Here is a 57,671-nt window from a genome sequence, read left to right on the forward strand (position 1 = left end):
ACACGCCATGTATGGGAAGATAGTAAAGATAAAGTTCGAGAGAACCGTCTTTCGAATGAAGGTAAATGGATATATCGAATGCGAAAAGAGAAAGTCGAACGTAGCTTCGCAGATTCAAAAGAACTGCATGGGCTGCGCTATTGTCGTTTGCGTGGAAGGGATAATGTTCGAGAGCAAGCGCTTATGACAGCTGCTTGTCAGAACATGAAGAAGATTGCCCTCCACCTAGACCGTGTGGTCTAGGTAGAGGAGAGTCTTTTTCTTATTATTAAGGTTGTGATAGACATAAATTATTGAGATATCTATTTATTAACCTAAAAAAGCTTGTAGAAAAACACGGGGTTTCTCTACAAGCTGAAGACCTTGGATTTCCAAGGTCTTTTTTAATCATTATTATACGCAACCTGAACAATTTGTTTTTCACCATTCTTCTCAAACATTTTATACGTTTGCATGTCTATGTTCCTCGCTACTCTTTGCGATGGAATATTGTCTAGTGTTGTATACGAGAAAATTTTTGAGTATCCTAACACATCAAACGCATACTGTTTACAACCGAGTGCAGCTTCAGTGGCATAACCGTTATTCCAATAGTCTTTTATAATATGAAAACCGATTTCTGGTAAAAGCTCATTATCAATGTTTTGCATCGTAATCCCACAGTCTCCAATAAATTGATCACCATCTTTTAAAATAACGGCCCATAAGCCATGATGGTATTTTTGATAAGAATCAATATTCCAAAGAATCCAGTTTTCAACTTTTTCTTCGCTAAAGGGTTCGGGGTAGTGCCTCATAGATTCAGAGTCAGAAAGAACTTTCGATAATTCTTCTTTGTCATCTAAAACTAATTCTCTTAAATAAAGTCTTTCAGTTTCAATAATTTTCATAGAATCACCAACTTTAAACTAATATTAACATAATATTGCATGAAAATTATTTTGATGTATTCAATCTTCTTTTCCTTTTGGATTAGCCTCATTTAGGTTAAAATGTTGATGTTAGGGAAAAAATGGATGATAGCGGTTTGTACGCTATAAGCGAGTGATCGAATGAAGAATTTATATGAACAAGATATTTTAAAACGAATTCCAGAACACGAACGAAAAATTTATCGTACTATGACAAAATTGAGCCGGGTAAACAAACATTTGCTTTGGCAACTGATTAAAGAATCTAATAAAGAAAATGTCGCTATATACACAGGGGATTTAGAAAAACTTCGCGAATTACTTAATAAACAATTAGTGCATATAAATACGGCATATCAAACAAATAGTCAAAAAGTAAGCCTCTTTGTTCTAAATCGCGCCCCTTACTTAATACGATTACTAAAAAGAGAGTATTTGGACTAGTCAGGAGGATATAAATTATGGAAAGCATCATCCCACTCGCATTAGGCTTTATCCTGAACCTCATCATCTACAAGATGGCAACCATCCTTAATGAGAACCAAAAGCGCTCTGTGATCATAAGTTTAATTTTTGGGACAAGCACAGTCCTTCTAGGGCTGTTAACAAGACTTGTCACTTTATCTGATATTGGAATCGGTATGTTAATAGCAACAGTGTTTCTATTCGCTTTTTTATTAGGAAAGAAAAAGATGGAACAGGCAAGGAGTTAATAGAAATTAGGGGAGAGTAGTATGAGGACTATTTTAGAAGTGATACGTATCGCTTTGATTTTCTTAATCTTAGGTATGTTAGGATCTAGTTTAGTGGTGTGGATTTATTCATATAGTGAAGCAAAACCATATACTTGGATAAGCAGCCTGGCGATTTTGCTATTGTTATTTGTATTGTATCGAAATAAACTACAGTTTACCGGGTGGTATAAAGGAAAAGCGGGGAAAAAACTCTCTAAATTTACTACATTTACAATCATTTTAACTTCAGTCATTTTGCTAATCGCTCCCATGATGTTAGCAGTTATAACGAATTAAGATTAAAGATCGACGTTGAGTCGGTCTTTTTTTATAAATGTCGGCTTAATTTATGGAATATTATGTTAAAATAAGTGAAAGACTTATAGAATTATTAATTACAGTCGTTAAATCATATGGTGCCAAAAAGAAACGTGCCTATAAAATCTATAAACATGCCCATAGAATTAAGAAACACGCCTATAGAAATGAAAAACATGCCCATAGATTTAAGAAATACACCCATAGAATTCAAAAACATGTCTATAGCACCTGTAAACAAGTGATTTTAGACTTATTCAGTTGGCAAAGGTGGTGGATTAATGGATAATGTTTCATTTAAAAAAGTGGAATTATAGGGTCAACATTAATATTACTAGTCGTGGGATTTGCCGCGAGCATGATGCCGACTGAAAGCATTCCTATACTGATCATCAATTTGTCGATGTTGATCATTGTCACTGTGACATTAGTCATAGCTTGGCAAAAATATCGGGAAAATAAGAGAAGGCACATGATGATACATGGCTACATATGGTTAACAACTTTAGCAATTTATTTCTCACTGCCTTTATTACGAGTGTTATATGGTCATTATACATTTTGGATATGCTTAAGCATTCTGATGATTATGATCGTTTTACCGTATTTATACGCAAAAAGAATTGTGTTTGGTCTTCGTAATCCTCATAAATCCAAGTTTGGCAGAATCTCATTTACGTTTATCATCTTGTTAATTTTTTTTGGATTAATCCTTTATAGGAGCTCATTTAATGAATCGACCATAGAATTGTATCCCATTGCCATTTATTTATATTTAGCAGCCAATCTTTTATTTATATTAGCACCTGGGCTTTTATTAAAACCGGGTGTGATTGACAAAATGGATGAATAGGAATCTTGTGTATATATAATTTAAAAACTACTAAATAAATATTTTAAGGGGGCATTATTTTGGACACTCTACAAATCCAAGGCATTAAATTCACTTCATACATTAAACTTCTATTAATCATATCTATCTCAACGGGTACCTTATTAGGTTTGGTCATGTTTATCATGAGTTTATTTGGAGGGCCGGTAACGGCTGAACTTGGAACGAAGGTATTTTCGGGTGTAACGGCTGGAATTTTAGGTATATTTATGATGCCAATAATGTTTCTGTTTTTCGGTATTGTTATTGGTCTGGTTTCTTACATACCGTTTAAAGTAGCTCTAAAGTTAATGAATGGTTTGACCATTAATTTGAAATAAAGTAAAAGCATTTCGGACTTCATAAATTAAAAATTCCCTCCTGTTTAAATATATAATATTCTACTAGTTAACTTTAAGACTCCAATATAGTATCCCAACATTTTTATAAATGTTGGGAATTTTATGATAATATGGTGGGTATTAAGGATGAAAGTAAATTGAGATTACTAGGAGCTTAAAATAGGAGTGATTTGTTGAAAGCATTGAGACTTTTAATTTTAGGATTTGTTATTGGAATTTTAGTTTCCATTGTAGGGAAGGTTTTTAGTGATTTGTCCTTCTTTCAGCATATTTTAATATCAGTATTAATCGGACTAGTGGTTGGTACAATTTATATATTGATTGAGTTGAGAGTTAGTAAGTCCTCCTCGTGAATAGTTTGGCAAAAGAAATGAGATTATGATGAAAACCATAGGAGGCAAACACATGGAATTATTCGGTATGCTTATTTTTTATGGAATTGGATTATTGTTTCTCTATTTAGTTATAGAAGCTGCGATTCGTAATGGGATTAATAATTCATTGATCGGAAAATACCTAGAAAAAAAGCATGGACTTAAAAAAGATGAATACCATTCACCTCTTGATTCACCACCAAATCAAGAAGTAAAAAGTTGATAAACAGGAGTGATGATCGTGAAAGTAAGAAAAGCAGTGGTTGAAGATGCGAAAGGGATGGCTAAAGTTCATGTTGATAGTTGGCGAACGACTTACGCTGGGGTAGTGCCAGATGAATATTTAAACAATTTATCTTATGATGAGCGGGAAAATATGTGGAAGCAGGCGACCCCACGAGGTGGAGTTTATGTCGCGGAGAATAATGAAGGGGAAATTGTTGGTTTTGCTACAGGTGGCCCGGAGAGAAGTGGAAAGTATCCTGACTATAAAGGAGAACTTTATGCTATATATATTTTAAAAGATTATCAAAGACAAGGGATTGGTAAGGCATTAATGAAGCCAATTGTAGAGGGTTTAATTAGAGACAATCTAACCAATATGGTGGTGTTAGTTCTTGAAGACAATCCATCCAAACACTTTTATGAAGCTACAGGCGCAAAATTGTTGGATACTGAAGATATTGAAATAGGTGGAAAGAAATTGATAGAACTCGTATATGGATGGGACGATATAAGAAGTATTAACTTGTAACCTATCGAACCTTAAAAGGAGCTTTTTTAAATGAAAAAAATGGGAGACTATTAGCGAATATATTTATAAAACCCCTTTTGGAAATTTAAGAAAAGATCGATGCGAAATGCCAGATGGTAAGGTTATTGACTCTTATTATGTCCATGAATATTCTGATTGGGTCAATGCCGTTGTATTAACGAAGAATAACCAAATCATTCTAGTGAATCAGTATCGACATGCTGGTGGAGATAGCTTTCTAGAAATTCCAGCTGGTAAAATAGAAGTTGGAGAAACCTATTCAGAGGGAATTCTTCGCGAAGTGAGGGAAGAAACGGGTTATACTTCTAAAGCCAATCCTATTAAAATAGGAGAGTTCATGGTCAACCCAGCTATTCAAAATAATAAAGTGGTGACATTTTTAATTTTAGAAGCTTACAAGGCTGGTGAACAGTGCTTGGATGAATTTGAAGACCTATCTATCCATACATATGACTTTGATGAACTAGACGAATTAATCAAAATGAACAAGATTAAGACTCAATTATTTACAGTCCATGCTTATTATACGGTAAAGGATTATTTAAAGCATGAATGATTTTATGATGTCTAATAACCATAAAATAATCCAATGACCATAATATTTAGACCGATATCCAAAAAAATTGTGCATCTTCCTATTCTTGCCCAACCAAAAAATTATTTTAGACATAACATGAACTAGAAAATCACTTAGGGAGGTGCCTTGTTATGCACAAAGGTGGTTATGGTTACAACGATAGCTTCATTTTAATTGTTGTATTGTTTATCCTTCTAATTATTGTGGGTGCATCTTTTTATTACTAAGTTTTAAATTGACAATCATCCCCATCTGAAGGGCTCTATAAGAGCTCTTCGTTTTTGTGAACAACTTGGACAGGTGTCCCTCTTTAACATACACTCATCCCAATATATGCTAAAATAGATACAAAATTTAATGGAATATAAGAGGTGTTCTTGTGAGAGTCGTTACTGTAGATTTCGATGGGACGTTGTATCAGGGAAACTCGTTTAAAGTTATGTTTGATGTAGCTAAGAAACAGTACAAAGCTAAGCAATGGATAGTGGTTGGATTTGGGACTGCTAAAGCAATCGGGAAGCTAATCACAAGTGGAAAAGAATCGGCTAAACATATGTTTTTCCGTTCATTTGTTAAATCGTTTAAAGGAAAATCCAAAGCTGAACTTGAGGAGTTCTTTAATGATTTAGCTTATGGTGATTTAGAGCGTGTGAATCGTCCATTGGTGGACAAGGTGAAAAAGCATATCGAAAATGGGGACAAAGTTGTCATATTATCAGGTGCATTAAACCCGTTTTTAACAGCTTTTAGAGAAGCGGTAGGTTTAGAAGAAGCTGATATTATCGGTTCTGAATTGTTTTACGATGGAAACAAAATTTCTAATGGGAAAATGGGTGATATCGTAAACGGGGAAAAGAAAGCCGAAAAAGTTCAAGAATGGCTGAAAAATCGCGGACTTACGGTTGAGGATGTAACACTTTGGGCATATGCTGATAGTGAGAGTGACGGACCATTGTTGGATATGGTTGATCATCCAGTTGTCGTGAATCCAGATGAAGATATGGAAAAACTCGCCGAACAAAAAGGTTGGCCAGTCTTTGGGAATTAACTATGTAAGCATCTGTTAAATGGCAGATGCTTAATTTATTATGAGCCTGTTAAGAGGTTTTCTTTATTTAATTTATAATCAAGCACGCGAATTTGACTTAACTCTTCTTTTTTATTTAAATGACGATAATGATGGGCATCATTAGGTTGCTTATCGTTTTCATCAGCAAGATGGACGACTTGTTGAAGCGGGGTTCTTTTAAAACCATCAGCAGGTAAAGCCGATTCTGTATGAAATAAAATCGCGTGTGCTATTTCTTTTGCTGCATTTTGATCTTCACCTAAACGTACGAGAAGCTTATGAGCCCGTTCTGCTCCTTTAATCGGATGAATATCAAACCTTTGATATTGTTCATAATCCCATTCACCATCTCTGTACCACGTATAATGACCAATATCATGCAAAAATCCAGCTTTTACCGCCCAGTCAGGATTAACGTTGTATTGTTTGGCTAGTTCGTAAGCGTTGTGCGCCACAGAAATTGCGTGAGCCATCCCTGAACGGCGGACATATTTTTGTGTAATCGGATGAACATAAATATCTTCAAGTGTTACGCGTCTCATAGCATGTCCTCCTTTTTAGGTTAAATTATCGATATATTAACACTACTGTTAATCAAAATCAAGCTGTAGCTAAGGAGGATTATATAGATTATTAGACTGTAACTTTGTACTATATTCTTTTAGATTTCCCTATAATACCTAATGGATGCTAGCTGTTCGCCAGTGCTTGTCTCACTGACCTTTTCAGCTATTGGTCGGAACCCTCGGGCCTCATAAAAAGGAATTCCATATTGGTTATCTTTTTGAACAGAGACCACTTGTTCAGTAGCACCTTGTTGTTTTTGATCTTCGGTAAATATATTGAGTAGCTTTTTACCAATTCCTTTATAACGATAAGTCGGGTCCATATAAAAAACAAAAATTTGACCAGTTTCGGGTCCGGTCATGGCACCGCCAATTGTACCAACGACTTTCGAATCGATTATGGCCACATGTGTATACGTACCGTTTTCAATATCGTCTTGAATTTTTTCGATGTTATACCAGTACTCAATATTCTGTTCTTGATACTCTTCACTACATAGCCCTTCAACGGTCTGCCGCCAACCTGTGGAGCAAATTCGCCTAATAGCTTCAGCGTGTTCAATCTTTGGTTTGGTGATGTTAACTTGCATAATAACCCTCCTATATAGATGAATTAATAATTTCAGTCGTAGGTGTCACTTTTGCAAACCAACGTAAAGTCTGATTATGATGATCAATGATTTGTTGAGCCGTAAGGTTATTCGTGTCAAAAGTACTATGAGCATCTAAAACAAGAGTCATCTTGTAACCTAAGCTAAAAGCTCTTCTGCAAGTGGTATCCACACATACTTCAGTCTGTATGCCAGCTATCATTAGTTCATCGATCTTTTCTTGTTGTAAGTGATCATGTAAGTTGGTTTGGTGAAAAGAGTCTGGTGTATGTTTTTGAATAATCATGTCAGAGTCTAAAGGGGCTATATCTGAATGGATTTGCCAGTCTATTGATCCTGTTTCTAATGAAGATCCTGTAGGCTCGTTATGTTGAACGTATATCACTGGTATGTGATGATGGCGGGCTTCTTTTAAAAGTGAATTTAATCTATGAAGTAAATCCTTTCCGTTATGAACAGGTGGTTGTTCATTAAACATTCCGTTTTGGACGTCTATGATGATTAGGGCTTTATTCGACATATGATAACACTCCTAATCTATTAATTTATTATATAATAACATAAATTGGTATTTTATATATAAAAGGTAATGAAAATACACGTGGATAAATAAAACGCTTTTTCAACTAATCCAGCTGAAAAAGCGTTTTATTATTTTATATTTAATACATAAGCTTTAACGATAATACCATCATTTGCAGGCTCAAAATCATGTTCAGGAATGCGTTCGAACCCCAATCTTTCGTAAAGCTTGATTGCACCTTTCATAAATGATCCTGTATGAAGTCCTAATTGGCCAAAACCTCTTTCCTTTGTACGTTTAATGCATTCATTCACAAGTTTATAAGCAATTCCTTGTCCTCGTGCCTCAGGACTAACGGCCAACATGCGTAATTCCGGGTAATCAAGTGCATCTGTCCATTCCCCGTAAGCCATTGATTTAGCCGGGAACAGTACAACACTTCCAAGTACCTCACCGTCTTTTGACTCAGCAACCATGATGTCTACACCAGGTTCGAGGTCAGCTTCAGATGATAGCGTTCCGCTTAAAACTTCCCAGTGAGAGTCGTTGAGTACTTTTGAGTATTCTTGATATGCTTTTAATCTATGTTTGCGAATAATAGGAATTTCACTAGGATTAGCATCTCTTAAATTTATGTCTACCATTACACTCACTCCTTAGCTATGCAAAATCATTTATAAAACAGGTGGTTTTAATTATATCTTATGAGTATTTTGTATCAAAAATTTTATTGAAATCTGTTAATGATTGAAACTATATCTATCATTTTCCCGTCTATATAAATAGTAATATTTGTCGAAGAATGGTCTTTCTTTACTAGGGACCTTAGTTGGTTTTTGGGTTTAATTGTCAAAAAATGTAGACTTGTACAAAAACTTTCAATTAAAATAGGGGTTAGTAACAACACGAGTTTGGAGGTGGTTCAGTGAGATATATTTGGGTGCTGTTAGTAGCGTTGTTGATTGTTGGATGTCAAGATAATGCTGAAGTAGATGATCCTCAAGTAGAGGAGCCTACTACATCGGTTGATGAAGACAAAGAAGAGGAAGAAGCTGAACCTGCCCCAGTAGAAGAGCAGCAAGAAACTGAACCTGAACAAGTTAATGAAGAAGTAAAGACGGCTACTGAATTTGAAAGTGAACCAGTTAATAATCAAGTCATTAACGTGACAGAAGCACGAGTAATAGCTGAAGAGAATTTGGCAAAATCTATAGAACTCATGCAAGATATACAGATTGAACACAGCGATTGGTTTGGAGTTGAGGAAGAATCTGATGCTTATGTAGAGGGTGTCAAAGAAACTAAATCAGCTTTAAGTAATACGATTTCAGAAGCAGCAGTTGATGAATGGGCGGCCACTTATTTTGAAGAATTTTTTATGTACAATCATTTATATAAAGTTCTTCACCCTAGTCAATTAAATACTCACTTTGAACTAAAAGAATTTACAGAAGATAAATTTACATTAAGTTTTATCCAGTTAGGTGATGAAGCTTTTATGGGAACTCAACACTATGATTTAACCTATGTTAAAGAGGGAGATCAATGGAAGTTTAATGGATATGATTCAGGACAGGTGAATCGAGATTTGAACTTATCCGAGGAAGATTTAATGCATGCTTTCTTAAATTATGAAACACTCGAGCGCTTAAAGGGAGAGCTAGTAGACGAGCAGCAACATGATGGTGACAAGTATTTAATCATGGAGTATGGTGACATGTTAAAAGCGATTAACTCTCGTACTGGTGTCATAGATCCATTTTTTCTAGATGATACAGAGTCTTAAAACGTCCTTTTAAGGGCGTTTTTTATTTTATTAATCCGTTTGGAGGGGTAATGTGTCAAAGGAGAAGACGATTGATGACAAACAAAAATTTCAAGAAATCATTTCATTCATATTAGTCGGTATTGGGGTGCTCGGACTCTCCTATATGTTTGTGTTTAGAATGTCTTTTATGCCGTATGGGTATGAATTAGTTTCAGCTGAAGAATCTCAAGCAACGGTAGTGTCATACGATTATCTAGCACGGGAACAAGACAGGATGACGAAAGAAGAGGATCATGTAGATTTCGGGGAGTTCGTTACAAATGCAATCGAACGTTTAAAAGTTTCTTACTTAATATTATATACAGGAGTCCTTATGTCGACGATTATCTTCGTCTATGAATTTAAACGAAAGGAAAAAGCTTTCTTGAAGTCGATTTTAAATAGTGGTATTTTAGTGAGCTTTTTACCATTGCTTTCGATTTATAATTCTATTGATAGAATCGAATGGTTAATGTCTTAAGAACGATGTTGGTATCATAAAAATCAATCACACACCTAACCGATTTGGCATGAAATAGTATGAAGAGTTTTTCATGAAAGGTGGTTAGGTGGTTTAAGTCATCCACCGAAATAATATGACAGAAATTGAACGACATGATGAACGCGTTATGACTGTTTTTGGTGAAGGCATTGTGACAACTGAGCCTAATGAGGCAGTAGTGGCCCTGGGTGTGATCACACAAGACCCGGATTTATCAATGGCCCAGGGTCAAAACGCCGAATTGGTGAATAATGTGATTCAGGTTTTAATGAGTGAAGGTATACCACGTGAAGAGATACAAACCATCGATTATTCTATTCAACCGCAGTATGTTAATGTAGATGGCGTTCAACAATTTCGCGGTTATCAAGTCACCCACATTTTACGTGTGACAGTTGCAGAAATAGCTAGAGTGGGTCAGGTAATTGATGGAGCCGTTGATGCAGGCGCCAACCGAGTGTTGGATATCCAATTTTCAGTAAGTCATCCAGAAGTTTTTTACCAAATAGCTTTAACACGGGCCTTAGAAGATGCCGTCGCAAAAGCTGAAACATTAGCTGATTCAATGAATACAGAGCTTGACCCTATCCCAATTAAAGTGACCGAGTTATCTGTGGATCGGCCAGGTATTTATCAGACTTTTGCACTAACTCAATCGGCAGGAGAAACCCCGATTGAACCCGGGCAAATGGATATAAAGGTTAGAGTTGAAGCAAAATTTCATTACTTAGAATAGACTCATCAACTCTGTTGGTGAGTTTTTTCTTAAACGTTACGATGCGCGATTATTAAGCTAATTCTTCATTTGGTTTATATACTTTTTCTTCCATGGTTTCAAGCCAATAGTTGACAAGAGTTAATCCATCTATGAGTTCAATATCAAGCTCCCTAGCGTAATCCCGAGCAGTATCGGTAAAGTTGCTGGTCGTAATAACATAACCACCTTTTGCACCGTTTTTAATCATATTGGAGTGTAAAACTGCGACAGGCCCTGCTCCAACGTTTTCTTTATGGACATTTACTTGTCCTAAGTAAAGCTCTCCTTCTAGATAATGTTCAAAATCGATGCCGAAATCATCACTTTCGATTGTAGTATAAATGTTTCCGCCGAGTTGTTTTTTAATAATCCGAGCGACAAAATCTTCAAATTCAAGTGGTGTTTGTTTTAAGAAAATGTCAGATCCACCTTCAAATTCGATTTCATCGACTTCATTACGCTTCCTCGGATAATTAAAACGATAAGCCAGGCCCATGACAAGGGTTTTTTTTAATTCATCGCTTTGTTCAATTTTCCTTGCTGTTATAGATTCCTTTTCTCGCTGTTCTTTACGTAAAAACCACATCAGTACTCCGATTAATACTAGTTGTAATAAGATTAATGTAACCATTTCATCACCTCAGTAACAATCTTGTCAGAAAGATATAAGAATATACTTTTAAAATATGTGACATACTGTAAAATAAGGGTATATATTGATTGTTAGAAAATTCAATCTATCAGGTGCTATATTGGTTAACTAAAGGGTGTGCTTAAATGAAGCAGGCTAAATGGCTTGTGATACCGGCAATTATGTTGTTGTTTGGTTGGTTTTGGTCTGTCGTGAGTGAAGAAGAGGACCATGGATATGGAGGACAATTCAATCTAGTTAACGCCTCATTGTCTAGTGAAGTGATTCCTTTAAACGGTCAGTGGTTATTTTATCCTAATCAGTTGATTGAACCACAAGAAACAGTTTTCGGTGGCTATGATGTGCGTTTAGTGGATGTGCCACATTCATTTACAGAGAGTGAATTTGGGACTTATCAAACAGATATTAATTTAGCTCCAGAAGCTGTTGGCGAGCTGTTATCTTTATACATACCGAATTTAGGATCCGCTTATAAAGTTTGGGTGAACGATGACTTATTAATTGAAGAGAGGCAAGTGGGAGCAAGTCGTGAAACAACTGTCCCGGCTAAAAAAGCACAAGTTTTGGATTTTAGATCAGATGAGCGTATGGTAACGATCACGATTCAGGTTGCAAATCATTACTTGAGAAAAGGTGGTTTATGGACTGACGTTTTAATCGCGGATAACGATACGATGGCAAGATCTTATAATATGGATCGGGTCTTAACGTCAATTATTTGTGGAAGTTTAATGGTTCTATTTTTATACTACCTGTTTTCCTTCCTAGTACAGGGCCGCGACCGTTATCATTTATATTTTTCAGGACTAGTGTTTTTGGTGATATTACGGCTTATTCTTGAAGGTGACAAATTATTATTTACATTTATCCCTAATTTCTCATGGGAATGGTCGATGAAGTTAGAATATCTTACGTTTATATGGCTGTTACCTCTCTTTGCGTATGTCATTTCGTTAAAGTACAACCAACAAGCGAACTTAAAGTTTACAAAACTATATTCCATAACGGTACTTTTAGGATCTGCTGTGATTTTATTAACTCCTAGTTACGTGTATACCCAGTATTTAGTATTGTTTCAAGCAACACTTGTTCTAGGTTTTGCATACGTTTTGAGGGTGATTTTAAAGGCTCGTAAGGAAGATGAACCATATTCATTTATTAATTTGGTTGGACTACTAGTGTTACTCATGGCTGGACTTAATGATGTCCTTTACTATAACGATTGGATAAGAACTGAGTCGATTTTATCTATAGGGTTTCTGGTGTTCTTGTTGATTCAAATAGTCATTTTAGTCATTCAACATGCGAATACCATTGAGCAGTATCGCACTTCATCTACTGAGCTCAAAGCCTTAAATGCTGAACTAGAAGAGAAGGTGAACGCACGAACTCAAGAATTAGAAAAATCGCAACAAGATTTACTTGAGAAAAATCGTTTCTTGCATAAAATATCTTATTTAGATGAGTTAACGCATATCCCGAATAGACGGTCATTTGCTAATGTATTAAAAAGTGATTTATCAGAAGCCCAAGAAAAAGGTGAATCCATAGCGTTACTGCTAATTGACCTTGATCTATTTAAAAAGATTAACGACCAATACGGCCATCAAATGGGGGATGCTTGTTTAAAAATCTTTGCTGAGTTATTAAACCAACATTTTTCAAAATTAGAAGGGTTTGTGGCTCGCTATGGTGGAGAAGAGTTTGTTGTTATTTGTCGAGGGCAACGATTAGAGAGGTTAGTGGAATCGTCTAATGAGTTGAGGGAAAAGGTACTTAAACTTAAAGTTCCTGGAGTTTCTCAAGGAGAGCTAACCGTGAGTGTTGGGATCAGCTATGCGGAGAAAGCGGACATCACGAGTGATGTGCTATTTGAACAGGCAGATGCGGCACTGTATAAGGCAAAAGATCAAGGTCGTAATCAGGTTATTGTATTTGATAAATAAAGCTCGGTCGCTAACCGAGCTTATTTTATGTCTAAGACGTCGCGATGTCGACTGAATGTTCATCTTCTAGTGCATCAGGAATTTCTTGGTTCATGTTGCGAACACGTGGGTGGAAGTATATTTAAAAATTTGCTAGATAACCATGCAGCGGCTGAATGAAAGGTTGATTTCTCATAAAAAAGCCTCGCACCAATGGTGGTGGAGGCTAGTGCCTATTTCGTGGCGTTTTTTATATTTCTAAAAGCATTCCAAATTAGAATGGCTCCAAAAACAACTGAAGCGACAAGTCCAACAACGTAAAGCAAGGTGTCCAGAAAGTTAGCCAGTCCTTCTAATAAATCTGTACGAACGGGAATAAACATAAATCCAAACGCAGCAACAAACCCATAAATTAATCGCTGATTCATATTCATAAGATGTCTTGTCTCCTTTCATAAGTTGTCCTATTACCAAACTATTCGGCGGGCAGACAAAGTATGACAGGTACAACGTTGTGGCATTGTTTTGAACCTTACAAATAAAGATTATTAACTATCCAACTCCTTTTTCTTTTGTAAAAGTCGTTCGAATTCTGCTTCCAATTCCTCATTAGGGTCTAGGCTCATACGGCTCAAAATTTCTGTAATTTGAGTTTCGACTAATAAAAGCTCCTCATCAGAATTTGCTTGTTCCTGTGATTCCCAGAACTCTATTTCGGGTCCATCATGGATATACAGTTTTCGGTCGTGGATGATGATGAGCTTTTCTGCGACATGTTCGACAAAACGGCGGTCGTGCGAGACGAAAAGCAAAGTTCCAGGGTATTCTTGAAGCAATTTTTCTAATGCTTCTAAGGCTTCAATGTCTAGAAAGTTAGTTGGTTCATCAAGGATGAGAGTGTTGACATCACTGACAAAGATTTTGGCTAATGCGACTTTGACACGCTCCCCGCCACTTAAGACATTCACTTCTTTGTAGACGGAATCTCCTCTAAAACCTAATCTTGCTAAGACCGTACGGATCAGGGTTTCATCTTGGGAAGATGTTGCCTGAACGTTTTCTAAGATGGTCTTTTTAACATTTAATTGCTCAAGTTGTTGGCTAAAATAACCTACCTTAAGTTGAGGTGACCTCTGAACTTTTTCATCGTTCAATAATTTATGAATAAGTGTCGTTTTACCGCTTCCGTTGGGGCCAATTATCCCAATCTTTTCGCCATTTTCTATGGTAAAACTAGCTGGAGAACTCCATAACGTTTTATCCCCTATCTGTCCATCAAGTTCATGACAACGAATTAAGGGTTTATTAGCCGCTGGAATAGCCGCAGCTAGCTTCATTTGAATAGGAGGTAATTCCTTAATTTTTTCTACTTTTTCAAGTTGGTCAATCCTTGTTTGAATGGCTTTTGCGCCTTGATTAAGCTTTTTTTGTTTTTTAGCAAAATAAGGCTTTGCACCAGTAATTTTAGCTTCAGATTTCGAAACATTCTTCGGTTTTTTGGTTGCTCGTTTTGCTTTTTGTTCTTTCATTCGTAAAGCGTCTTCGAGTTGTTTTTTCTTTTCCACGTACTTCTCATACTCTTTTTCATGATGTTGGATTCTTTGATGCTTTTGATGCTCATACTCTGAGTAATTACCCTTGTATTCTATAATTTTTTCCTCATCCATTTCCCAAATGGTGGTACAAAGTTGATCGAGAAATTCACGGTCATGCGAGACAATCACAAAGGTATGATGAGCTTTCTTTAGTTCTTCTTCTAGCTTTTCGATATTTGGTTGATCGAGATGAGTGGTTGGCTCATCAAGTAATAGTAAATCTTTGTCTTCTGAAAAAATTCGGCGAATCCATTCCTGGGTAATCTCACCTCCACTTAAGTAACCTTTCTTCGGTTTGAGTTGTGGTAGGTAAGCTGTTGTTCCATATTTTGTAATCTTGCCTTCGGTTGGCTCAAGTTCATCGGCAATGATTTTAAGCAAAGTGGATTTACCAGATCCATTTCTTCCAATCAACCCGATCCGATCGCCTGCGTGAATGGAAAGATCTTTTATGCGAAACAATGTTTTATTCGCAAGCTCATATGTTAAGTCATTGATTTGGCAAAGCATGTAATCACTCCTATCAGGTTGGATAGGAATAAAAAACTCCTATCCCTTTTTTTGGATAAAGGATAGGAGGGCAGAAAATAACACTCCTATCCTACACGAAGATGAAAACATAACAAAATGGCCCTTCGAACAAGGGACGTCATCATTGTTTTCATCTGACGAATAGAATAAGAGTTTACTTCATTGGCCTACAGTTCACTTCTTTCGTTTTAATTTACTTTATTATAAAAAAATTGATCGACTGTTACAACCTTAACGTGCAATTTCCAACTTAAGATGGAAGGGAAATCGGAAGAAAGACCGAATAGGTTAAATGATGAATGTTTTAGCGAGGAAGAAGGGATAACTTATGATAACTCAATTTCAGGGTCTGACGGTTCGGGAATTAGAAGAAAAGGATCAGCCTTTTCTAGTTAAATGGTTATCGGATCCAGAAGTTCTTCAATTCTATGAAGGACGTGACCAACCTTTTGACTTAGAAAAAGTGAAGCAAGAATTCTATGAAATCGATGATGGAGTTACAAAATGTATAGTGGAGTACAAGGGAGAACGTATTGGTTACATCCAGTTTTATAAAGTTGAGGCCTATTATAGGGAGAAGTTTGGTTATAAAAGTGAACGAACATTTGGGCTAGATCAATTTATTGGAGAAGTTGATTATTGGAATAAGGGAATTGGTACAACTCTAGTCAAAAACATGGCGAGGTATTTATTGAATAGAGAAAATGCAGACCACGTTGTGATGGACCCCCAAACACAGAATCATCGTGCATTAAGATGCTATGAAAAAAGTGGGTTTAAAATAGTAAAGTTACTCCCTAAACATGAGTGGCATGAGGGTGCTTATCGAGATTGTTGGTTGATGGAGTATCAACAAAATATTGAATAAAAGGTGATCATGATGATTGATCCAACAAAGTGGGAAATCGAAACAGATCGTTTGATTCTTCGTCCTTTCCGAAAAGGTGACTATGAACGTTGGTGGGAAGGTTTTAATGGGAGAAAACCTCCTCAATATCTGTTTGATGAAGGTAGATTGAAAGATATGTCTAGATTTACGAAAAAATGGTTCATAAAATGGATTTCCGGTTTTGAAGAAAAAGCGAAGCAAGATGAAATGTATATATTAGGTGTCTTTCGCAAATTAGATGGTGCAGCTGTGGGTAAAGTAGAACTCGTGACGATTCTAAGACATGACTATCAGTGGGGGATGATGGGATATTCAATCCACAATCAGTACTGGGATCGCGGCTATGGAACAGAAAGTGTTAAGGCATTTACCAAGGCAACCTTTGATGACCTAGAATTTCACCGAATAGAATTACATATTAATCCTGAGAATAGGCGGTCAGTGAGACTGGCGCACCGAGCTGGTTATATTTTAGAGTGTAAACGAAAAGCATTTTCTAAAGAAAATGGTAGATGGGAAGATATGCTTATTTTCTATCAAAACAGTGAATGACTTATTACTCAAGGTTAGGTCATTAAATGACGAAAAAAGTCTAATGAATTTTTTACATAATTTAGAAGATTACTAGACTTTTTAATATATTTTAGATTACAATTATGTTATGATGGATTATCCAAGGAAAAAATATAAGGGGGTAATGTAAGTGAAGAAATTTAGTTTAACTCTAGTAATCTTCTTATCGCTTGGTTTGTTCTTAGCTGCTTGTGGTGGCGATAGCGATGAAGAAGGTAACGGTGGAGACGAATGGGTAAAAGATGTGACCCTATTAACAGGTGGTGAAGCTGGTACATACTTCCCGCTAGGTGTTGCGATGGCTGATGTAATTACGGCTAATGTTGATGATGTAACCGTAAACGGCTTAAGTAGTGGTGCTTCTGTCGTTAATATTAACGAAGTATCATCTGGTGAAGCGGAAATGGCTTTAGTTCAGAATGATACCGCTTTCTATGCTCTTGAAGGCTCAAAAATGTTTGAAGAGGTTGTTGATGGATACAGTGGAGTGTTCACAATCTATCCAGAGACAATCCAAATCGTTACAACTGCTGATAGCGGTATTGAAACCGTTGAAGATCTAGAAGGCAAACGTGTTGCAGTAGGTGACGTCGGTTCAGGTACCGAGGCAAACGCTGAGCAAATTCTAGGTGTTCATGATATTACATTTGATGATATTAGTGCTGAACACATGGGATTCGGTGATGCCTCTACAAACTTACAAGATGGCAACATTGATGCTGCCTTTGTAACGTCTGGTACTCCAACTGCAAGCATTCAGGAGTTAAGTGCTTCAACGGATATCCGTTTAGTAAACATCAATGATGATAAGATTGATGCTTTAATGGATGAATATCCATACTATTCTAAGGTTGAGTTAGGTTCAGACGAGTATGAAAACTTTGATAGCACCGCTACAACTGTAGCTGTTCAAGCAATGTTAATCGCTAGAGATGATTTACCTGAAGATCAGGTTTATGAAATGGTTAAAGCGATTTTCGAAAATAAAGGTGATATCGAAGAAGCTCACGAACGTGGTAAAGAGCTAACAGTTGATACAGCACAAGATGGTATGTCCATCGATCTTCATCCAGGAGCAGAGAAATACCTGAATGAGCAGTAATCGTTCAACTGAACAAGACAACCAAAAGGCATTGCTTAGCAGCAATGCCTTTTTTAAGAAAAAATATTGGTTTCTAATCATCGCTGTAGCAACTGTTATTTTATTACTGTTTACCATTAACGTTGGAAAGAAAATAGTAATCGAGGATTTACAAACGGGTAACATTCTATGGCAAGAAGAGGTGGAACGCGGAGATTGGTTTTCGCATCGCTATATTCACTCAGTAGAAAAATCTCCTGTCATTGAAAAGTTTAAAGTTAATCATGATTGGGAGATTTTAACAATGGAAAGCTGGACGAAATCATTTGGAGCTGGCTTGCCATATGAAGATAAAGGTGATGTCGAAATGAAGGATGGCTACTTTGTCATTCAAGATCTAAATAAACCTGTTTTTGGTGGAGAATTGAAGTTCCAACCTTCCGAATTATATCCTCACACATTCCGTTTTAAAGACAAAGAAGTCACATTCTCAGAACCTCCTTATTCTGAAACAAAAATATTAGTAGATATACAAAATGCGACGATCTGGGATTGTATAAAAGGTTTATTCTAGTAATGTGTTATCTATTTTTATAATAAAATATTAAAATAAATTATTTATGGACGAGAGGGGTTTGACATGGATGACAAACAACAACAGATGATTAACGAACTAGAGGGAAGTGACCGTGTATTAAGTGGTTATTGGGCGATTGCGGTCATTGTTGTCGCTGTATTTATGTCTGGTTTCCATTTATATGTTGCTGGATTTGGATTACCAGGCATTGGTTCCAAGACATTCTTAATTTTTCACTTAACTCTAGCGTTAGTGTTAATCTTTATGATTTTTCCAATTAAAAGTAGGTTAGGACAAACTAAAATACCTATTTATGATATTGTTTTATCGGCTTTTTCTTTATATGTTGGGATGTTCATCATCCAACATCAAAGTGCATCTTCGATTATGTCAGGGAATCCAACAGGATATGAAATATTCATTGGATTATCTTTAATCATACTCGTACTTGAAGCTACTCGACGCGTGGTTGGTTATCCACTCGTTATTATTGCTTTAGTCTTTATTGCATATTTCTTCTTAGGAGAATTTATGCCAGGACAATTCTATCATTCTCGTGGTGATTTCGAACGATTTATTTACGAGGTAACATATCGTAATAACGGTATATTTGGAACACCAATTTATGCTTCGGCACAATTTGTGTTTATCTTTATTTTGTTTGGTGCATTATTAGAATCTACAGGTGCGGGGAAAATGTTTATTGACCTTGCGTTACGTGCATTCGGACGATTTAAAGGTGGACCCGCAAAAGCAAGTGTTGTCGCAAGTGGAATGATGGGAAGTATTTCTGGTAGTTCAACTGCCAATGCGGTAACAACTGGTACATTTACTATTCCGTTAATGAAAAAAGTTGGATTTAAACCTCATGTCGCTGGTGGTGTTGAGGTTGCGGCATCATCGAGTGGTCAGTTCTTACCACCTATAATGGGTGCAGCTGCCTTTATTATGGTTGAGTTAACGAGTATTCCATACTACGAAATTATTCAAAGCGCCATTATCCCAGCCATTTTATGTTATATCGGGATTCTATTTATGGTTCATTTTGAAGCATCAAAAAACGGAATTAAAGGCATAGATAAAAGTGAGTTGGTTAAAGGACGCCGTTTACTAATGCAGCAAGGTTACTTATTGATTCCGATTTTTATTTTACTTTACTTTTTAGTCATCGAGAGGGTGTCGGTTAATAATTCAGCGTTCTTCTCGATAACGATCTTACTTGTTATTGCTTTATTTGCGCACCGTTTTAAAGAAAGTATGGGCCGTTCGCTTGTTTTTGCAGCGATTTTATTAGGGATTGCTTATACATTTCAATACGTTGTTCAATTACTTAACATTGGTCTTTACAATTTAAATGATGTCTTTAATACAAGCTTCTTCAGTACAGAAACTATTCGTTGGAAAGATCAAATTGCAACGATGGTGTTAGTCGGTATTATCGTCGCATTAATATTCGCAATTGGTCAGAAGAAGTTCAAGGTTGATTCAGCACCTGTTCGTTACGGTATGCGTGAGATTTTATCGGGCTTTGAACTGGCTGCACGTAACTCATTATCAATCGTGGTAGCCTGTGCGACAGCAGGGATCCTTATTGGTGTAATTACAACGTCTGGATTATCAACGAAGTTTACTCGTATTGTCGTTGGCTTTTCATCAGATTTAGCTTCTCTGGTGCCAGCATTTATGTCGACTGATAATACTGAGCTTTATTTTGCGTTGGTCTTAACAGTATTTGCGTGTTTATTATTAGGTTTAGGTCTACCAACAACGGCAACTTATGTTGTGTTAGCAGCGATCGTTGCACCTGTCTTAACGGATATGGGAGTTCCAGTCCTAGTCGCTCACTTATTTATCCTTTATTACGGGGTGTTGGCAGATGATACTCCACCAATAAACTTGCCGGCTTATGCAACTGCGGGTATTGCGAAGGCAGGACCGGTGCGTACAGGGGTTCAAGGCTTTAAATACGACTCGGCTGCTTTGTTATTACCATTCGTCTTTACGATGAATCCGACAATTTTATTAATCACAGATGCCAGCTGGCTTGAAGTAGTTTGGGCTATTATTACGGCTATGATTGGAATGGTTGCATTCGCTTCATTTATCCAAAATTGGTTATTAACCAAATATCACTGGATTGAGCGAATAATCGCAGTAGCCGTTGCGATTATGTTCATTCAACATAACATATATACGGATATTGCAGCGATTATATTGATTTTTGGACTATTCGTTTTCCAATATTATAAGTCAAAAAGAAATCCACAATCTGAAATAGCTAATGCTAGCTAATCTAAAGCCTCGAGTTCAACTCGAGGCTTTTTTGATGTTAGAAAGTCGATTGTTTGACTTTTGAAAAGAAAGATTTTACACATATGGAAGTTAGGGACACATGTTAAAATAGATATAAGATTAATAGAAAGGAATGAAGGTCGTGAAAATATTCCACACTGCTGATTGGCATTTAGGTAAACTCGTTCAAGGAGTCTATATGACAGAAGATCAGGAGCATGTCTTAAGGCAGTTCATTGAGGCAGTCCGTGAAGAAAAGCCTGATGTAGTAATCATTGCAGGTGACTTATATGATCGGGCCGTGCCACCGACTGATGCAGTTAATCTATTAGATGATCTGCTAAAGGAACTAGTTATGGATATTGGTGTTCCAGTGCTTTCTATTGCAGGGAACCATGACAGCCCTGGAAGACTGAACTTTGGGTCTAATATCATGCGAGAAAATGGGTTACATATCGTAGGGCAGTTAAAACGTGAGCCTGAGCCAGTAGTCTTAACGGACCAATATGGTGAGGTTCATTTTCATCTTATTCCTTATGTCGATCCGAGTGTAGTGCGTCATCTTTTTGAAGACGATGATGTACGCAGTCATGATGATGCCACCAGACGTATTGTTGAAGAAATTGAAGCGAATATGGATATAAATGCTAGGCATGTGTTTGTTGGCCATCAGTTTGTCACTCCGTTAGGTAAGCCTGAAGATAACACAAGTGATTCAGAGCGTCCGTTGTCCATAGGTGGAGCAGAACATGTAAATGCTATACATTTTAACAAATTTCATTATACGGCATTAGGTCATTTACATCAGGCTCATCATGTAGGGGATGAGAAAATTCGCTACGCCGGATCACCACTAAAGTATTCCATTTCAGAGGAAAATCATCGGAAAGGCTACCTTGTCGTGGATATAGAATCAGATGGCTCTATAGCCGTAGAAAAACGTGAGCTCATTCCTCGTCGTGATATGAGAACGGTCGAAACCACTATGGAGGAGTTGTTAACACATCCGATCAGTGAGGATTACGTGTTTGTACGTTTATTAGATGAGACACCTGTCCTTTACCCAATGGAAAAAATTCGCTCGGTTTACCCTAATGCGATGCATGTTGAAAGAAAGCTTCTTATAGGACCGAATGATCAAACGGATTCATCAGAAAAAGTTGAACGCCATAAGATGAGTGACCTTGACCTATTTCGTGCATTTTATGAGGAAGTAAAAGGAGAAGCAGCATCAGATGAAACGGAAGCAGTATTTAAAGAGGTATTGGATGATGTATTAAAACAAAAACGTGAGACGGTGACGAAATAAGGAAGAGAGGGTGATGAGATGAGACCGATTAAATTGACAATGACGGCTTTTGGACCGTATAAAGATCGTGAAATTGTGGATTTTACCAAACTAGATGAAAATCGTTTATTCGTTATTTCAGGTAAAACAGGTGCTGGCAAAACAACCATTTTTGATGGTATTTGTTTTGCCTTATATGGTTCAGCGAGTGGGGAAGATCGTCAAGATTATAAAATATTAAGAAGTGATTTTGCTGATGACGAGCTACATACGAGTGTTGAACTAGTCTTTGAACTTAACCATCAGAAGTATCGTATTTTGCGCCAACTCGGGCATGTAAAAAAGGGAAACAAGACAGCAACGGGAGAAAAATATGAGTTTTATCGAGTAGATGAAACTGGAGAAGTCCCGTGTGTCGATCGTCAAATGAAATCTGAAATCGATCAGTGTGTTGAAGAGATTGTGGGCCTGACGAAGGATCAATTCTCACAGATTGTCATGCTCCCACAAGGCGAGTTCCGCAAGCTATTAACATCCAAAACGGAGAATAAAGAAGAAATTTTACGACGTATTTTTCAAACATATCCTTATCAAGAAATCACTGAACAGTTAAACGCAAAACGTAAAGAAGCAGAAGAAGCGTTTTCGCAGATTGAACAATTGCGTAATCAATATGTTGCTGAAATCAAATCAAAACTCCCTGAGCGTGAAGACTCTAAATTGACAAACGTACTAAGCCAAGAACATTTCAACATGAATCAATTAGTTGACGCATTGGAAACAGAAGCAGAGTATTACCGAGAATATGTTGAACTAATGCAAAAACAAAAAGGCCTGGCACAAGAACGTGTCAAAAAAATGCAGGAACATTTTCAAAAAGCGAAAACACTTAACGAGAAGTTTGATGAATTATCGCATTTCGAACAAAAACAAACGGAACTTAAAACACGAGAAGACCATATTCAGAACCAACAAATTTTATTAGAAAAAAGTGTACGTGCCAGCCAAATTGAAGTGCATGAATCCCATGTGAAGGATATTCGCCAAGATGTGGAAAATCAAAGACGAGCGAAGACAGATGCAGATCATGCCTTAGTAACTGCAAACGAGGCACTTAAGAAGGCTGAGGGTCAATATCAAACCGAGGAAGGACGAAAGGACGAGCGTGAACAAGCTGGTCAATTAGTTGAGAAATTAAAAGAGTTACGTCCAAAGGTAGAGGAATTGAACGCAAAGAAGAAAGTAGTGGATGAACATGAATCCGCTATGAAGGAGCTTGACGCACGTTACAATTCGATTGAAAGCTACTTACAGCAACAACAGCAAGAAAAAGAAAAGCTAAACACATACGTTAGAGAGGTAACTGAAGCAGTCGATCAATTACCTCAGAAGCAACAAGCATTAAATTTATTACATGAAAAATGGCGTGAGGCTAATCGCTATATTCAAATGATAGGTGAAAGGGATATTCTTAAAAAGAAACTGACAGTTGAAGAACGCACCTATAAACAAGCGAAAGATGACTTTGAGAAAATGGAACAAGCGTGGATTCACGGTCAAGCAGGAATCTTAGCCGAGCACTTACATGATGGTGAACCGTGCCCTGTCTGTGGAAGTATGGATCATCCAAAAAAAGCCGAGCTTGCAGTGGAGACACCATCCAAGGCTGAGCTTGATGAGGCAAAAGCTCGCTACGATGAAATGTATCAGTCTTATACAGGCATTGTCGCACGGTACAAAGCTAAACAAGATCAAATGCAGGAGAAAGAGGATGTTTTAAAAAGTTATGATCTTGACCCTGAAACTATTAATCAAACGTTTGATTGGTTAGTGGAACAAGGGCAGAACTTAAAACATGAAGTTGACCACTTAAATCGTATTTCAAAAGAACTAAAGTCTAAACGAGAAGAGTTAGATAAGCTTACAGAACAGATTAAGCAAGTTGAAAAGGATAAAGACAATCTACGTAAACAATTTGATGAGAAAAAACTGGAATATGAACGAGCAAAAGTTACCTATGAAGGCTTATTGGATTCGGTACCAGAACAAGTGAGAGAACCTGGTGCTTTAGATCGAAAACTAAAAGATGCTGAAGCAACTAAAACAAATCTAGATGAAGCATGGGAAAAAGCCCAAAAACAATTAAACACAGCACGTGAAGAGTACGGAAAAGCTACTACACATGTTCGGAATGCTAGTCATTATTTACAAGAAGCAAAGGCTAAACTGGAAAAAGCGGAACAAACCTTTATTCAAGCCTTAGCTGATGGCGGGTTTTCAAATGAAAATGACTATCGAAATGCCAAGCGAACTGAAGAGGAACGCCAGGCGATGAAAGACACAATCGAAACGTTCAAACAACAGCTAGCAAACGTTCAATCACGAATTAGTGAACTTCGTGAACAGTTATTAGAGCAAGAACGTGTTGATCTTACGGCATATGAAACGAAGGTGAATGAAGCCCAAGCTCAATACGAAACAGCGTTGCAACAATACAATACAGCCGTACAAAATCAAACAGATGTCGCGGACTTGAAGAGGAGAATCATCGAGACAAGCGCACGAGTAGATGAACAGGAAAATGTACTGAACCGTATTCAAGATTTATACGATGTCATTCGTGGCCAGAACAGTCAAAAGATTTCTTTTGAACGTTATTTACAAATTGAATACTTGGAACAAATCGTAGATGCAGCAAATGTGAGATTGAAGAGGTTATCGAATGGTCAGTTCTACTTAAAACGCAGCGACCGTCAAGAAGCTCGAGGTCGTCAAAGTGGCTTAGGGCTTGATGTATACGACGTTTATACGGGGCAAGATCGAGATGTTAAAACATTATCTGGTGGTGAGAAATTTAACGCATCATTATGTCTAGCGCTTGGTATGTCTGATGTTATTCAAAGTTTCCAAGGTGGTGTGTCCATTGAGACGATGTTCATTGACGAAGGATTCGGCTCACTTGATGACGAATCGTTAAATAAGGCGATCGACACACTCATTGACCTTCAAAAATCAGGTCGAATGATCGGGGTAATCTCACATGTTCAAGAACTTAAAACAGCCATTCCAGCAGTACTAGAAGTGAATAAGTCACGTGATGGATATAGTGAGACGCAGTTTGTATTGAAATAGGGCCATGTTGCGAACGCCTGATTAAATAGTTGGAGGTTACGAAATGAAGAGTGATCATATTCAATCATTAACAGAATCGTACAATCAAAAAGCAGCTGAAAGAGATTCTAATCATGTAGCAGACTGGAAGCTTGAAGAACGAGATAAGTTTTTAAGTTATTTACAAAAAGAGAACGTAAAAAGTTTACTCGAAATTGGATCTGGTCCGGGGAAAGATAGTTTGTTTTTTAAAGAACAAGGATTGGATCCAGTTTGTATAGATTTATCGCCAGAAATGGTTAACTTGTGCCGGGAAAAAGGGTTAAAAGCTGACATAATGAATTTTGCAAAACTTGAATTCCCTCACCATCATTTTGATTCAGTTTGGGCCTTAAACTGTCTACTTCATGTTCCAAAACAAGATTTGAGAAGTGTTTTAACAGAAATTAAAAGAGTTCTTAAACCATCCGGCTTATTTTTCATGGGAGTTTATGGTGGGAAAAATCATGAAGGGGTTTGGGAAGATGATTTCTATACTCCAAAACGATTTTTCTCGTTTTTTGAAGCAGAAGATCTAAAAGAACTTTTATCTGAAATATTCACGATTGAGTATTTTAAAATAATTCCTCAAGAGGTAATTGGTGGGGAATTGGAGTTTCAATCGATTATTTTAAGAGCATAAACAATGAAGCTGAATGAACTTTTCATTTAAGAATATGGTGAGATTAATGAAATAATTATTTTACTTTCGTAGATTAAGAAAAGCTATGTGAATGAGCACATAGCTTTTTTAATATTGATATAACTCTTTTTAAAATTAGTCATCGTACAAAGAAACAAGGTAATCAAAAACTTCATTTTGGTCATCTAAGACCTTATAATCGGTTTTATCTTGGTCGGTAGAAGTAGCGGAAATATATCCTTCGGCGATCCTATAATGATGTTCACTTCCATCCTCAAAGTGTATATAAAAGTTGAAAACTTTATCTGTTTGTTCAATTCTCCCACCATTGTAAACACGCATGTCACTGTTCAAGAGGGAATAAATGTCGCTTTCATTCTCTATCGTAAACCTTCTATCATCATCAGGACGAATAACCTTTAAATCATCATCTACTGTTGATCCTTGACTTACTACTATATGTTCAACTTGTTGAAAAGCTTCTTCACTCTCTAAATTATCTTTAATCATATTTGAAAATGTAGTAGGCAAGGAAGTTAGCGATATATTAAAGTAGATTAGAGCAACTAAAATTAAAAATAAAACTAAAGTTCCAAGCCATATTATATTCGACCTAGACATAAATCAACCACCTTAATTGGCTTCGGTTATGCTATCATGTACGCTCCTCCATATAAAATATCCTCGGGCTAACGATGTTAGTGAGTATTTATATGGACTTCTTTGATGGTATGTCTTTATGACACTGGGACAACCCTATTAATACTTATACAGATATTTTGGGTTGACTGTTGAAGGAGCTAATTATATATCCAATTAGTCCTCCAATAATGGCTGGCACGATCCATCCTAGTCCAACACCATACCAAGGTAAAACAGCTGTAAAGAACTCGTGTAGACCATCAACTGGAACACCTAATTCATATAAGCGTTCAATTAGGCTTACGATAAATGTGAATAGAATACTAAATTGATAAACCGCTGTTCGTCCTTTAAATAATGGATGTAAGAAGGTTAATACTAATAAACAAATAGCTAAGGGATATAACAATGATAGTACCGGGATCGAGAATTCGATAATTTTATTTAAACCAAAGTTAGCTAGTACAGCACTCACAACCGTAAATAAGACTGCCCATTGTTTATAAGATACACTTGGAACAATTTCTTTGAAATAAGATGCACAAGCCGTGATTAAACCGATACTTGTAGTTAGACATGCCGCTATGACAATAAATGCGAGTAGAATTGATCCCACTGTTCCAAAGTAATAATCAAATGAGTTAGCCAACACAGCGCCACCGTTATCTAAATGGCCAATGCCCTCAACGCTCGTTGCTCCTAAATAGGCTAACGATGAATAAATAATGGCTAGCAAAATTCCTGCAATCAACGCAACTTTAAGTCCATTGACGATTAAGTCTCTCTTACTTGTAGATCCTCGTTCTTTAAGAATGTTAATCACAATAATTCCAAAAACGAACGCTGCAAGCATATCCATTGTTAAATAGCCTTCTTGAAACCCTTTGAAAAAGCTACCTGATAAGAAGTCTTCAGTTGGCGGCTGTATGGTACCAATTGGATTCACAATAGCAGTTACAACTAACACAGATATCAGCACTAATAATAGTGGTGACAACATTTTCCCGACAACATCTACAAGTTTTTGTGATTGTAAAGAAAAGTATAGAGTAATGCCAAAGAAAATAATTGAGAAAATTAAAAGTGGGATTGTATCTACATTATTATTTATAAATGGATTAATACCAATTTCATACGCAACCGTATTTGTCCTCGGGATAGCAAATAATGGTCCGATTGTTAAATATAGTACACTTGCAAAGGTAATACCGTATAAAGGGTGAACCCTGCTTGCTAAAGACTGCAAATTGTCTTTACCTGAGTAAGCCAAAGCGATAATCCCTAATACAGGTAGTCCAACTCCTGTGATAATAAATCCGATATTTGCAGGAACAAGGTTGTCCCCCGCCATTTGACCAAGCATGGCAGGAAAGATTAAATTTCCTGCTCCAAAGAATAGTGCAAATAACATAAACCCAACAGCTAAAATAGATGTTGTTCGTGTTGCCATATAAAAAACCTCCGAAGTATTAGAAATATCTGATTTTTTTGAATATAAAGTTTTATAAAAAAGTTCCTAAATGAATTTAACACAGCTAATTCATAATTGCAAAAAAATTTATTAATAACCTGTTATATAATTTCTTCCATTATTGTGATGATCTCAGTAAATAACCTTATTTCTATGTCATAACATCCCCAATTTACTTAAAATCATAAAATAGCTGTCCGCATATTCATGAGGACAGCTAATTGTATAATTTTATTATAATATTATGAAAATTTATATTAAACGAAAGGGAAGGAATTCCTTCACCTTTCGTGATTGATGTCAATTAAGTAAATAACGTGATAGTTTATTTTTGTTTCTTGTTGAATTTTTGTTCACGGATGTATTGATCACGCAAGTCTTTAATACGTGTTGTTGTTGAGTAGATATCAAACATATAAATCCCTCCTATGGCTAAATATTTCCTTAAAGTCAAAAGCCATTATAATACTGTCTTTGTTTCCTTACCTCAGACTTAGGTCCGATTTTGCGATTTTAAATTATATTGTTCACAATTTGTTCAGAAAGAGTATCGGGGGAGGCCAATACCCTTCCTTAAGCAATTTTTCTCTGTTGTTTTCTATGCCAAAAATAACGGAATTTGTTAGGTTTAGATCTTGAAATGGGTCCATATACTTTTTGTTGTTTTAAACATTCATTTCTTATATCTTTAACTCTTGGCATATGAGCGTTATATACATCATACATTTGAAATCCCTCCATCTGTTTTTCCTAACTTTAGTTTACGTGGTTTCGAATTTTTTCTTAACAGTATGCGGATTGATTTACGCTCATACTCGAGGCTGATTTTTATTTCAGACTGGTGTTTAGTGAAGGAGGCAGAATGACATTCATAAGGAAATATATTACAATACAAGGTGATAAATAGGATCACTCTCGTGTCTGACGAAAATCAGGGAGGAATATTGTTGAAAAAGTTTTTATCACTCATTCCGATTCTAATTGTTATAGCTTACCTATCTGCTAACTTTGCCCGTATTGAAACGGAGGTGTCCTTAACTGACATGAGTATCAATTGGGCACCAGAAGAGGTCAAATCGTTTGTGAATAATCATAGGGATGAAAATGGGGTTCATCTAATGAATAGAGATCAAGAGAAAAATCTTATGTATGTATATTTGAATGCTTCCTACCGTGGAGAAGATGCTGTTTATTATAAGGATTTCGATGTGAAAGTGGAAGATGAAGCTCTCGAAATTTACCATACATACGAAGGAATTGAACAGTACAATCAAGATCAAGACGATCAAAAATTGTATAAAATAATCGTTGTAGATGATTTTGAGTTTAGTCATTTTAAAAGTATAACGGAATCTTAAGCAGGGAAGTCATTCCCTGCTAATTAATTTCCTAATTCATTCCGCATCTTGGATTTATAAACAGTTTATGCACATCATCCACAGAATCAAGGTATTAATTACTTAGTTATCCACAAAATTAAAGAACGTCTGTTTGTGAATAATGGATTTATCCTCAACTTATGGACAACCATCCCCAAATAATGTGGACTTGTCCCCAACTATACACAGGTTTATTAACAGGTTGTGTGTATGTCGGATGTTTTCAACATTTTTGTACAAAATTATACGTAAACGGCTGTGAATAAGTGCAAAAATTGATAAAAAGGTGTGGATAATATTATTTGACAGTGATCAGTAGTTGGTCATCTTGCCATATTTATCTCTATATTCCTCAAAATCTAATACTTCAATAGTATTTGACCAATGTAGAGCTGTACCAACGAAGTCTCGGATATCTAATCCTGGCATTTCATAAGTGTTTGCATCATTGACCGTCCCTGTAGCGTCTTCAATTAAAGAGACCTTGTAACCACGGTCAAAAGCTGAAATGGCTGTAAACATACAACAAAACTCTGTATTAAATCCTGTAATGAATAATTGATTGACATTCAGATTTCTTAACATGTTCTCCAGTTTTGTTTGAAAAAATGAGCTTGGAGTCTTTTTTTCAATGGTGTAGTCTGCATACTCTAAAAGTGGTTCGTAAATCTTAGAGTCTTTAGATTTATAGTAGAAAGGATTGTTTTCATCCCCAGAAATATTTCTGACGAAGATAACGGGAAGTTGTTGGGATTTAAAATCATTGATGATTTTTTCGATATTAATTAATTCATTACGAAAATCTTTAAAATTAACGATGACGTTTTGAACATCAATAACAAGAAGGGCTTTCATAGTTACGCTCCTTAACATAAAAATTGTTGTTAACACTTATTTCCATACTGGATGTAGGATTCCTGCAAGAATTGTTGAAAAAAGTGTGGTTCGACAAGGATTTTATAAGGTTCATCATGAAATGTATTGATTAGTGAAATATAAAGGGAGGGCCATGATGTATTATGATCGTGAACGTATAGAGGAACTAAGAAAACAGGGCGAGGAATATGTTAAAAAGGTTGAAAAGCGGGAGAAAGGTTACCGATATCAAGTGAACGACACGGAAATAAAGTGTATTCACTGTGGTCACGACCGTTTTCAAGAAGATAAGGCGTTATTAAATTCCAGGGGATTATCATTTTTTGACTTAGATTGGCTAAATGATTCAGCCAATATTGCGGTTTGTAAGAAATGTAGTTTTATGCACTGGTTTGCAGACCCCATAATTAAAATTGACAATTAGGAGAGACATCGAAGTGAAGAATTCAGAACGATATTTAATCGCCTTTAATCAAATTGATAAGTATTTAAACAATGAGTTAAGTCGTAATGGGAGCTATGTAGGTTTTTCTCAGGCTGTAAATAAGGTTGCGCAACATAATCATATTGTAAAACGTTTTAAAGATGATTTACTCGAGTTTGCAGTACTTCGGAACGCGATTGTTCACGAGCGAACAGATCCTGAATATGTCATAGCAGAACCACATGATTCGACCGTTGAAAAAATCGAGAAGGTCCTGAGTGAATTAACAGAGCCCAAAAAAGTGATTCCGACTTTTTCTCAAGAAGTGAAGTCTTTTAAAATATCGGATTCGTTAGCTGATGTGTTGAACATGATTAAATACACCCATTATTCTCAGTTCCCTGTTTATGAAGAGGATGAATTTAAAGGCTTGTTAACCGCTAATGGCATTACTAATTGGCTAGCAGAAACAGTAGATGAAGACTTATTATCACGAGAAGAAACGACATTAGATCAATTGATCGACTATGAAGAGGGTACTGAGAATTATAAGTTTGTTTCGCGTGATTTGACAATTTATGAAGCGGAGGATATTTTTAAAGATCAAGTTAATAAAGAAGATCGAATAGATGCCGTTTTAATCACACATAACGGAAAATCGGACGAGTCATTGTTAGGTATTATCTCAGCATGGGATATAATCGATATACCATAAAAAAGAAAGGGGAAATAAGATGAAGTATTTTGCTTGCTTTTTATCGATGAAAGATGAGGAGAAGAGTCAAAAGTATCGACCACAGCATTTAGATTTTTTAAAGAAAATGCGTCATGAGAAAAAAGTTCTGATGAATGGCCGTTTTACGGATGGTGCAGGCGGTTTAATTATTTATCGAGCAAATCATTTAGATGAAGCTATTCAATATGCAAAAGAAGACCCTTATATTCAAGTTGGAGCACGTGAATTTGAAATTCATGAATGGGAGTTAGTATCAGAATACAACTTTGATTAAAGGAGAGGTATTTATGAGAATCGGATTTATAGGTCTTGGAATTATGGGGAAACCAATGTGTAAAAACCTTATTAAGGCTGGATACGATGTGATTGTGTCGAGTTCTAAACCAAAAACGAATGATGAAATGCGTGAGGCAGGCGCTTGTGTAGCGAATTCGTATAAAGATTTGGCATCCCAAGTGGATGTGGTCATTACTATGGTTCCGAATTCACCAGAAGTGAAAGCGGTGATTCAAGAGATTGCGGATGACCTTTCTGAAGGGGCGACCGTTATTGATATGAGTTCGATTGCTCCGTTAGCAAGCCAAGAAATAGCTAACATGTTACGTAAACGTGGAATCGGATTTTTAGATGCTCCTGTCAGTGGTGGTGAACCGAAAGCCATTGAAGGGACTGTTTCTGTCATGGTAGGTGGGGATTCGAATACGTTTGAAAAGTGTAAGCCCATTTTAGATACGATGGCTGGATCTGTCGTTCGAGTTGGAGATGTGGGGGCAGGGAATTCGACTAAGCTCGCAAATCAAATTATTGTTGCCCTTAATATCGCAGCCGTGTCAGAAGCATTCGTATTAGCTAAGAAAATGGGAGTCGATCTTGAGCTTGTTCATGAAGCGATTCGGGGCGGACTGGCTGGAAGTACGGTGCTAGATGCTAAAGGTCCAATGATGATTGAAAGAGACTTTAAACCAGGTTTTAAAATTGACCTTCACTTAAAAGACGTAAACAATGTCGTTGAGACCGCAAATGAGCTCGATGTGCCATTACCATTAACCCATTCAATGCAAGAAGCTTTAAAGACGTTGTCGGAAGAAGGATTTGGACAAGAAGATCATTCAGCTATTTTGCGTTACTTTGAAAATCAAAATTAATAAAAAAGACCCTTCAACACTTATTTGATGGTTGAAGGGTCTTACTACGTTATGCTATCGACAATTGAAATCACGTTTTAACTCCTCTCTTATAAAATTCTTGTAATAGAGTTAGCGTTTATTTCTTGCTTTACGAACTTGCTCTTGTTGCTTTTCATATCGTCGATAACGCTCTTTGTACATCACACTGTGCAATTGGGTATCAAATAAATACATCTCATTCGCCTCCTTTTCTTTGTTCACTTATAGTTTACCCTGTCCACCACCCCCTCAAAACGTGTTTTAGGTTGATTTCAATTCCTACTCTGGACCGATTTTGTTCTCAGCCCTATTAAGAAGCTATTTTAATGAAGAATGGGTGATGTAGTAATGTGGAGAATTGATAATAAATCCCTACTTTCATGAATATATTTACAAAGATGACTATTTCAGGGGTGGGTGACTTTTGGCAGATTTATTAGAAAGTGCATCGTTTGAGCACCAATTTTGGTTGCAAGTCCTAGGTGACCATTCACGATTTATACGTGACTCACTTTATCCATCAGAAGAGAAAGACGTCAGAATCGCAAGCCAGTTCGTTGAACATTTTGATCATCTATTATAACAGTCAAGAAATTTATACAGCAATAATGTTATAGCCTTTACAAAACAAGCGGAAGAAGCAGCTGAACAGATGAGGGAATTTAAGTTTTCTATCATTAGGCGCCAATTAAACGGTGAGATTGGCATTCATTTATCTCCGACTTTTATTAATCATATGGTTAATGAATTAGAGGAGTACTTGCTTGTGATTAGTTACCTAAAAGAAGGAGAAGCACCACCAATTTTCCACGAATTACATCACCACTTAGTTTGGCTGGCAGACGCTGCAGGTCACGCAGGAGCGATTAATGATGAATTAGATAAAGTCGAACAACGTTTAAAGGAAAAAAGTGAAAAGTTCGCTAAACACTTTGATGATTTTTATATTAAGGCGGTGGAACTCACAGGTTACCTACGCGCCAATATTTCATCATTTCCAGCATTAAATCGATTTAATGATGATGTCGAGGTCGAGATTAAGCTGTTTCAAACGTTTCTACATGAAGTCGAAGAAATGGAATTGTCCGATACAGTATTAAGCACGTTTTCCGCACTGATGGCAGACCATATGTACCGTGAAGAATGTTATTACTTAATGAAGCTTGCAGAGTCCTCCAACACAACTGTTCCTGATTGCGATCCTACGAAACCTAGAACAGAAGAATAATGGTGATGAAGAGAGGACGATTTACTAAGTTCTCTCTTTGTTATTAACAAATAAAAACGACCGATCAAAATCGGTCGTAATCTATGTCAAATACGGTTTGAGGACCGGGCGTAGTTTGCGCTTTACCTCTTTCCCCCAGCCTTTCACCGCATCGATTGTTACATGCTCCTCAGTAGCTATTTCTTTTATCCCCTTTCCTTCTACAATTCGCTTCTGAACATATATCCATTGTTTTTCGGTTAAAGCTCCACGTACTAATTCCCAAAACATCGGGTCAAAATTTTCGATACTCGCATCATGTTCAGCTTCTTCTTGAAAAAATTCACTAACGGTTTCTCGCTCAATTAATCGACTCTTTTTGCGAATTAAATCAATGAGTCGACTTCGGATCGTGATGTATGTAATCTTCGAGAATGAGTCACGATCATAATATTTTTGATAAGATTCCCATAAAGCAATTAACCCCTGTTGATAAAACTCCCCTTCCCGGTCTTGGATGTTTAGTTTGTGAATGAGGTGGTAAATCATGCTTTCATATTGCTTCAACACCTCGCTAAAATGACACGTTTGGTCTTGTAACATATTTGGCATGGTATCTACGCCCTCCTTTTTCTTAATCATAAAATAGAGCGAATCTAGAAAAATGTCATCTTACTTTTTAATAGAAAAAGTTCATCATTAGGTTAGAAAAATTAATTTTCTTATATAAAATACATATTTTTTGTCAGAAAACTACTTAAAAAGTAAAAAAATTGAAAGATAGATTTCTATATATAGTATCGTCACTCAAATAGGAATGGTGTGGGGGAATGTGTGACTTTCTGGAAAGAAAATGGATTCTTTTTGACCGATTCAGGCAAATAACTTGATTTTTGATGATTGCTTTAAGTACTATGAAAACTAGCATTTTACAACAGGAGTGAATTGAGATGGGTATCAAAGTTGTCGGAATTAGTGGTAGTCATAGAAAAGATTCGTTGAATAAAAAATTACTAGACTTCGTGGCTGAGCAGTTGCCACAGGAAGTAGAATATGAATATGCGGATTTCTCAAATGTTCCGTTATTTAATCAAGATCAAGAGGAGCCAATTCCTGAGAGTGTAAAAGTTTTTAAGGGAAAAGTTGAATCGGCAGACATTGTGTTGTTCGCAACACCAGAATATAATGGTTCGATTTCAGGTGTGTTGAAAAATGGAATCGATTGGTTATCTCGTCCTGCCGGTCAAAACTCTTTAACTGGAAAAGTAGCTGGAGTAATGGGTGCGGCTCCTGGACAAGGTGGTACACTTAAGGCACAGCTACACTTACGTGAGATTTTAAGTCACATGAATGTGGATGTTCCTGGACAACCGCGTGTTATGTGTAATTTTGCTGGTGAGAAAATGAAAGAGGCTCGTCTTGTGCTAGAAGGTAAAGAGTTAGAGTCGGTTGAGAATTTAATCAAACGTTTGATTAAAATGGCTAATGCTTATAAACAAGAACCTGTGACGGTTTAATTTATGATGAAGTCCTATCGTTAATTGATTACGATGGGGCTTTTTATTTTGTAAACCTTTAACAACCATTTTCTTATCTTCTAAAACATCTTCCTTTCAAAACTTAAGAAAAATCGACCCTTTTGAGCCAATAGTTCTTTTGTCTTATGTACTCGCACCACTATAGGCAGGTGTGCATATGATGTTCCAAAAGGGGGACATCATTATGGAATTAACAATTGCGCATTGGCTATATGCGCTCGTGACGCTCGTCGTAATTTTGACGATGGTGTTTCGAAAAGGCGTTGTGCTCCCGACGCTTCTAGGAACGTTCCTCGTCGCTTGGATTTACAAAGGGAGTTTAGTCACTGGCTTTACCGCCGTGTTTAATGCCAACTTAACCGCGGCGAAAGAGCTGTTTAGTATCTTTTTAATCATTACATTTATGGTGGCGTTGTTACATTCGTTAAAGGATATTGGGGCTGATCAGCAGATGATTGCTCCAGTCCAAATAGTAATGACGAATGGGCATGTAGCTTTCCTTGTATTAGTAGGAACCACTTTTGTTATATCGTTATTTTTCTGGCCAACTCCGGCTGTGCCGTTAATTGGAGCATTATTAATACCTGCGGCGGTCAGAGTGGGGCTTCCAGTCATGGGTGCAGCTATGATTGTCGCATTGGCAGGGCAAGGGATGGCCCTTGCAGCTGACTATGTTATTCAAGTCGCACCGATGTTAAGTGCTTCATCTGCCGGAGTCGAAACGGGGGTAGTGGCTGATAAAGCATTAATATTATCACTTGTAACAGGTATTGTAGCTATTACACTCGCATACTTTATGATTCGTAAACAAATTCGTAAACCGAATGACCCAGCGAATGTTGATTCATTAAAACAATTACCAGGTCAAGAAGATGTTGAAGTTGTTTCGAATAATGAAAAATGGAAGAAGTTTTTCGCTGTATTAGTACCTTTAGCTATGTTAGGTGTCATGATTTTCATGGTGTACACCAAATTTGAAGGTGGTCGCTCGGGAGGTTTTGAAGGTGGAGATGGTGCAGCCTTAATTGGTGGTGTCGCCGTCATCTTATTAGCCTTTGCCACTATGGCTTATGGCAAAGTTAAGGCTTTAGACCGTGTGAGCGAGCATATTGTGAGTGGCTTCGTCTTTGCTTTTAAAGCGATGGGACCCGTTATCCCGATTGCAGGGTTTTTCTTCTTAGGGAGTAGTGAATTTGCAGGGAATATATTAAGTATGGGAGAAGCTGAACCCCCAGGTTTCTTGTTCGATTTAGTGCAAGCGGGACAAAATGCTATTCCAGAAAGTGCCTTTTTAACGGCTTTTGGAATCCTAATTATTGGGATTATAACAGGTCTAGACGGTTCAGGCTTCTCAGGCCTTCCTCTAACAGGTGCTCTTTCTGGCGCACTGGCTAATGGAGGTCTCGATCCATCGACACTGGCAGCTGTTGGGCAGATGGGGTCTATTTGGACTGGTGGAGGAACGATTGTGGCTTGGTCATCCCTTGTAGCAGTGGCTGGGTTCTGTGGCGTTTCCGCACTCGATCTCGCTAGGAAAAACTTTATCCCTGTCATGATCGGGCTCATCGTCTCGACGCTAGTCGCTCTTTGGATTTGGTAGATTGATATCATTGAGACTACCCGGTGCTCAGTGCACCTGAGTAGTTTTTTTATGCTTATTTCGGTAAGTTTAGCCTTTCATTTAATGTTATGATAATGGTAATAATACGAATAGGTGATTAGAATGGAACGTCATTTAGTTTGGATTTGGCTAACCTTATTGCTCGTTACATGGGGAGTCGGATTAGGGGATTTCTCATATGTAAGTTCAATACAATATCTCGGAAGTGCTGCTTTTTTTGCAATCATTTTTCTTATACCATTATTTAGGAAAAATTTCTTTGCAACCAGTGTCGTGTTGAGTGCAGCAGGCATTATTGTAACGGTTGTGTTTTGGGAAAATGCTTCTCCGTTAACTGTTATACTTTTTACATATCTAACGGGTGAAATTATTTATCGATTAAAAGGTCGACATGCTATCATCACAGGAATAGTTCAATTGATCAGCTTTAACCTTCTGTCACCTGTTTCATATCCTTTTTCTGTAATTTATTCATTTTTTCTTGTTATAGTAGCTTTTCTCGCTTACCAACGTTTAAATCAACTGGAGGAAGCGGACTCCAGATACCAAGCGCTTTTACATGAATATCGAAAAATAAAGCTGAAGTCTGCCTCGGATGAAAAGCTTGCACGCCAAGAGGAACGTACCCACATTGGTCGGGAGATTCACGACAGGGTTGGACATAAGTTGACGAACCTATTAATGCAGTTAGAAGTGGCTCGATTAGAAGCTAATCAAGATACGGAAGAACGGTTACATATGTTAAAAGATTTAGCAAAAGATAGCTTAGAAGAAACTCGACGTGCCGTAAAAGCAATGGACCATGATGAAATTGGTGGTTTATCAGCGATTATTCGATTGATTCGTAAGCTTGAAGCAGAGAACTATATTCGAATTCATTTTTCGGTGAAAAATCGCGCCTTTTCAGCGGAATTAGACGTTGATCAAACCGTCGCCGTTTATCGTGCGGTTCAAGAAGCTTTGACGAATGTGATGCGCCATAGTTCAGAGCGGGAAGCTACGATCTTATTTGAATCTCCAGGAGAGAGTGTTTTTCGTTTTGAAGTCTCAAATCCTATACAAGAGGGTTATCAGTTTCAAGTAGGTTATGGACTAAAATCGATGCAAAAACGGATTGAGAATGTGGGAGGTCAAGTTGATGTTTTGACTTATCAAAATAGATTTATTTTGCGGGGTACTTTGCCGATAGTAAGAATGGGGGAATGAATCAAATGATTCGCGTGCTAATCGCTGAAGATCAATCGTTGGTCATGCAAGGCTTGAAAATGATGATTGAGACGGATTCGGAATTGAAAGTAACAGGAGAGGCAAGAAATGGGAAAGAAGCGGTTGAACTTTGTGAAAAAAATTGGTTCGACCTGGCGATTTTAGATATTCGTATGCCTGAAATGGATGGTCTCGAAGCGGCTAAAATCATTCGTGAACGTTGGCCAGAAATAAAGGTATTAATGCTAACTACGTTTAATGATGATGAGTATGCACTTGAGGCATTACGAATAGGAGCACACGGCTATATGTTAAAGGATGCTGATGCGGATTCATTAATCAAGTCGATTAAAAATTGCTTGAACGGTGGCCTGCACATCCAGGGAGAAGTTGCAGCAAAAGTGGTACCTCGATTACTTGAAAAAGAGAATCCTTCACCTAAACTTCATCATACACTCACCCCAAGAGAAACAGACATTTTACGACGGATTGGCGAGGGAAAAAGTAATAAAGAAATCGCAGAAGAATTAGCTTTATCGGTTGGAACGGTCAAAAACCATATCAGTGTTCTTTTAGATAAACTCGATTTGCGCGACCGCACACAATTAGCTATATTTGCAATTAGAAATGGCTTGGTTTAGGGGTTGATTGAAGTAAAATAAAAAAAGTGACTTAGGTCATGGTTGAAAGTGACGGAAGGCAGTGTTGGCACTGCCTTCTTTTTTATATATTAGAGTTAGATTGATGTGAGGGAGAGTTGCTAATGTTAGAGACAGTGGATTTGAAAAAGGTTTTTAAACAAAATGTAGCGGCCGATGATGTGAATTTATACCTTGATCGAGGTGAATCGGTAGGACTTCTTGGACCAAATGGTGCAGGGAAATCAACGACGATTTCGATGATTTCAACGTTACTGAAGCCGACCTCTGGTGAAGTGAAATGGCATGGAGATTCAGTGATTAAAAATCCTAGCCTCATCAGAGATGTATTAGGGGTAGTGCCACAAGAGATTGCATTATATGAAGAGTTGACAGCTCTTGAGAATCTCAGGTTTTTCGGAAAAATATATGGGATTAAAGGGAAGCAGCTCGAAACGAAAATTACTGAAGTATTAGAAATTGTAGGCTTAACGGATCGACAAAAAGAATTGGTTAAACATTACTCTGGCGGGATGAAGCGTCGGATTAATATTGCTGTCGCTCTTTTACATGAGCCAGAAATTATTATTATGGATGAACCGACTGTTGGGATTGATCCACAGTCGAGGAACTATATTTTAGAGATGGTTCGTCAATTGAACAAAGAAAAAGGTATGACGGTATTGTATACGAGTCATTACATGGAAGAAGTAGAACGACTTTGTGATCGAATCTATATCATGGATCACGGTAAAGTGATCGCAACAGGTACGAAGGAAGAACTCACAAGTATTCTATCAAGTGAGGAAACTATATTAATTGAACTTGATCAGTCTTATCCTCAGTTAGTTGAAAAAATTAAACAGACAGATGGTGTCTTACAAGTTGTGGAACATGAACAAGAGATCAAGTTGATTGTACCAAAAGGTAACCGTCTCCTTGGAAAGATATTTCAATTGGCTGAACAAGAGCAAGCACAAATTACAAGCATTAATGTTCAGATCCCGACTTTAGAGGATGTGTTTTTACATTTAACAGGGCGAAAGTTAAGAGATTAGGAGGGGAAAAGTATGTGGACGTTTCTTAAAAAAGATATGCTCGTATTGGTTCGAGATAAGACGGAATTAGCTGTTCTAGTCTTGATGCCCCTCATTCTCACTGCCATTTTAGGTTTTGCCCTAGGAAGCATTATGTCTGGTGACACTGAGTCTATTGAGGCTAAAATTGCGGTGGTTCAGCAAGATGATCCTGAATCAGGCGTGGAGACTTTTTTATCAGAAATAGATAGCCTTCCAATACCAGATCAGGCAAAAGTGGAAATGGGCGATGCGGCAGAATCATATAACCCAGCAGCTATTATTGAAGAGGCTATAAAGGAAACAGAATTATACGAGTTGGATTATTTAAATTATCAAGAGGCAAAAGACGCTTTACAAGAGGAAGAAGTCGTTGCGATTTTAAGGATTCCCGAGGGGTTTACGTACGATGCATTAACAAATTTAATGTTGGAGAATGGTTCAGGTGCTGAGTTATTCGTTGAAAAAGATGAGCACGATGCTTTTTCAAACAGCGTTTTTGAAGATGTAGTAGATGTGATTGTGGATCAAATGAACACGGTGTCTGCGATTGCAAAAGTATCAGGAGAAAATGGCGTATCAGCAATTGATGAGACGGCTCCTAGCTCTACTGAACAAATCGGTGGAATGGAGAGTGTTACGGATCGTGACTCTATGTCTTCTGTGCAATATTATACGTTTGGAATGATTGCGATGTTTGCGTTATACATTGCATCAACGGTTGCTACAAAAGCGTACAATGAACAGCTTCAACACGTATTCAATCGAATTATATTATCCGGAAAACATCCTTTTATATATTTGTCCGGAAAAGGGATCTCGAGTTTCTTATTAGTTTGTTTACAAGTATTAATTTTAATCTCAGCATCCATTTTTATTTTTAATTCATTTGATGTTGAGTCACTAGTTGATATAGCGGGTATGGCTTTAATTACAGTGGTTTATGCCTTATGTATAGGCGCGTTTGGAGCATTACTTACGTCACTTACGATGAGAGCTAATAGTGAAGCGGTCACGGGAATTTTTTCAGGATTTATTGTGAGTATATTAGCCTTTCTAGGTGGAAGTTTTATTCCGAAAACTCAAATGCCAGATATCATTAATCTGCTAGGGGAGTGGACCCCAAATGGCTTAGCACTAACAGCGTACCTTCAATGGTCACAAGGATTAGGATTTGAATATATTGTCCCTTCGTTAACACGAATACTGGTGATCACAGTCGTGATTTGGTTGATCAGTATCATAATTTTCCCTAGAAAGAAGGTGGTATAAGTGAAAGCATTATTCTTACTTCAATGGCAACGTTTGAAAAGAGAACCACTTCTCATGGGCTCAATGCTTGTCATGACAATTGTTTTTGTTATAGTCATTGGCGGATTTAATGGAAATAGTCAGATTAGTGTTCCAACATACTTTGATCATTCAATTCAAAATCAAGAAGAAGTGTTAGATCATTTAAATGAGTCAACTACTGGGTTTGAGTTTTTTGAAACGGATGAAGAGTCGGTGCGTGAAAAAGTAGCTCTTGGAGAATACAGTTATGCTGTCAAAATGATGCAAGATGATTACCGGATTCTAACGATGACGGAAGGTAGTAATATACAGTCAGTGGATCAAGTTTTACGTCAATATATGACAAGTGAAAATCTATTAAATGAAGCATCAGCCCAAGCCGATGACCCAGAAGCTTTTAAAGAACGGGTAAGCGAATTAAGGTTGACACCACCCGTATCGGTCACAAGTATTGATGCTGGCTCAGGTGATACGACAGGCTATAACCAGAAGTTACAAACTCTGTTTGGTATGACACTTTTCTTTTCACTTTATACCATTATGTTCAGTCTAGGGAAAATCGCCTTAGAAAAACAAACAGGAACGATGAATCGTATTATTTTATCTCCCGTTAAAAAGTGGCAAGTGTATCTAGGTTACATGGGGTACTCCTTCTTAATCGGCTTTTCTCAAATTTTATTTGTTGTATTGCTTTTTAAGTATGGATTTGGATTTGAAGTAGGGGACCAAATGCTGGCTATTGTGTTGACGATTGCTTGCTTTGTATTTGCGATTGTTTCGCTTTCCATGTTGATTTTAGGGTTAATTAAGTCTTATCAACAATTGAACGCCGTTATACCAATTGTTACAGTAAGCATGGCTATGATTGGTGGTGCATATTGGCCGTTAGATATTGTTACTAATGACATACTTCTCACGATTGCTAGAATCGACCCTATCACGTATGCAATGGAAGCATTGACCTCGGTCTCTATGTATGACAATGGAATTTCTGCTATCTATGATTCATTAGCTATTTTAGTTCTCATAGGTGTTTTATGTATGGGGATAGGTGTGAACCTGATGGAGAGAAAAGCTTAATCTTTGGATATGCGCGAAAAATTAATTTTATGCGCGCTTTTTCTGAATTATGCGCGTTTCAATTTAAGAGAGGTTAATTTAATGAAAAAATAAAAGGCACCCAAGCTTAGGGTGCCTTCATTTATATTATTTTGCACGTAATCTTGCAATACGATCATCTAAATCAGGGTGAGATGAGAATAAGTTCATTTTCCCTTTGTTATTAATCTTAAGCGTTTGTACCGCGTTGTCTTCATGCTGTGGATCACGAACACGGTTAACCTGCTGTTTTAATGCTTCAAGGGCGTGAATCATTTTATCTTTACCTGCTAAATCCGCTCCTCCACGGTCTGCGTGATACTCACGGTAACGCGAGTATGCAAAGACGACAATCGAGCCTAAAATGGAGAATAAGATTTGGAAAATAATAATCGCTGCGAAGTGAACGACAAAACGCATTTCTTCTTTAACAAAACTTGATACAATACTTGCGACAATACGTGATAAGAATACAACGAATGTGTTCACGACACCTTGTAAAAGTGTCATAGTAACCATATCACCATTCGCAACGTGTGCCACTTCGTGAGCTAGCACACCTTCAACAGCATCATCATCCATGGATTCAAGTAAGCCAGATGAAACCGCCACAAGTGAACGCTTCTTCGACGGACCTGTCGCAAATGCGTTTACCTCACGTGAGTTGTAGATTCCAACCTCAGGCATATGCATTAGACCGGCTGTGCGTGAAAGACGGTGAACACGATCCACTAATTCTTTTTCGCGTGCGGACATCGTCTTGCTAGGGTCGATGACACGAACACCCATCATTTTCTTAGCCATCCAACGGGACATCGCTAATGAAATAAAGGCTCCTGTAAAACCTACAACAATACTAAAGACCGCTAGAGTTCCAAAGTCTAGTGTGCTTACCCCATTAACACCACTAATGTTGCCTAAATCAAAGAATGACGTTAAAGCATACCATACGACAACAATAGTTGTCATGACGAGAATGTTGGTTAATAAGAAAAACAATATTCGTTTGCCCAATCTATTTTCCCCCTGCTTGTTTGATGTAATTTTCAGTCAATATTATACCACGAAAACGTCCCTGAATAAATGAATTCGGTGTGACATTGTAACAGGTCAACCTTCTATAGGCATATGTTATAAAAACTAAGGATTAAAGGAGGAGAAAAATGTATCCATATTATGGGGATTTTCGATATAGATTTGAGCCTCAACCGATGACTTCATTTTTCAATGGACGTCAACAAGTCATCCAGGGTCAGGCAACTTGGACAGAGGGAGGACAAGTCACACAATGTAATATTCCATGGTCCGATAATCAATATATGACAGTTGCGGTTAGTCCAAGAGCGGGGTTTCAATGCGGTCAGACGCTGAAAGTAAGAAATCCTCAAAATACACGCGAGGTACTTGTTAAAGTTGTTGATACGGTACCTAATAATCCACCTAATCGGATTAATCTTCACAAGCGTGCGTTTGAGGCACTAGGTGTAAATCCGGATGTAGGAATCATCAATGTAGAAATTACACCTTCACCAGAGTTAGAGGAAGAAAAGTTTGGTAAATATCTCTTAGAACTTGTTCAAGTCGGATATCCAGGGTACAGAGTGACTAATTATGATTTTGAGGGCAGTGAGGAAATGTCTTCAAATCGCACAAGAGAAACTTACGTATATACGTTAGAATCACCACGTGAGACGATCAAAATTAGAGGTTCAGTCGTATATAATCCTAATACAAATCGTGTGATTTCATTTGATCTTAGCGAAATGGATCAATAGAGTAAAGCCGCAGCCATTACTGCGGCTATATTTTTTAGTAAAAAATGGAATGGGATGATATAATATTCTGACAGAGGTGATAAGATGGAACGTGCGCTAGTTATAGGTGGTTCAGGCATGCTTGCAGAAACTTGTCATTGGTTAGAAAAACAAGGTTATGAAGTTTACGTCGTGGGACGGACCAGAAGTAAAATGGCTAAGCTTTTAGAAAACTCACAGAACATCCTTCCTTTGTATACCGATTATCGGGACGTAAATGATTTTAAACAAAAAATTAATCAAACGTTTGATTGGTCATTGGTCGTAGCTTGGATTCATAACGTACCAGAAAACCCGATGAAGGTGTTATTAGATGTTTTATTCAATCAAAAATCGACCTGTGATTTTTACCATGTACTCGGAAGTAGTTCAAATTTGAATACAATAAAAGAGAAGCTTAAAACACCCAAAAACTGTACTTATCACCAGGTTCAGCTCGGATTTATATTGGAAACTGGTTATTCTAGATGGTTAACGAATCAAGAAATCTCAAAGGGTGTTATTGAAGCCTTCAAACTTAAACAGCCAACATACATAGTGGGTCAACTAGAGCCATGGGATCAAAGACCATAGAAGCGGGGGCGATGTTTTGAAGCGTGTGATTTTAATCGGTTCACCAGGTTCAGGAAAGTCAACCATGTCAAGAGAGCTAGCTCGAATCCTGAATCTAAAACTCTATCATTTGGACAACCTATTTTGGAGCCCAGGTTGGATCATGGCATCTCGCGAAGAACAAATTGAGATAACTAAAGAACTCATTCAAGAGGACGAATGGATGATTGATGGTAACTATAACGGAACCTTAGATTTAAGATTAGAGCGAGCAGATTTTGTTGTACTTTTTGATTTACCAAGGTGGCTCTGTATGATCCGGATTTTTAAGAGAATGATTCAGTATCGGAATCAACAGAGACCTGATTTCAATGCGGGAACAGAGAGATTTAATTGGGAGTTTATTAAATATGTATGGGCTTTCCGCAAGTCTAAAAGACCGGCAATCTACGAAAAAATAAGTCAATACCCCGAAAAAAACGTGGTTTTATTAAAAAAACGAAGAGATGTTGACGTGTTCTTACAAAAAATCAGGGTAGAACAGCATGATTTTCGAGCTATTTAGAAAGGAAGATCGTTGTGGTAATTGATATTAACATTAACCAAGCTGGCTACGGTAAGGATGAGCCGATCATTCAAAATATTAATTTTAGTATTAAAGAAGGAGAACTAGTAGGGCTTCTTGGTCCTAATGGAGCGGGAAAGAGTACGACAATCAAATCTATTTTAGAAACCATAGATTATATGGATGGTTCAGTTCAGTTTTGGGATGACTCCATGCGTTATGCCTACATACCAGAACAACCCGTGTACTATGATGAATTAACGTTATGGGAACATATTCAATTTACGGCTTCTATGTGCGAGATGTCTGAAGAAAAAATGAAGGATAGGGTGCAGCCATTACTCGAGATATTCCGTTTGAATAAGGTCATTCATGAACTTCCCGTAACCTTTTCAAAAGGGATGCAACAAAAGTTAATGATTATATTAGCTTTTCTAATTAAACCCAATCTATATATTATTGACGAGCCATTCATTGGATTGGACCCAAAGGCGATGAAAGACTTTCTGCGTCTATTAGAACATGAGCGGGCTAACGGTGCAGGTGTTTTGATGTCTACTCATATGCTAGATACAGCGGAACGTATTTGTGATCATTTTATTCTGATGTCAGAAGGTGAAGTGATTGCCCAAGGTACTTTGGAGAATATTCTAAAAGCAGCCGGGTCGAATAATGTAGTAAGTCTTTTAGATAGTTTTGAAATATTAATGGAGCGTACATAAAGATGACAGGGTTTGAGTTGTTTAAAAAGAGATTACAACACCATTATAGATTCTATAATAGATTACGCCATACAACGGTTGATTGGACAGTTTGGGTATATATTTTTATTCCTTTTTTCATAGTAGGTGCAAGCTTCTACATTGATTTATGGCTGAAGGTACCAATATGGCCAGAGAATGTATCGGCTGAATTTATGCTTATGGTCGTCGTTTTCCTAATGTATTTAGGATCTCATTATGCTTTTTTATTCAATGCGGATGTACTTTATTTATGGCAGAAGATAGATTTAATAAATGCACTAAATCGATATAGAATCGGTTATATGGCTCTGATCACATTTGTTAAAACAAGTTTATTTATGATCTTGGTCTCTCCTATATTTATTCAATATTTTAATTGGGATGCGTTGACGTATTTGAAGTTCAGTATTTTAGTATATATCTTGTCTACCGCAAAAGAATTACTGAAACGTGAGGCGAAAATACGTTTATCAAAATGGACTTATCGATTTTCTATTTTATTATTAATGATTGTTTATTTTCTAATGTTATTAAAATCCGTTACGAATGATTGGGCTATGTTAATGGTTTCAATTGTTATATTGGTAAGTTCGATGGTAATAGTTCTCAGTAAGCCTCAAAAATTCTATCAAGAGATAGAAATAGATACAGAGCAACGGAACCAATTCACACAATTGATTTTAATGCAATCTGCTCATATTGGGGCTCCAGAGTGGATGACTCAATCTAATAACCAAGTATCAAACAGGCCATGGATCTTTAGAAATTCTCAAAAATTGTACTCTACTTATACCCCGCAGTTTGCATATCAGGAGCTGATGATTAAAACCCTTTTAAGGCGAAAAAAATGGGTTTTATTATATTTACAATTTACATTCGGTGGAGTGGCACTTATCGTTCTGTTCCCAAGCTGGTATAAGGTATTGATTTATCTAATCCTTTTATTTTTTATTGGCCAATTGGCAAGGTCTTATTGGAACCAAATCGTATCAGAACGTTTTTTGGAATTATTTTATTGGAAACCAGTAGAACTTTCGAATGTTTCTAAGAAAATGTTTAGGCTGATGATGGTACCAAGTTCATTATTGTTCAGTATAGCACTAGGTTATAAGCTGTTTTCTTATGTCGGAATCATTATAGTACCTATTATTGGATTTATTCTTTCATTCATAATTGCAGATTTTTTCAGTCGAAGGGTTATAATAAATATATAGAAAATCATTTGGAGGCATTTTATGGACGTCTTTATTTGGATTTTAATCATTGCCTTTTTTATCCTGAGTTTTGTAGGGATTTTATTTCCGATTATTCCTTCAGTTTTAGTGCTATGGCTGGGTTTTTTAGCATATCATTTCTTTATTGATGGCGGAGAGCTGGGTTGGGTCTTTTACTCTGTGATGGTAATTTTTACGATCATTTTAATCGGAGCGGATGTTATTGCGAATAGTTATTTCGTAAAAAAATATGGTGGTTCAAAACGTGGTGAACAGGTAGCGGCTATGGCTGTCATAGTCGGCTCATTTATCATTCCACCGTTTGGAATTTTAGTCGTGCCATTTGTGGCCGTATTTATAACAGAGTTAATCCAGAAACGGACAGCTCAAGAAGCAATACGCGCTTCAATCGGCTCATTTATCGGTTTTTTAAGTGGATCCATTGCTAAAGTTGTGATCCAGTTGATTATGATTATATGGTTTTTTGTGACCATTGCATTTTAGATGTGAAAAATCGGGTATGGTATGGTAAGGAGTGATAAGATGACCACTTATCATATCATATTCTTTATACTAGTCGGAACGATTATTTTTGCGATTGATCAAAAGAGAGAATACTTCCCAGTTCCGATTATCTTGTTATTGGTTGGTGTAGCTTTATCTTACGTTCCATTTTTTGAACAGGTATTACTAACGGAAAAGATGATCATGCACGGGTTTTTACCTGCATTACTATTTATTTCAGCTTACCAACTTCCGCTAAAAGATTTAAAAAAATATTATGGCACTTTTATTGCCTTGAGTACTATAGGAATGTTACTAACGGCATTTCTTTTGGCTGTTCTCATATATACGACTGTTGGTATAAGCCTGTCAATTGGTTTTGTTGGGGCTTTATTAATAGCCTCAATTCTAACCCCAACAGACCCAGTTTCAACTGTAAATATTTTAAAGACTTCTACTAAACGAGATGAGTTAGCAGATGTAGTAGAAGGTGAATCTTTGCTCAATGATGGAACTAGTATTGTGTTATTTACGGTTGTGGCAGGAATTTTTTCAAATCAAAAGAGTTTTCATATTGGTTCATTTATTTCGGAATTCTTATGGGTTTCGATTGGTGGCGTATTAGTTGGGTTAATCTTTGGTTATATTTTAAGCAAGGTAATATTTTGGCTAAACCACCGAGAGTATCAAGTTATGGTGAGTATCGTATTAGCTTATGGAAGCTTTTTGGTCGCGGAACATATTGGTGTATCAGGCGTTCTAGCCACCGTTACCTCGGGGCTGATTCTTTCATATGAAATTGATATAACGAGTCAAAAACGCCGTCCTGACTATTTAAATGGTTTTTGGGAAAACATTAATCCAATCGTCTTATCTATTTTATTTATAGTGATGGGGCTAGAAGCAACTGACTTACTTAAAATTAGTGATTTCTGGGCTATGTTTGTTATCTTTATATTATCCTTACTTGCACGAGAGGCGATTCTTCTCATCATGTTTAAACTACTCCCCAATCTTCATAACCATTTTAAAACAAAAGATGTTCACTTAATGACTTGGTGTGGTATAAAAGGAACGATGTCCATTGCATTATTACTCATGTTTAAGGATCAGTATTCTGGCCATGAAGATTCGATTATATCACTAACTATAGGAGCAATTATGTTGTCTATGGTGATACAAAGTTTAACTATTTATCCATTGTCTAAAAGAAATTAGTTATTAACGAAACTTTATAAAGAAAGGGCTCGTCTTGTAAAGTAAAACCACTGAAAGGTGTTCGTTATGAAAAAAATTTACTTTTTAGTTTTATTATTGCCATTATGGTTAATAGCATGTTCGGACGATGACGAAGGTGCTCCTGTTGAGGACCAATTAGTTGGAACATGGAATGGGGCCATCGAGGTAGAGGAGAACCCTCTAAATATAATCATAGAGTTTAATCATGAGGATGAATTCAAGGGTAACATCAGTATACCAATTCAAAATTTGAATGAATATCCTCTTTCTAAACTACAGTTTGATGGTGAAGAATTGTCATTTGAGCTGTACTTACAAGAAGAGGAAATGACTTTTGAAGGAGAATTAAAAAACGACGAAAGCATTGAAGGAACCTTTACTCAACGAGGGGAGGAATATCCTTTTTATTTAGAACGGGGTCAGTTAGCTGGACAGACTGGTGAGCGATCTGAACCCGAGGATTTCTTAACCGTTGATACCGAACATGGAGAGTTAAAAGGAGAGCTGTTGACCCCAGAGGGTGATGGCCCTTACCCTGTAGCTTTAATCATTCCAGGGTCTGGACCAACTGATCGAGATGGAAACTCAACTCCATTACCAGGAAAAAACAATAGCTTAAAAATGTTAGCAGAATCTTTAGCTGAAAATGGTATTGCTTCGGTTCGGTATAGTAAGCGTGGAGCTGCTGAGAATCAAGAAGCTGTGATTCCTGAAAGTGAATTAAGGTTTGAGGACTTTGTACAAGATGCTAAATCATGGTTAAACCTGTTACACCGAGATGAACGTTTTTCACAAGTCAGTGTTATTGGTCACAGTCAAGGTTCACTTGTCGGTATGTTAGCCATTCAAGAGGCTGGCGCTGATTATTTTGTTTCGCTTGCAGGTGCTGGGAAAACTATTGATGAAGTGATGTTGGATCAGTTAACTGACCAGCTTAACGAAGATTACTACAACGAGTCTGAAGAAATCTTAGCGCAATTAAAACAAGGTAAGACCGTTGAAGACGTTAGTTCTGAGCTTCATAGTTTATTTGCTCCTGAAATTCAACCATTTCTAATCTCATGGATGGAGTATGATCCAACAGAAGAAATTAGAGAGTTAAATGTACCTATTTTAGTTGTTCAAGGAACTCATGATATACAAATAGCTGAAGAAAATGCGACGAAGTTAATTAATTCTCAGCTTGATGCAGAAGAATTAATTATTGAAGATATGAATCATGTGTTAAAAGAAGAACCAGAGGATTCAGCTAATAAATTACAGACGTACGCTAATCCAGACTTACCTTTAGCAGAAGGTTTAGCCGAGGGGATTGTTGAATTTTTAATAGGTGAGGAAGAGTAAGAGACTGGGACAAAAGATAAATAGGTCAATAAAATCCGAACGAAAATAGAGTTAGCGTAGTCAAAATGCGAGACTCCAGCAGGAACAGCACGAACTGTAAATCACGCCAAACGAACGGATGTGAGTTTGGGGAAGTTGAAGCCGTGCCCGCGGAAAGCGAAGCATTTTGACGTAGCTACCATAAAGAAGGCGAACCTTGGATGTTTAATACAGTCTAAGGTTCGCCTTCTTTTATTTAATCATTATTTTTGTCTCAGCCTCTTTTTTGAAAGCTAAAAAACCGATTTAGTTAAGACTTCTAAGGAATGCAAATTTGAAAAACTTTAATAATTCAGTATAACGCTTCAAAACCACTTAGCTAAACCTCTAACGTAGTGTTTTCCATTTTGGAGACTTTGAAATATAGGATAAAAAAATGAACATCACTGACTTAAAGGCGGAAACGTTCATCAATAGTAATTTCGGCTCAAATGCTTATTAATTTATCAATTTAGAAAATCATAATAATATAAAAAATTTACAAAATATTCAATCTATTATACAATCAAATTAACATCATGAATAAAATGTATATTATGGAAAAAGGAGGTGATTTTAGTGAAAAAGAAACTGTTTGGCAGTTTAGTAGTTTCCATGAGTGTATTTTTATTATTTTCAGCTGGGATTTATGCAAGTGAAACAGAAAATATAGAAAACAATGAATTAAACGCAGTTCCAATTGCTACCTTTTCTGGACCCACAACAGTGAACGGTGGTGAATCAAATAGTTGGACAGTTGGTACTACATCTAGTTATGGTCCTCACACTTTTTATTTTAACCCAGGTGATGGAACTGGGCAGAAACGATTAGACGGTATTGGGAATGGTACATCTAGAGTCTTCTCACATACTTATCGAGGTACTTCTAATGTAAAAAGTTATACCGCATCTGCTCGAACTGCAGACCAATTAAATATTTCGGATTATGTGTACAAATCTATAACAGTAAGAGCGTGGTAATATCATTATCAATATAATCACTCTAATTCATTTGAATTAGAGTGATTATATTAGAGGTGAGTGGTGAATGAATATTAATCTAACTCGAAAAGGTAAAAGAATACAGTTGATGACTCTTTTATTTGTGATATTTTTGCTTATATCGCTTTCGATTCAGTCATTAAATACAGCGTCTAAAACGATTGAACAAGATATTTATGACTTTTCAAGAGGAAGTTATGATATCTTGTTGAGACCTGGAGATAGTCGTACTGATCTTGAAGAGGAATTAGGTTTAGTAGAAGAAAATTATTTAGGTATTGGTCATGGTGGGATCACATTGGAACAATGGCAAAATGTTCTGAACCGTGATGATGTTGAAGTTGCTGCACCGGTTGCTGCCATCGGACTTTATACAGCAAACGAAATCACATACTCATTACCTGAAAGAGAAGACTCTGTTCGATATACGGTCAATTATACGACAACAGATGGCGTACATACTTATCCAATTGGTGAATCCTATACAGCTTATTCGTTTAAAGATCCGAATCAATTCTCTACATACTCCACGATAAATAGTGAATCTCTAGTTAACGTGTTTAGTGGTGAATACCCTTCATTTAAATTCCCCTTAACTTATCACCAAGTTGTAGCCATTGATGTAGAGGAAGAGAATAAATTAACGGGAGAGGATTTTTCTTCTTTAGAAACATATGGACCAGGTCTAGCACTCTTTGAAGAAGTCCCTATTCTTGGGTTAGAAAATGGAAATATTCCATTAAAAGCATCAATACAAATTGATACAATTGACCTGGAAGATGATGAAGTTAGAGAACTTAAGAGAAAATACAAAATTAAAGACAATAGCACGTTTGGCTCACTTTCATATAGAGATAAAGAATTAAATGAACAACTTATAGATGAAATGGCTGAGCAAGAAACGGTTTCAACAGAAACTTATTCACTAGATTTTTCAGATGTGATTACACCTTTTTATGATAATTATTTATATGCAGATGATGATTATCGACTTATAAACTATACAGAAAATCCATTAGAAGATAGAGAGATATGGGGAGTAATTGAATCTGGTAGCCAGGAAACTTATTATGATGTTGAACCAGTTAACTATCAACTTATAGGTGACAAAATTTCAGTCAAGCAATTAGGAACAGATGAACAATCGGGAATTCCCTATTACCGAGAAATCAAAGAAAGAAATAACTTTGTCTTAGATGGTGCTGAAGTTATCGAGGGAGAGGGATTCACTTTTTACCATGTTGGAAACTTCGAAGTAGATGATCATGATGATTTAGCAGCTTCTCCACTTGGTATTTATGGCATTCAACCTACATATTTATCTGAAGATCGTCACACACAAATACAGCCGACTGCTTTTCCAGGTAGCTTCATTACGACACCAGCTCATGGTCTAATATCGATAGATTGGGTAGAACGACTAAAAGGTGATAAGCCAATTGATGCTATTCGCGTCAAAATAGCCGGAATCCAAGGTTATGACCAAGTAGCATCAGAAAAAATAAAATCGATGGCAACAGAATTTGAAGAGCAGGGCTTCACGGTTGATATTGTGGCTGGGGCCTCATACCAATCCTTAAAGATTGATGTGGAGGGCTTGGGAGAGGTTATCCAACCTTGGACAACCTTAGGTGCAGCGGATACTATTTTACAAAGCTGGGACATAGTTAAAATAATCCTAGTTACGTTTTTTATTTTAGTTAGCTTAATCTATATGGTTTTTAGTTTTTCTCATTTAATTAAGACTAGAAGGAAAGAAGAATCACTCTTAACAAGTTTTGGTTGGAAAAAAGAGAATATAAGAAAACTGCGTCTTAAAGAATGGACAGGTTTATTAGGTATTCCTTTTATCTTGGCTTTTTTAGTTCTTCTAGTTATAAGTTTAAGGACAGAGGAGTATGTGTTATTTTTAAACCTAATTATTATTTTCACGGTGACGTGTTTGTTAATGTTTTTAGTTAGTTTATTTTATAAAAATAATCAAAATCACCCTCAGAAACCACTTGGTAATAAAACAGTCACTTGGCAAAATGCTTGGTATTATCGTCATCTAGTCTCTTTTTCTATTGTTCAGATTAGTGTTATGTCTCTTATAATCATTTTTTTACCCCTAGTAATAAACCTACAGGAGAAAAGAACAGTTCAAACGACACTAGGTGGTTATGTTCATGGACAAATGGAAGGGTTTTACACGGTGTTATTAGTATTTCTGTTCACCGTAGGTATTTTAACGCTAATTGAGACTTTAATATCCTTGTGGAAACAACGTTCAGATGAAATGATTCTCTTTCATCATATCGGTTGGAGCAATAATCAAATGTATAAATTTTATTTAAAAGAAGTAGCGTTATGGTCAGCCATTTCAATATTGTTCGGTGCAATCATGAGTATTTGTCTTTATCAATTTTTATTTAGTCAGGTAGTTAATACCATTATATGGGTTGGTGTGATTAGTCTTATTTTATTTTCGTTCATATTAGTAGTTTCTTTTATTGTACTAATAAACATGCTCCGCAGGACAACTAAATATTGGTATAAGAAGGTGGGATAAGCAATGTTAAACGTCGGAAGGTTGAATAAATCTTATCTAACGGTATCAGGAGAAATATCTGTATTGAAAAATATTAATTTCAAATTAGACGAAGGCGAGTGGTTAACAATTATTGGGCGCTCGGGTTCAGGTAAAACCACTTTACTCCAGTGTCTAGCAGGGCTTATTCCGGCTGACCAAGATAGTCATATACAATTTGAGGATAAGCTAATTCATGAAGCCAAAGAAAAAGATTTACAATCCTATCGAAGAAATGATTTAGGCTTTATCTATCAAGACTACAAATTATTTGATCAATTTAATTGCGAGTTAAATGTGATGCTCCCTTTACTTCCTTTTGAGGATAAGGTCAAGTTAAAAGATAAAGCCCATCATCTATTGCAAAAAGTAAATCTCACTGAAAGAATAGAACATTATCCTTCTCAACTATCTGGAGGAGAAAAGCAAAGGGTAGCCATTGCGAGAGCTTTAATTAATGATCCAAAGTTATTAATATGTGATGAACCGACTGGTAATTTGGATCAACATAGTCGTGATGAAGTTATTCAATTATTAAAGGAATTAAACCGAACGGGAACAAGCATCATCTTAGTGACACATGATCAAGACTTAATGGATATAGGTCAACAAACACTCGAATTGCATTGAGCGGAATACCAAATACACCCCCGAATTATAAATGAACATGTATCATTTATAGTTCGGGGGTTCTTTTGAAATTATGTTTTTATCTAACTTCAGTTTTAAGGATTAGACCACCATGCTCCTTTGAAGTTTATGGATCAGATTCTCAATTTACAAAAAATTAATAATAGAATGACTCAATTGAGAATAAGTACCTATATATTCTGTGTTATATTAAATTTGAAATATACATAAAGGGAGGGGAACACATGAGAAAACTAGTTTATATTCTAGTATCTCTATCATTATTAGTGCCTTCATTTAGCAGTTTAGCGGCTGAAGAAGATGATTTAGTAGACGTTCAATTACTCGGGGTGAATGACTGGCATGGTCAGATTGATTATGAAGATTACTTTGCAGATTTTGACGGTGATGGGGAAAATGACCCAGCTGGACGAGCTGATTATCTTGCAGCTTACTTAAAAGAACGTGAAGCAACAAACCCTGAGAATACACTACTTGTTCACGCGGGTGATATGATTGGGGGGAGTCCGTTAATATCGGCTTCTTTCCAAGATGAACCGGTTGTTGAGATCATGGAAGCAATGGGAATGGATGTTGGAACGTTAGGTAACCATGAGTTTGATGAAGGTGTGGATGAACTGCTTAGAATGATTCATGGCGGAGAGCATCCAGACGGGACAGAAGGTTACGACGGTATGGATTTTCCAGTTGTAGCAGCGAATGTTCAATATAAAGACACGGAAGAGCTTCTGGTTGATCCATATGTAGTCAAAGAGGTTGAGGGTCAAAAAATTGGTTTTATTGGTGTCACTACGACAGAAACTCCTAGCATGATTATTAAAGAAGGAAACGAAAATGTTGAATTTACAGATGAAGTAGAAGCGATTAACCGTTTTGTTCCAGAATTAAAGGAGCAGGGTGTTCGTGCAATTGTCGTATTAGCTCATAACCCTGGGTATCAAGAAGGGGACGAAATCACAGGTGATGTGGCTCATATTGCAGAAAATGTAGATGATGAAGTCGATGTTATTTTTGCTGGACATAATCATGTTGAAAATAATGGTTTAGTAGATGGCAAACTGATTGTACAAGCTTATTCTTATGGTACAGCTTTTTCAGATGTTGATTTAAAAATCGACCCTGAAACAGGGGACATTGTTGAGAAAACTGCTGAAATCGTGACAGTGGCACAGCATGGTATGGAACCTGATCCAGAAGTAGCGGCCATTCTAGAAAAATATGAAACGTTAGTAGATGACATTAAAAATGAAGTTATTGGTGAAGCAGCGGTTCCATTAGAAGGTGGATATGCTGAACGTGGCGATTTAGGTGACAATGCTTTAGGTAACCTAATTGCGGATGGTATGAAATGGGCGATGGATGCTGATATGGCCATGATGAATGGTGGTGGTATTCGCGCGGATATAGATGAAGGACCGATCACATATGGTGAAGTCTTTACGGTTCAACCATTTGGCAATACGTTAGTAAAAGCTGAGCTAACAGGTGAAGCGATTATTGAAGTGTTGAATAATCAACTAAGTGAACCATACGGTCCCGATTACAGCGTGGCTGGTATGAGTTACACATGGAATTATGATGAAATGGAAGTCATAGACGTATTCCTTCCAGATGGTTCAGAAATTGATCCTAATGAAATATATACAGTTGTGGTAAACAACTACATGTTCGGTGATGACGACAGTGGCATTGAAGACTTAGCCTTAAGTTCTGAAATTGGTCCAACAGATTTAGATGCAACTGTTGATTACATTCAATCGTTTGATGAACCGATTGAATATGATGCAGAAGGTCGAATTCAAGAGCTTGAGCTTAATATACCTCTTAAAGACCATGCTAATGCTTCGGAACGTGCAAAAGAAAGATTAAAAGAGTTAGCTAAAAAGGGTAAATTTAAAAAAGTTAAACACTAATTAATTAAGAGGACTGCCGGTTTTAATGACTGGCAGTTTTTTTGTAAAATTTTTGAAGAAATTTTTGTAATATTTTGTCGAATTACTTTAAATCTATTGAAAAAGTGGTATTATAAAATATAAATATCGTTATATTTTTTATAACGATATCTAATTTCTAATAGCGGGGGCACCTACATGAGTGAACTGGTTAATGTCCAACATTTATTGAAAGAACAAAGTAGAATTATAGAGATGTTAGTGGCAGAAAATCTGCCTCTTAGCAAAATATTAGAGAGATTAACCGAGACGATAGCAGTGGTTTTTCCGGATGTTCGCGCGACGATCACCGAGTATAATGAAAAACTACATAGTCTGGAAAACCCTATTGGCCCTCGGTTTCCAAGGGCGTATTTAGACAGTATGGACGGCTTAAGTGTTGGACCTAAAGCAGGCTCATGTGGGACCTCTGCATACATAAACGATCTTGTTATTGTAGAGGATGCAATGGTTGACCCTATTTGGGAGGATTATCGTGATATTGTTGAAACATATAATATTAAAGGGTGTTGGTCGATCCCAATTGTCTCAGCAACGGGTCATTTATTTGGCACTCTTGCCTTTTATCCTGATGAGTGCCGCGCACCAAGTCAGGAGGAAGTTCAAGTTTTTAATCAATTTAGTCATTTAGCTGCGATGATTATTGATAAAAAGCGTTCAGAAGAAGCGTTGAGGTTAGCCAACCGTGTTATTGAAAATAGTCCTGCAGTTATTATAAGATGGAAAGCTGAAAAAGGTTGGCCTATTGACTATGTTTCCAATAACATTAATCAATTTGGTTATACACCGGGCTTATTTTTAAAAGAGAAAATTGACTTTTCATTGATTGTTCATCCTAAAGATTTAGCGCGTGTAGAAGGAGAAGTGGATGAATACTTAGAACGTGGTCTTGATAAATTTAAACAAGAGTATCGAATTATTACGGCTGATGGAAAAATTCGTTGGATTGATGACCGTACAACGGTAACTCGTAATGAACATAGAGAGATTTTATATATTGAAGGCGTATTAATTGATATAACTGAACGAAAAGAAGCTGAACAACAAGTTTTTTATTTGGCGAACAATGATCCTTTAACAGGTATTCCAAATCGCCGCTATTTTAAGAAAAAGCTAGAAAAAGAATTGACTAAGTCAGGTCATACAGGGGATCATTTAGCTATTCTATATATAGACTGTG

General features: G+C 36.8%; 62 protein-coding genes and 1 pseudogene (1 of these 63 running past the window's edge). 49 read left to right on the forward strand and 14 right to left on the reverse strand.

Annotation, left to right across the window (positions count from 1 at the left end; all coding sequences use genetic code 11):
* Positions 1-243 (forward strand): transposase (locus BMY57_RS05230; protein ID WP_177176333.1); only part of this gene is annotated, 243 nt, incomplete at its 5' end.
* Between the two features lie 140 nt (positions 244-383).
* Here the strand turns inward: BMY57_RS05230 and BMY57_RS05235 are convergent.
* Positions 384-890, reverse strand: coding sequence for a GNAT family N-acetyltransferase (locus tag BMY57_RS05235; RefSeq protein WP_091772978.1), 507 nt, complete (start codon positions 888-890; stop codon positions 384-386).
* 162 nt (positions 891-1,052) lie between these two features.
* Between BMY57_RS05235 and BMY57_RS05240 the strand changes: the two genes are divergently transcribed.
* From BMY57_RS05240 to BMY57_RS05285, 10 genes are all read left to right on the forward strand, one after another.
* A complete protein-coding gene (locus BMY57_RS05240; RefSeq protein WP_091772979.1) occupies positions 1,053-1,355 on the forward strand; it encodes a hypothetical protein in 303 nt (100 codons plus the stop codon).
* Positions 1,356-1,372: 17 nt separating this feature from the next.
* Positions 1,373-1,624 carry a hypothetical protein gene (locus BMY57_RS05245; RefSeq protein ID WP_091772980.1) on the forward strand — a complete coding sequence of 84 codons (252 nt, stop codon included), beginning with the start codon at positions 1,373-1,375 and terminating at the stop codon, positions 1,622-1,624.
* 21 nt (positions 1,625-1,645) lie between these two features.
* Positions 1,646-1,942: a hypothetical protein gene (locus tag BMY57_RS05250; RefSeq protein WP_091772981.1), complete on the forward strand. Its 297-nt coding sequence runs from the start codon at positions 1,646-1,648 to the stop codon at positions 1,940-1,942.
* A gap of 496 nt (positions 1,943-2,438) precedes the next feature.
* Positions 2,439-2,816, forward strand: coding sequence for a hypothetical protein (locus tag BMY57_RS05255; RefSeq protein ID WP_091772982.1), 378 nt, complete (start codon positions 2,439-2,441; stop codon positions 2,814-2,816).
* Between the two features lie 59 nt (positions 2,817-2,875).
* Positions 2,876-3,175 (forward strand): hypothetical protein, encoded by a 300-nt coding sequence (locus BMY57_RS05260; RefSeq protein WP_091772983.1) that lies wholly within the window; start codon positions 2,876-2,878, stop codon positions 3,173-3,175.
* 426 nt (positions 3,176-3,601) lie between these two features.
* Positions 3,602-3,793, forward strand: a complete 192-nt coding sequence (locus BMY57_RS05265; RefSeq protein WP_091772984.1) for a hypothetical protein — start codon at positions 3,602-3,604, stop codon at positions 3,791-3,793.
* Positions 3,794-3,805: 12 nt separating this feature from the next.
* The gene (locus BMY57_RS05270; RefSeq protein WP_091772985.1) at positions 3,806-4,324 is read left to right on the forward strand and encodes a GNAT family N-acetyltransferase; all 519 of its coding nucleotides are present in this window, start codon (positions 3,806-3,808) and stop codon (positions 4,322-4,324) included.
* 61 nt (positions 4,325-4,385) lie between these two features.
* Positions 4,386-4,901: an NUDIX hydrolase gene (locus BMY57_RS05275; protein ID WP_501037447.1), complete on the forward strand. Its 516-nt coding sequence runs from the start codon at positions 4,386-4,388 to the stop codon at positions 4,899-4,901.
* Between the two features lie 152 nt (positions 4,902-5,053).
* Positions 5,054-5,149 (forward strand): YjcZ family sporulation protein, encoded by a 96-nt coding sequence (locus tag BMY57_RS05280; protein WP_091772987.1) that lies wholly within the window; start codon positions 5,054-5,056, stop codon positions 5,147-5,149.
* 152 nt (positions 5,150-5,301) lie between these two features.
* Positions 5,302-5,970 carry an HAD family hydrolase gene (locus BMY57_RS05285; protein WP_091772988.1) on the forward strand — a complete coding sequence of 223 codons (669 nt, stop codon included), beginning with the start codon at positions 5,302-5,304 and terminating at the stop codon, positions 5,968-5,970.
* Between the two features lie 38 nt (positions 5,971-6,008).
* On the opposite strand, the gene BMY57_RS05290 is transcribed toward BMY57_RS05285, so the two are convergent.
* The 4 genes from BMY57_RS05290 to BMY57_RS05305 all read right to left on the reverse strand — a co-directional run bounded on the left by BMY57_RS05290 (position 6,009) and on the right by BMY57_RS05305 (position 8,335).
* Positions 6,009-6,533 carry an HD domain-containing protein gene (locus BMY57_RS05290; RefSeq protein WP_091772989.1) on the reverse strand — a complete coding sequence of 175 codons (525 nt, stop codon included), beginning with the start codon at positions 6,531-6,533 and terminating at the stop codon, positions 6,009-6,011.
* 119 nt (positions 6,534-6,652) lie between these two features.
* Entirely contained in the window at positions 6,653-7,147 is a 495-nt protein-coding gene (locus tag BMY57_RS05295; RefSeq protein ID WP_091772990.1) for a GNAT family N-acetyltransferase, read from the reverse strand.
* 10 nt (positions 7,148-7,157) lie between these two features.
* Complete coding sequence (locus BMY57_RS05300; protein WP_091772991.1) at positions 7,158-7,688, reverse strand: cysteine hydrolase family protein; 531 nt, start codon at positions 7,686-7,688, stop codon at positions 7,158-7,160.
* Positions 7,689-7,819: 131 nt separating this feature from the next.
* Positions 7,820-8,335 (reverse strand): GNAT family N-acetyltransferase, encoded by a 516-nt coding sequence (locus BMY57_RS05305; protein ID WP_091772992.1) that lies wholly within the window; start codon positions 8,333-8,335, stop codon positions 7,820-7,822.
* A 281-nt stretch (positions 8,336-8,616) separates the two neighbouring features.
* Here BMY57_RS05305 and BMY57_RS05310 point away from each other — a divergent pair, with 281 nt between their 5' ends.
* From BMY57_RS05310 to BMY57_RS05320, 3 genes are all read left to right on the forward strand, one after another.
* A complete protein-coding gene (locus BMY57_RS05310) occupies positions 8,617-9,477 on the forward strand; it encodes a hypothetical protein (RefSeq protein WP_091772993.1) in 861 nt (286 codons plus the stop codon).
* A 52-nt stretch (positions 9,478-9,529) separates the two neighbouring features.
* Positions 9,530-9,979, forward strand: a complete 450-nt coding sequence (locus BMY57_RS05315; protein ID WP_091772994.1) for a hypothetical protein — start codon at positions 9,530-9,532, stop codon at positions 9,977-9,979.
* A 148-nt stretch (positions 9,980-10,127) separates the two neighbouring features.
* The gene (locus BMY57_RS05320; protein ID WP_177176334.1) at positions 10,128-10,736 is read left to right on the forward strand and encodes an SIMPL domain-containing protein; all 609 of its coding nucleotides are present in this window, start codon (positions 10,128-10,130) and stop codon (positions 10,734-10,736) included.
* Between the two features lie 52 nt (positions 10,737-10,788).
* Here BMY57_RS05320 and BMY57_RS05325 read toward each other — a convergent pair whose 3' ends face one another.
* Entirely contained in the window at positions 10,789-11,388 is a 600-nt protein-coding gene (locus tag BMY57_RS05325) for a restriction endonuclease (protein WP_091772996.1), read from the reverse strand.
* Positions 11,389-11,534: 146 nt separating this feature from the next.
* Between BMY57_RS05325 and BMY57_RS05330 the strand changes: the two genes are divergently transcribed.
* Positions 11,535-13,355 carry a GGDEF domain-containing protein gene (locus BMY57_RS05330; protein WP_091772997.1) on the forward strand — a complete coding sequence of 607 codons (1,821 nt, stop codon included), beginning with the start codon at positions 11,535-11,537 and terminating at the stop codon, positions 13,353-13,355.
* Between the two features lie 212 nt (positions 13,356-13,567).
* Here BMY57_RS05330 and BMY57_RS05335 read toward each other — a convergent pair whose 3' ends face one another.
* The gene (locus tag BMY57_RS05335; RefSeq protein WP_091772998.1) at positions 13,568-13,768 is read right to left on the reverse strand and encodes a hypothetical protein; all 201 of its coding nucleotides are present in this window, start codon (positions 13,766-13,768) and stop codon (positions 13,568-13,570) included.
* A gap of 114 nt (positions 13,769-13,882) precedes the next feature.
* Positions 13,883-15,439 carry a ribosomal protection-like ABC-F family protein gene (abc-f, locus tag BMY57_RS05340; RefSeq protein WP_091772999.1) on the reverse strand — a complete coding sequence of 519 codons (1,557 nt, stop codon included), beginning with the start codon at positions 15,437-15,439 and terminating at the stop codon, positions 13,883-13,885.
* 349 nt (positions 15,440-15,788) lie between these two features.
* Here abc-f and BMY57_RS05345 point away from each other — a divergent pair, with 349 nt between their 5' ends.
* From BMY57_RS05345 to BMY57_RS05380, 8 genes are all read left to right on the forward strand, one after another.
* Positions 15,789-16,328 carry a GNAT family N-acetyltransferase gene (locus BMY57_RS05345; RefSeq protein ID WP_091773000.1) on the forward strand — a complete coding sequence of 180 codons (540 nt, stop codon included), beginning with the start codon at positions 15,789-15,791 and terminating at the stop codon, positions 16,326-16,328.
* Between the two features lie 12 nt (positions 16,329-16,340).
* Positions 16,341-16,901, forward strand: coding sequence for a GNAT family N-acetyltransferase (locus tag BMY57_RS05350; RefSeq protein WP_091773001.1), 561 nt, complete (start codon positions 16,341-16,343; stop codon positions 16,899-16,901).
* Between the two features lie 151 nt (positions 16,902-17,052).
* Entirely contained in the window at positions 17,053-18,024 is a 972-nt protein-coding gene (locus BMY57_RS05355; RefSeq protein WP_091773002.1) for a TAXI family TRAP transporter solute-binding subunit, read from the forward strand.
* A complete protein-coding gene (locus BMY57_RS05360; protein ID WP_091773003.1) occupies positions 18,014-18,577 on the forward strand; it encodes a DUF1850 domain-containing protein in 564 nt (187 codons plus the stop codon). The genes BMY57_RS05355 and BMY57_RS05360 overlap by 11 nt, the downstream gene beginning before the upstream one ends.
* A gap of 66 nt (positions 18,578-18,643) precedes the next feature.
* Entirely contained in the window at positions 18,644-20,872 is a 2,229-nt protein-coding gene (locus tag BMY57_RS05365; RefSeq protein ID WP_091773004.1) for a TRAP transporter permease, read from the forward strand.
* A gap of 142 nt (positions 20,873-21,014) precedes the next feature.
* Positions 21,015-22,181, forward strand: coding sequence for an exonuclease SbcCD subunit D (locus BMY57_RS05370; RefSeq protein ID WP_091773005.1), 1,167 nt, complete (start codon positions 21,015-21,017; stop codon positions 22,179-22,181).
* An 18-nt stretch (positions 22,182-22,199) separates the two neighbouring features.
* Positions 22,200-25,292: an AAA family ATPase gene (locus BMY57_RS05375; RefSeq protein WP_091773006.1), complete on the forward strand. Its 3,093-nt coding sequence runs from the start codon at positions 22,200-22,202 to the stop codon at positions 25,290-25,292.
* Between the two features lie 43 nt (positions 25,293-25,335).
* Positions 25,336-25,953, forward strand: a complete 618-nt coding sequence (locus BMY57_RS05380; protein WP_091773007.1) for a class I SAM-dependent methyltransferase — start codon at positions 25,336-25,338, stop codon at positions 25,951-25,953.
* A 135-nt stretch (positions 25,954-26,088) separates the two neighbouring features.
* Here the strand turns inward: BMY57_RS05380 and BMY57_RS05385 are convergent, their stop codons facing one another.
* The 3 genes from BMY57_RS05385 to BMY57_RS16035 form a co-directional block, all read right to left on the reverse strand.
* Positions 26,089-26,574, reverse strand: coding sequence for a hypothetical protein (locus tag BMY57_RS05385; protein ID WP_091773008.1), 486 nt, complete (start codon positions 26,572-26,574; stop codon positions 26,089-26,091).
* A 145-nt stretch (positions 26,575-26,719) separates the two neighbouring features.
* The gene (gene brnQ, locus BMY57_RS05390; protein ID WP_091773009.1) at positions 26,720-28,045 is read right to left on the reverse strand and encodes a branched-chain amino acid transport system II carrier protein; all 1,326 of its coding nucleotides are present in this window, start codon (positions 28,043-28,045) and stop codon (positions 26,720-26,722) included.
* Positions 28,046-28,639: 594 nt separating this feature from the next.
* Positions 28,640-28,792, reverse strand: coding sequence for a hypothetical protein (locus BMY57_RS16035; protein ID WP_175614498.1), 153 nt, complete (start codon positions 28,790-28,792; stop codon positions 28,640-28,642).
* Between the two features lie 221 nt (positions 28,793-29,013).
* Here BMY57_RS16035 and BMY57_RS05395 point away from each other — a divergent pair, with 221 nt between their 5' ends.
* Entirely contained in the window at positions 29,014-29,424 is a 411-nt protein-coding gene (locus BMY57_RS05395; RefSeq protein WP_091773010.1) for a hypothetical protein, read from the forward strand.
* A 333-nt stretch (positions 29,425-29,757) separates the two neighbouring features.
* Here BMY57_RS05395 and BMY57_RS05400 read toward each other — a convergent pair whose 3' ends face one another.
* Positions 29,758-30,300, reverse strand: a complete 543-nt coding sequence (locus BMY57_RS05400; RefSeq protein WP_091773011.1) for a cysteine hydrolase family protein — start codon at positions 30,298-30,300, stop codon at positions 29,758-29,760.
* A 157-nt stretch (positions 30,301-30,457) separates the two neighbouring features.
* Here BMY57_RS05400 and BMY57_RS05405 point away from each other — a divergent pair, with 157 nt between their 5' ends.
* The 5 genes and pseudogenes from BMY57_RS05405 (at position 30,458) to BMY57_RS05425 (ending at position 33,875) form a co-directional block, all read left to right on the forward strand.
* Entirely contained in the window at positions 30,458-30,745 is a 288-nt protein-coding gene (locus tag BMY57_RS05405; protein WP_091773012.1) for a hypothetical protein, read from the forward strand.
* Positions 30,746-30,758: 13 nt separating this feature from the next.
* Positions 30,759-31,460 (forward strand): CBS domain-containing protein, encoded by a 702-nt coding sequence (locus tag BMY57_RS05410; RefSeq protein ID WP_091773013.1) that lies wholly within the window; start codon positions 30,759-30,761, stop codon positions 31,458-31,460.
* A 19-nt stretch (positions 31,461-31,479) separates the two neighbouring features.
* Positions 31,480-31,755: a YciI family protein gene (locus tag BMY57_RS05415; RefSeq protein WP_091773014.1), complete on the forward strand. Its 276-nt coding sequence runs from the start codon at positions 31,480-31,482 to the stop codon at positions 31,753-31,755.
* Positions 31,756-31,768: 13 nt separating this feature from the next.
* On the forward strand, positions 31,769-32,626 hold the full coding sequence (gene garR, locus BMY57_RS05420) for a 2-hydroxy-3-oxopropionate reductase (RefSeq protein ID WP_091773015.1): 858 nt from the start codon (positions 31,769-31,771) through the stop codon (positions 32,624-32,626).
* A gap of 445 nt (positions 32,627-33,071) precedes the next feature.
* A pseudogene (locus BMY57_RS05425) lies at positions 33,072-33,875 on the forward strand (DUF2935 domain-containing protein).
* An 81-nt stretch (positions 33,876-33,956) separates the two neighbouring features.
* Here the strand turns inward: BMY57_RS05425 and BMY57_RS05430 are convergent.
* A complete protein-coding gene (locus BMY57_RS05430; RefSeq protein ID WP_175614490.1) occupies positions 33,957-34,466 on the reverse strand; it encodes a sigma-70 family RNA polymerase sigma factor in 510 nt (169 codons plus the stop codon).
* Between the two features lie 338 nt (positions 34,467-34,804).
* Here BMY57_RS05430 and BMY57_RS05435 point away from each other — a divergent pair, with 338 nt between their 5' ends.
* From BMY57_RS05435 to BMY57_RS05465, 7 genes are all read left to right on the forward strand, one after another.
* Positions 34,805-35,371 carry an NADPH-dependent FMN reductase gene (locus BMY57_RS05435; protein ID WP_091773017.1) on the forward strand — a complete coding sequence of 189 codons (567 nt, stop codon included), beginning with the start codon at positions 34,805-34,807 and terminating at the stop codon, positions 35,369-35,371.
* Between the two features lie 205 nt (positions 35,372-35,576).
* Positions 35,577-36,992 (forward strand): hypothetical protein, encoded by a 1,416-nt coding sequence (locus tag BMY57_RS05440; protein ID WP_091773018.1) that lies wholly within the window; start codon positions 35,577-35,579, stop codon positions 36,990-36,992.
* 123 nt (positions 36,993-37,115) lie between these two features.
* On the forward strand, positions 37,116-38,219 hold the full coding sequence (locus BMY57_RS05445; RefSeq protein WP_091773019.1) for a sensor histidine kinase: 1,104 nt from the start codon (positions 37,116-37,118) through the stop codon (positions 38,217-38,219).
* Positions 38,220-38,224: 5 nt separating this feature from the next.
* Positions 38,225-38,860, forward strand: coding sequence for a response regulator (locus BMY57_RS05450; protein WP_091773069.1), 636 nt, complete (start codon positions 38,225-38,227; stop codon positions 38,858-38,860).
* A gap of 122 nt (positions 38,861-38,982) precedes the next feature.
* Positions 38,983-39,915: an ABC transporter ATP-binding protein gene (locus BMY57_RS05455; protein WP_091773020.1), complete on the forward strand. Its 933-nt coding sequence runs from the start codon at positions 38,983-38,985 to the stop codon at positions 39,913-39,915.
* A gap of 12 nt (positions 39,916-39,927) precedes the next feature.
* Positions 39,928-41,205, forward strand: coding sequence for an ABC transporter permease (locus BMY57_RS05460; RefSeq protein WP_091773021.1), 1,278 nt, complete (start codon positions 39,928-39,930; stop codon positions 41,203-41,205).
* Complete coding sequence (locus BMY57_RS05465; RefSeq protein ID WP_091773022.1) at positions 41,206-42,306, forward strand: ABC transporter permease; 1,101 nt, start codon at positions 41,206-41,208, stop codon at positions 42,304-42,306. It abuts the gene before it with no gap.
* Between the two features lie 126 nt (positions 42,307-42,432).
* Here the strand turns inward: BMY57_RS05465 and htpX are convergent, their stop codons facing one another.
* Entirely contained in the window at positions 42,433-43,338 is a 906-nt protein-coding gene (gene htpX / locus BMY57_RS05470; protein ID WP_091773023.1) for a protease HtpX, read from the reverse strand.
* A gap of 149 nt (positions 43,339-43,487) precedes the next feature.
* On the opposite strand from htpX, the gene BMY57_RS05475 reads away from it, so the two are divergent.
* The 13 genes from BMY57_RS05475 to BMY57_RS05535 all read left to right on the forward strand — a co-directional run.
* Positions 43,488-44,099, forward strand: coding sequence for a DUF3889 domain-containing protein (locus BMY57_RS05475; protein ID WP_091773024.1), 612 nt, complete (start codon positions 43,488-43,490; stop codon positions 44,097-44,099).
* Positions 44,100-44,183: 84 nt separating this feature from the next.
* A complete protein-coding gene (locus BMY57_RS05480; RefSeq protein ID WP_091773025.1) occupies positions 44,184-44,711 on the forward strand; it encodes a Rossmann-fold NAD(P)-binding domain-containing protein in 528 nt (175 codons plus the stop codon).
* A gap of 25 nt (positions 44,712-44,736) precedes the next feature.
* Positions 44,737-45,255: a DNA topology modulation protein gene (locus tag BMY57_RS05485; RefSeq protein WP_246247158.1), complete on the forward strand. Its 519-nt coding sequence runs from the start codon at positions 44,737-44,739 to the stop codon at positions 45,253-45,255.
* Positions 45,256-45,269: 14 nt separating this feature from the next.
* Positions 45,270-45,977, forward strand: coding sequence for an ABC transporter ATP-binding protein (locus tag BMY57_RS05490; RefSeq protein WP_369678847.1), 708 nt, complete (start codon positions 45,270-45,272; stop codon positions 45,975-45,977).
* A 2-nt stretch (positions 45,978-45,979) separates the two neighbouring features.
* Positions 45,980-47,212, forward strand: coding sequence for an ABC transporter permease (locus BMY57_RS05495; RefSeq protein WP_091773028.1), 1,233 nt, complete (start codon positions 45,980-45,982; stop codon positions 47,210-47,212).
* Between the two features lie 21 nt (positions 47,213-47,233).
* Positions 47,234-47,716 (forward strand): DUF456 domain-containing protein, encoded by a 483-nt coding sequence (locus BMY57_RS05500; RefSeq protein WP_091773029.1) that lies wholly within the window; start codon positions 47,234-47,236, stop codon positions 47,714-47,716.
* A gap of 39 nt (positions 47,717-47,755) precedes the next feature.
* Entirely contained in the window at positions 47,756-48,934 is a 1,179-nt protein-coding gene (locus tag BMY57_RS05505) for a cation:proton antiporter (RefSeq protein WP_177176335.1), read from the forward strand.
* 66 nt (positions 48,935-49,000) lie between these two features.
* Positions 49,001-50,299, forward strand: coding sequence for an alpha/beta hydrolase family protein (locus BMY57_RS05510; protein WP_091773031.1), 1,299 nt, complete (start codon positions 49,001-49,003; stop codon positions 50,297-50,299).
* 597 nt (positions 50,300-50,896) lie between these two features.
* Entirely contained in the window at positions 50,897-51,298 is a 402-nt protein-coding gene (locus BMY57_RS05515) for a hypothetical protein (protein ID WP_091773032.1), read from the forward strand.
* A gap of 67 nt (positions 51,299-51,365) precedes the next feature.
* Complete coding sequence (locus BMY57_RS05520; RefSeq protein WP_091773033.1) at positions 51,366-53,870, forward strand: transient receptor potential ion channel family protein; 2,505 nt, start codon at positions 51,366-51,368, stop codon at positions 53,868-53,870.
* 3 nt (positions 53,871-53,873) lie between these two features.
* Positions 53,874-54,518 carry an ABC transporter ATP-binding protein gene (locus BMY57_RS05525; RefSeq protein WP_091773034.1) on the forward strand — a complete coding sequence of 215 codons (645 nt, stop codon included), beginning with the start codon at positions 53,874-53,876 and terminating at the stop codon, positions 54,516-54,518.
* 245 nt (positions 54,519-54,763) lie between these two features.
* Entirely contained in the window at positions 54,764-56,452 is a 1,689-nt protein-coding gene (locus BMY57_RS05530; protein WP_091773035.1) for a 5'-nucleotidase C-terminal domain-containing protein, read from the forward strand.
* A gap of 177 nt (positions 56,453-56,629) precedes the next feature.
* Positions 56,630-57,671 carry the 5' portion of a sensor domain-containing diguanylate cyclase gene (locus BMY57_RS05535; RefSeq protein ID WP_091773036.1) on the forward strand. It continues 386 nt past the right edge of the window, so the window shows 1,042 of its 1,428 coding nt (coding positions 1-1,042); its start codon is at positions 56,630-56,632; its stop codon lies off the right edge, out of view.

The organism is Piscibacillus halophilus (assembly GCF_900110685.1).
GTDB classification, from domain to species: Bacteria; Bacillota; Bacilli; order Bacillales; family Alkalibacillaceae; genus Piscibacillus; species Piscibacillus halophilus.

Bases quoted from the DNA above. Each gene is read 5' to 3' on its own strand.
- BMY57_RS05430 (WP_175614490.1), bottom strand. From the start codon at position 34,466: ATGCCAAATATGTTACAAGACCAAACGTGTCATTTTAGCGAGGTGTTG.
- BMY57_RS05380 (WP_091773007.1), top strand. From the start codon at position 25,336: ATGAAGAGTGATCATATTCAATCATTAACAGAATCGTACAATCAAAAA.
- BMY57_RS05300 (WP_091772991.1), bottom strand. From the start codon at position 7,688: ATGTCGAATAAAGCCCTAATCATCATAGACGTCCAAAACGGAATGTTT.
- BMY57_RS05330 (WP_091772997.1), top strand. From the start codon at position 11,535: ATGAAGCAGGCTAAATGGCTTGTGATACCGGCAATTATGTTGTTGTTT.
- abc-f (WP_091772999.1), bottom strand. From the start codon at position 15,439: ATGCTTTGCCAAATCAATGACTTAACATATGAGCTTGCGAATAAAACA.
- BMY57_RS05530 (WP_091773035.1), top strand. From the start codon at position 54,764: ATGAGAAAACTAGTTTATATTCTAGTATCTCTATCATTATTAGTGCCT.
- BMY57_RS05255 (WP_091772982.1), top strand. From the start codon at position 2,439: ATGATACATGGCTACATATGGTTAACAACTTTAGCAATTTATTTCTCA.
- BMY57_RS05305 (WP_091772992.1), bottom strand. From the start codon at position 8,335: ATGGTAGACATAAATTTAAGAGATGCTAATCCTAGTGAAATTCCTATT.
- BMY57_RS05250 (WP_091772981.1), top strand. From the start codon at position 1,646: ATGAGGACTATTTTAGAAGTGATACGTATCGCTTTGATTTTCTTAATC.
- garR (WP_091773015.1), top strand. From the start codon at position 31,769: ATGAGAATCGGATTTATAGGTCTTGGAATTATGGGGAAACCAATGTGT.
- BMY57_RS05365 (WP_091773004.1), top strand. From the start codon at position 18,644: ATGGATGACAAACAACAACAGATGATTAACGAACTAGAGGGAAGTGAC.
- BMY57_RS05335 (WP_091772998.1), bottom strand. From the start codon at position 13,768: ATGAATATGAATCAGCGATTAATTTATGGGTTTGTTGCTGCGTTTGGA.
- BMY57_RS05455 (WP_091773020.1), top strand. From the start codon at position 38,983: ATGTTAGAGACAGTGGATTTGAAAAAGGTTTTTAAACAAAATGTAGCG.
- BMY57_RS05325 (WP_091772996.1), bottom strand. From the start codon at position 11,388: ATGGTTACATTAATCTTATTACAACTAGTATTAATCGGAGTACTGATG.
- BMY57_RS05460 (WP_091773021.1), top strand. From the start codon at position 39,928: ATGTGGACGTTTCTTAAAAAAGATATGCTCGTATTGGTTCGAGATAAG.
- BMY57_RS05520 (WP_091773033.1), top strand. From the start codon at position 51,366: ATGAATATTAATCTAACTCGAAAAGGTAAAAGAATACAGTTGATGACT.
- BMY57_RS05495 (WP_091773028.1), top strand. From the start codon at position 45,980: ATGACAGGGTTTGAGTTGTTTAAAAAGAGATTACAACACCATTATAGA.
- BMY57_RS05500 (WP_091773029.1), top strand. From the start codon at position 47,234: ATGGACGTCTTTATTTGGATTTTAATCATTGCCTTTTTTATCCTGAGT.
- BMY57_RS05510 (WP_091773031.1), top strand. From the start codon at position 49,001: ATGAAAAAAATTTACTTTTTAGTTTTATTATTGCCATTATGGTTAATA.
- BMY57_RS05525 (WP_091773034.1), top strand. From the start codon at position 53,874: ATGTTAAACGTCGGAAGGTTGAATAAATCTTATCTAACGGTATCAGGA.
- BMY57_RS05400 (WP_091773011.1), bottom strand. From the start codon at position 30,300: ATGAAAGCCCTTCTTGTTATTGATGTTCAAAACGTCATCGTTAATTTT.
- BMY57_RS05290 (WP_091772989.1), bottom strand. From the start codon at position 6,533: ATGAGACGCGTAACACTTGAAGATATTTATGTTCATCCGATTACACAA.
- BMY57_RS05235 (WP_091772978.1), bottom strand. From the start codon at position 890: ATGAAAATTATTGAAACTGAAAGACTTTATTTAAGAGAATTAGTTTTA.
- BMY57_RS16035 (WP_175614498.1), bottom strand. From the start codon at position 28,792: ATGTATGATGTATATAACGCTCATATGCCAAGAGTTAAAGATATAAGA.
- BMY57_RS05245 (WP_091772980.1), top strand. From the start codon at position 1,373: ATGGAAAGCATCATCCCACTCGCATTAGGCTTTATCCTGAACCTCATC.
- BMY57_RS05405 (WP_091773012.1), top strand. From the start codon at position 30,458: ATGTATTATGATCGTGAACGTATAGAGGAACTAAGAAAACAGGGCGAG.
- BMY57_RS05480 (WP_091773025.1), top strand. From the start codon at position 44,184: ATGGAACGTGCGCTAGTTATAGGTGGTTCAGGCATGCTTGCAGAAACT.
- BMY57_RS05505 (WP_177176335.1), top strand. From the start codon at position 47,756: ATGACCACTTATCATATCATATTCTTTATACTAGTCGGAACGATTATT.
- BMY57_RS05280 (WP_091772987.1), top strand. From the start codon at position 5,054: ATGCACAAAGGTGGTTATGGTTACAACGATAGCTTCATTTTAATTGTT.
- BMY57_RS05415 (WP_091773014.1), top strand. From the start codon at position 31,480: ATGAAGTATTTTGCTTGCTTTTTATCGATGAAAGATGAGGAGAAGAGT.
- BMY57_RS05375 (WP_091773006.1), top strand. From the start codon at position 22,200: ATGAGACCGATTAAATTGACAATGACGGCTTTTGGACCGTATAAAGAT.
- BMY57_RS05475 (WP_091773024.1), top strand. From the start codon at position 43,488: ATGTATCCATATTATGGGGATTTTCGATATAGATTTGAGCCTCAACCG.
- BMY57_RS05435 (WP_091773017.1), top strand. From the start codon at position 34,805: ATGGGTATCAAAGTTGTCGGAATTAGTGGTAGTCATAGAAAAGATTCG.
- brnQ (WP_091773009.1), bottom strand. From the start codon at position 28,045: ATGGCAACACGAACAACATCTATTTTAGCTGTTGGGTTTATGTTATTT.
- BMY57_RS05265 (WP_091772984.1), top strand. From the start codon at position 3,602: ATGGAATTATTCGGTATGCTTATTTTTTATGGAATTGGATTATTGTTT.
- BMY57_RS05345 (WP_091773000.1), top strand. From the start codon at position 15,789: ATGATAACTCAATTTCAGGGTCTGACGGTTCGGGAATTAGAAGAAAAG.
- BMY57_RS05350 (WP_091773001.1), top strand. From the start codon at position 16,341: ATGATTGATCCAACAAAGTGGGAAATCGAAACAGATCGTTTGATTCTT.
- BMY57_RS05445 (WP_091773019.1), top strand. From the start codon at position 37,116: ATGGAACGTCATTTAGTTTGGATTTGGCTAACCTTATTGCTCGTTACA.
- BMY57_RS05450 (WP_091773069.1), top strand. From the start codon at position 38,225: ATGATTCGCGTGCTAATCGCTGAAGATCAATCGTTGGTCATGCAAGGC.
- BMY57_RS05385 (WP_091773008.1), bottom strand. From the start codon at position 26,574: ATGTCTAGGTCGAATATAATATGGCTTGGAACTTTAGTTTTATTTTTA.
- BMY57_RS05295 (WP_091772990.1), bottom strand. From the start codon at position 7,147: ATGCAAGTTAACATCACCAAACCAAAGATTGAACACGCTGAAGCTATT.
- BMY57_RS05320 (WP_177176334.1), top strand. From the start codon at position 10,128: ATGACTGTTTTTGGTGAAGGCATTGTGACAACTGAGCCTAATGAGGCA.
- BMY57_RS05270 (WP_091772985.1), top strand. From the start codon at position 3,806: ATGATCGTGAAAGTAAGAAAAGCAGTGGTTGAAGATGCGAAAGGGATG.
- BMY57_RS05440 (WP_091773018.1), top strand. From the start codon at position 35,577: ATGGAATTAACAATTGCGCATTGGCTATATGCGCTCGTGACGCTCGTC.
- BMY57_RS05240 (WP_091772979.1), top strand. From the start codon at position 1,053: ATGAAGAATTTATATGAACAAGATATTTTAAAACGAATTCCAGAACAC.
- BMY57_RS05360 (WP_091773003.1), top strand. From the start codon at position 18,014: ATGAGCAGTAATCGTTCAACTGAACAAGACAACCAAAAGGCATTGCTT.